Below are 54,572 nucleotides of genomic sequence, written 5' to 3'. Positions count from 1 at the left end.
AGGAAGAAGACCACCTGGCCTGGTGCGCGCAGCGCCTGAGCGAGCTCGGATCGCAGCCGAGCGTATTGAATCCCCTGTGGTATGCGGGCGCCTACGTGATGGGCAGCGTGGCGGCCCGGATCGGCGATCCGATCAGCCTGGGCTTCGTGGTCGAGACCGAGCGCCAGGTCGAGGCGCACCTGAACAGCCACCTCGAGCTGCTGCCGGCGCAAGACGCCAAGTCGCGCGCCATCGTCGACCAGATGCGCATCGACGAGATCGCGCACGCCGACGCGGCGCAGGCCGCGGGCGCAGCCTCGCTGCCCTTGCCGGTCAAGGTGGCGATGCGGGCGATGGCGAAGGTGATGACCACCACCGCTTACCGGATTTGATCCGCTGCCTCGACGCACATTTCGACCCGCGCCTTATGCACGTCATTCCTTCGCAGGCGCACTGGTGTCCGGAATATTTATACGCAAAGTATGCATCGTCATCCCCGCGGAGGCGGGGATCCAAGTGAAATCACAGAATGTTCATGCTGGCCGGGTACACTTGGGTTCCCGCCTCCGCGGGAACGACGTGGTTTTTCCTATGAAGCGGGCTTATTCAAGCGCCCGAAATTATTCCGGACACCAGTGCGCGCAGGCGGGAATCCAAGTCCGACGCGCTGCCACCGACTTTTGACGGTCCTGGCCTGCCAGCACACTCAGGTTCCCGCCTTCGCGGGAGCGACGGTCTTGAGGCCAGCGAGATCGTCGAGCCCTATCAGACCTCGACGATCTCGAACGAATGCGTCATCTCGGCCGTCTTGGCCAGCATGATCGACGCCGAGCAGTATTTTTCGTGCGACAGCCTGACCGCGCGTTCCACCGCCGTCGGTTTCAGCTCGTGGCCGGTGACCGTGAAGTGGAAGTTAATCTTGGTGAACACCTTGGGATCGGTGTCGGCGCGTTCGGCCTGCAGGGTCACGTCGCAGCCGCGCACGTCTTCGCGGCTGCGCTTGAGGATCAGGACCACGTCGTAGGCGCTGCAGCCGCCGGTGCCCACCAGGACCATCTCCATCGGGCGCGGCGCCAGATTATGGCCGCCGCCGTCCGGCGCGCCGTCCATGGCCACCATGTGGCCGCTGCCGGTCTCGGCCCGGAAACTCATGCCCGACGGGCCGTTCCAGCTGACTTTCACTTCCATGCGATTCTCCGTGTTGCTGATGGGTCGATAAGAGAGTCGATTGTACGGCAGCCGCCGCCCTTGCGTGCAAGGCGGCCGCCGATTCTCACACTCCCTTCATACTCCCCGCATCAAACACCCAATACGTATTTCTCGCTCTTCATGCGCCAGCTCGCGAAGGCGACGATCAGCAGCGCCGGGACCAGCGAACACAGGAAGGTCAGCACGAACGGCGTGAAGCCGATGTCACCGCTCTTGGCCAGTTCCTTGATCAGGGTCTGGTTCGACAGCATCGGCACCAGGTACATCCACTGCGCCGTCTTGAGTTCCATGAACGAGACCACGAAGCCCGGAAGCAGTGGCAGGATCATCACCAGGCTGACCGTGGTCTGGGCTTCCTTGAACGTCTTGGCATTCATCGCCATGGCGATGTAGAGGGCGGAAGACAGCAGCGCCAGCGGCAGCGTGGCCAGGCAGACCAGCAGCAGCTCGCCCCAGCCGAGGTTCCACGACATGCCGATTTCTTCCAGCGGCAGCCATCTCAGGATCGCGTGGCCCAGCATCAGCACCACGGTGACGCCCAGCATCGCCAGCACGCTGGAGGCGAGCCACTTGCCGCCCACCAGCTCCCAGCTGTGAGCCGGCTGCGCCATGAGCACTTCCAGCGAGCGCCGTTCGCGTTCCCCGGCGGTGCTGTCGACTGCCGATGACATGTTCAGGAGGAAGGCCGGGAAGAACAGGAAGCCGATCAAGCCGCCGATCATCATGGCCGAGCGCGAGGCATTGGTGCCGGTGTCGTAGCGTTGCAGCTGGATCGGCGCCAGCGTGGCCGGGGACACGCCGTGCGCCAGCAGGCGCGCACTGGCGATATTGCTGCCGTAGGCCTGCAGGATATCTTCGAGCTCGCGCCGTTGCGGGCCGCTCTCGGCCGACGAGTCGAACCACAGCTCGATGCGCGCCGGGCGCATCGACTGGTAGTTGTCGACGAAGTCGTCCGACAGGCGCAGCACGGCCGCGATCTTCTTGCCATGCAAAAGTTCGCCGATCGCTTCCTCGGTCATGGGCCCGGAGTCGTTGATCGTCACGCTGCGCTCGCGCAGCTGGGCGATCAGGGTCGGGGCCTTGGCGCCGCCGATCACGGTCAGGTGGATGCCTTCGCGTTCGGTGCGGGTGCTTTTGTCGATCAGCTGGTGCAGCGTGAAGCCGAGGATCGCCGGATAGAACAGCACCGCCAGCACCAGGAAGCCGAAAGTGCGCCGGTCGCGCAGCGTCTCGCGCAGCTCTTTCAGGAATACGACCTTGAGTTTGGACTTCATGCGATACCTTCCTCGGTGCCCACCAGGCTGACGAAGGCGTCTTCCAGGTCGGCGATGCCGGTGCGCCGGCACAGTTCTTGTGGCGAGCCCTGGGCCACGGTATGGCCTTTGGCGATGACGATCACGTCCTCGCACAGGTGGATCACTTCCTGCATCACGTGGGTGGCCATGATGACGCAGCAGCCATCCTCGCGCAGGGCGTTCAGCGCAGTGCGCAGCGCGCGCGTGCTCATCACGTCCAGGCCGCGGCTCGGTTCATCGAGCAGCAGGTGGCGCGGGCGGTGCAGCAGGGTGCGCGCCAGCGCCACCTTGATGCGCTGGCCCTGCGAGAAGCCCTTGGTCTGGCGCTCGAGGATGTCGTCCATCCCGAGCAGGTCCGACACCTCGCCGACGCGGGTGCGCAGCGCGGCGCCGTCCATGCCGTTCAATTCGCCGAAGTAGTTCAGATATTCGCGCGTGGTGAGGCGTTCGTACAGCCCGAACTGGTCGGTCAGGAAGCCGATATTGCGGCGCACCGCCATCGGATCCTTCTCGGGGTCGACGCCGCCGATCGAGATGGCGCCGTGGTCGCGTTTGAGCAACCCGACCAGGGTGCGCAGCAGGGTGGTCTTGCCGGCCCCGTTGGGGCCCAGCAGCGCGGTGATCTGGCCGTCGCGCGCGGTGAAGGAAACGCCGCCCAGCGCCTGGACGGCGCCGAACTGCTTGCGTACATCGTGGACTTCGATCATGGAGTTTCCGAATTCAGGGTTGCGGCCCGGCGCTGCCGAGCTGGAAGGTGGGGGCCGGCACCTCGGCCATGCAGGCGGCGTCGAGCTTGTCTTGCGGCCGGTCGAGGAAGGCGCGCAGCAGGCGCGGCGCGCAGCCGAGCTGCGACACGCCATGGCCGGCATTGGCCACCACCACGTGCTGGGCGTGCGCCATCGACTTCGCGGCCGTCGCGGCGCGGTGCGGCGGCGTGACCGGATCGAGGGCGCCCGACAGCAGCAGGGTCGGCGCCTCGATGCGCGATGGCGCTACGTATGGCACCGCGGGCACCCTGATGTCCTGGCACAGTTTCGGGATCATCTCGGCCAGCGGGCGCGCCAGCACGGCGGCGTCGGATTTCATCAGCTCGGGCGTAAAGCGCGGCACGTCTTCGGCGCACACCACGGCGAAGTGCAGCAGCATCGACATGCTGGCGTCGTTGCCGAAGTCGCCGGCCAGGTTCTGGCGCGCGACGAAAGGCTCCCAGCGCCCGCGGCTGGCGCTGTGGATCAGGAAGGGCAGGCGGCGCGCATCGGCCGGCGCATACAGGATGTTGTGCACGGTGCCAAGGAAACGCTGCGAACTCATGGTGAACTCGGTCGGCTCGGCGGTGCGCGGATTGGGCAGCGACAGGTGGACGTCCCCGGCCTCGACCTTCTGCACCAGCGCATCGAATTCGGCGCGCAGTTTCGGATACGCCTTGTTGCAAGCAGCGTCCTTGGTGCAGGCGTCGAACAGGCCGTCGAGCGCGGCCTGGCCGTCACGGCCGCCGGCCGGAATCACCTGGTCGGGCGCGGCCACGCCGTCCAGCACCAGGCTGCGCACGCTGTCCGGATAGGCGCGCGCATAGGCCTGGCCCAGGCGGGTGCCGTAGGAGCCGCCCCACAGGTTCACCTGGCGGTAGCCCAGGGCGCGCCGCACCTGCTCCAGGTCGCGCGCGGCGTTGGCCGTTGTGTAGGCGGCCAGCGGCTGCTTATTATTGGCGATGCAGGCGCGCAGCTCGGCCATCAGCTCGTCGTCGGTCATGCGCTCGTGTTCGGGCTTGCTTTCGCAATCGAGCTTGCCCGAGCGGCCGGTGCCGCGCTGGTCGATGAAGACGATGTCACGAGTGGCGCGCACCCGGTCGAAGGCGAGCTTGAGCAGGGGCAGCACGTCGCTGCCGGCCTGGCCGGGGCCGCCGGCCAGCACGAACAGCGGGTCGCTGCGCGTGCCCTGGCGGTAGGCCGGGGCCACGGTCACGTGCAGTTTCAGTGGCGCGCCTTGCGGCTTGGCATAGTCGAGCGGGACATCGACGCTGACGCAGCGCAGCGCTTCGACCACGCCGGGCAGGTGGCAGCTGCGTTCGGTCTTCGACGGCGCCGGCGTGCTGGCGGCAGGCTGGGCGCTGGCAAGGCTCGTCGTCGCCAGGAGTGGCAGGAACAATATGGCGGGCAGAATCTTGAATCTCTTCACAGCATCTCCTCAGGTTGCAACGATGATAAGTTCGCGTTGTTTCTCCGGTCAACCGATTGTTTCAACGATGCATCAAGGCATGCGCTTCGGGTAGCGGCCCTTGCGCAAGCTGCGGGCTGTGCGCGCCCGACGTGGATGGGGATTGACGGCAAGGAGGTAAGGGCGGTATGATTGCCGGCTTTCCGTTTGCTCAGGAAAGACAATAAGGACGAGTCCGCTGAAGCATTTGTGCGGAACCACCATTTGAGCAATTTTTTCTTTTGGAATAAACATGAAAACTTTTTCCGCTAAGGGCCATGAAGTCCAGCGCGACTGGTTTGTCATCGACGCGACGGACCTGGTCCTCGGACGTGTTGCCAGCGAAGTGGCACTCCGACTGCGCGGCAAGCACAAGCCAGAGTTCACCCCGCACGTTGACACCGGTGACTTCATCGTCGTGATCAACGCCGGCAAACTGCGCGTGACCGGCACCAAGGCCACCGCAAAAACGTACTACCGTCACTCGGGCTACCCGGGCGGTATCTACGAAACCAACTTCCTGAAAATGCAACAGCGTTTCCCAGGTCGCGCACTCGAGAAAGCTGTCAAGGGCATGCTGCCTAAGGGCCCACTCGGCTACGCCATGATCAAGAAGCTGAAAGTGTACGCGGAAGGTTCGCACCCGCACGCTGCTCAGCAACCACAAGCACTGACCCTCTAAGGAACTGACATGATCGGTAACTACAACTACGGCACCGGCCGTCGCAAGAGTGCAGTCGCTCGCGTGTTCATCAAAGCTGGCACCGGCCAGATCATCGTGAACGGTAAACCGGCATCGGAATACTTCTCGCGTGAAACCGGCCTGATGGTGATCCGTCAGCCGCTGGAACTGACCGGCAACGTCGAACGTTTCGACATCAAGGTCAACGTGCACGGCGGTGGCGAATCGGGCCAGGCTGGCGCCGTCCGTCACGGCATTACCCGCGCTCTGATCGACTACGACGCAGCACTGAAGGGCGACCTGGCACGTGCCGGTTTCGTCACCCGTGACGCCCGTGAAGTCGAGCGTAAGAAAGTTGGTCTGCGCAAAGCACGTCGCGCAAAGCAATTCTCGAAGCGTTAATCGCCTTCCTCAGTGCCTTCGGGCACTGGTTCAGAAAAGCCGTCCGCCGCAAGGTTGGGCGGCTTTTTTGCTTTGGGGATAGGTACAGCACCCGGCTACACAGACTGTTAAAATGCAGCCTCGTCCTAATAGGGGCCTTTTTACCATTATTGAAGGAAAAGACATGATTAAAGTTGGCATCGTCGGCGGAACCGGATACACGGGCGTGGAATTGCTGCGGCTGTTGGCCGTTCATCCGGATGTGCAACTGACGGCGATCACTTCGCGCAAGGAAGACGGCCTGCCGGTCGCCGATATGTTTCCTTCGCTGCGTGGCCGCGTCGATATCGCCTTCTCGAGCCCGGACAAGGCCGACCTCAAGCAGTGCGACGTGGTGTTCTTCGCCACCCCGCACGGCGTGGCGATGGCCCAGGCGCCCGAGCTGCTGGCGGCCGGCGTCAAGGTGATCGACCTGGCGGCGGACTTCCGCATCAAGGACCGCGCCGTCTTCGAAAAATGGTACAAGATCGAGCACACCGCGCCCGAGCTGCTGGATGAAGCCGTCTACGGCCTGCCGGAATTGAACCGCGACGCCATCAAGGGCGCGCGCCTGATCGCCAACCCGGGCTGCTACCCGACCACGATGCAGCTGGGCTACTATCCGCTGCTCAAAGCCGGCCTGATCGACGCCGGCAGCCTGATCGCCGACTGCAAGTCGGGCGTTTCCGGCGCCGGCCGCAAGGCCGAGATCGGTACGCTGTTCTCGGAGTCGAGCGACAATTTCAAGGCCTATGGCGTGCAAGGTCACCGCCATACGCCGGAAACCTCGGCCCAGCTGGCGCGCTACACCGACCAGAAGGTTGGCCTGATCTTCACCCCGCACCTGGTGCCGATGATCCGCGGCATGCACGCAACGCTGTACGCTCGCCTGACGAAAGAGATCGACAACGCCGCCCTGCAGGCGCTGTTCGAAGAGCAGTATAAAGACAGTGAATTCGTCGACGTCATGCCGTTCGGCTCGCATCCAGAGACGCGCTCGACCCGCGGCTCGAACATGCTGCGCCTGGCGCTGCACCGTCCGGAAGGCACCGACACCGTCGTGATCCTGGTGGTGCAGGACAATCTGGTCAAGGGCGCGTCGGGCCAGGCCGTGCAGTGCATGAACCTGATGTTCGGCCTGGAAGAGTCGAAGGGCCTGCAGCAGATCGCCTTGTTGCCATAACTATTACGCTCGTTGCGCGACCCGACGCAGATCAAAGCGACGGCCTTTGAGCCGGGTAAATTGACTGTTGGACACGTTCAATCCAACGGTCAATTTCCCTCAGAGGTGCGTCATGTTCGGTCGACAAGTGAAAAGCGAGATAGACAGCCTGGTCGGTATTTCGGCCCGCATCGAGGGTGACCTGTGTTTCACCGGCGGGCTGCGGATCGACGGCGAAGTCCATGGCAATGTGGTGGCGGCCGATGGCGCCGACAGCATGCTGATCGTGTCGGAGCACGCGCGCATCGAAGGCGAGGTGCGCTGCGCCAGCCTGGTGGTCAATGGCTACATTGCCGGGGCTGTTTATTCGTCGGAACTCCTTGAATTACAGCCGAAAGGCCGCATTAATGGGGATGTGCATTACCGTTTGCTCGAGATGCATGGCGGGGCGTTGGTAACAGGTAAATTAACGCACCAACCCGCCAGCGAGCCGGTGTTTCATCTAGCCGACGCTGTGGAAGGCTCGGCAGCATGACTTCCGCCAACCGTCTATAATGGACGGTGTTTGATTTATTCAGGAGCTTTCCCATGACCGCAGTCGCCGAAGTAGTAGATTTCGACACGATTCCCGTACCAATCAACTTCACCGACAGCGCGGCTCAGAAAGTTGCTCAGCTGATCGAAGAAGAAGGCAACCCCGACCTGAAACTGCGCGTCTTCGTGCAGGGCGGTGGCTGCTCGGGCTTCCAATATGGTTTCACCTTCGACGAGATCGTCAATGAAGACGATACGACGATGGAAAAGGCAGGCGTCCAGCTGTTGATCGACTCGATGAGCTACCAGTACCTGGTCGGCGCCGAGATCGACTACAAGGACGACCTCGAAGGCGCCCAGTTCGTGATCAAGAACCCGAACGCCACCTCGACCTGCGGCTGCGGTTCGTCGTTCTCGGCGTAATCGTTGCTTGCCTGTCCAGACCACGGTCTGGATCATCGACGGCCCGCTCGTGCGGGCCGTTTGTATTTGCCGCCGGCGCCATCGGCCCACGGTGGTAGCATGACGCTTTTTTGAGACAGAGGTAGCAATGACCGTATTCGCCATGCCCGTGTTCGAGGCCACCGTCATCTATGACGGCAAAGAATTGTTCAAGGGGCAGGGAGCCGCCAAAGGCTGGGCCGAGAAGCTGGCCCGGGAGATCGAGAGCGAGGTCACGGTGGAAAAAATCGGCACCGGCTGGGCGCTGTGCGGCGTGGTAGATGGCGTGCCGTGCCAGTGGGGCATCCTCGGCCAGCGGCTCAAGCGTTTCGACTGACGCTGCACACTATTAATTCAACATCAAGGCAATAATGGACAAGACCAACCTCGCGAAATACGACGCAAAGAAGCTGATGAACAAGATGGGTCCCAAGGGCGCCGTCGTCGGCAAGGCTGGGGATGCCCCGGCAGCGGACCGCCGCGAACAACGCGAACGCGACCGCGCGCTGGGCCTGGTGCCGTTCGCGGTCAAGCTCAATGGCGACCTGGTCAAGCAGTTGCAGGCGCAGAGCAAGGAACAAGGCGTCGACCTCAACGAACTGGTGGCACAGCTGCTGCAAAAAGGCCTGGCGGCCTGAGCATCAGGCCGGGTACAACGCCCCCAGGATGCGCGGACCGCGCGCGCCGGTGACCGCTGGCAGGTTGCCCGGTTCGCGGTTCGCAAAACGCCAGCCCAGCCAGGCGAAGGCGAGCGCCTCGACCCGGTTCGGCGCCACGCCCAGTTCCTCCGTCGAGGCCACCTTCACGCCGCCGAGTTCGACGCCGATGGCGCGCAGCAGCGCGCCGTTGTAGGCGCCGCCACCACAGACATAGACCGCGTCCGGCATCACGCCTTCGTCGCGGATCGCGCGCGCGATCGTGACCGCTGTCAATTGCACGAGGGTCGCCTGCACGTCGGCCGGCGCAAGCTTGCCGAAGGATGCGAGCTTGGCATCGAGCCATGGCGCGTGGAACAGATCGCGGCCCGTGCTCTTGGGCGCCGGCTGGCGGAAATAGGATTCGTCGAGCAGTTCATTCAATAGCGGCTGGTGCACCTTGCCGCTGGCGCCCCAGGCGCCATCCTCGTCATACGCGCGGCCCTGATGGCGCGCGATCCACAGGTCGAGCAGGACATTGCCGGGACCGGTATCGAAACCGGTCACGCGGCCGTCGCCGTGCAGCACGCTGATATTACCGATGCCGCCGATATTGACCACCACGCGCGCGGTGCCCGGTTTGCCGAAGGCAGCCTCGTGGAAGGCCGGCACCAGCGGCGCGCCCTGGCCGCCGGCGGCGATGTCGCGGCTGCGGAAGTCGGCGATCACGTCGATGCCGGTCAGCTCGGCGAGCAAGGCCGGGTTATTGGTCTGGCGCGTAAAACCCAGTTCCGGGCGGTGGCGGATGGTCTGGCCGTGAACGGCCACCGCGGTCACCGGCGCCGGGCAGGATGGCAGCAGTGAGCGCACGCAGTCGGCATAGACCAGGGCCAGTGCGTTGGCGGCCAGCGCTTCGCGCTCCAGTTCGTTGTGGCTGGCGGCTTGCAGCGCCATCAGTTCGCTGCGCAGTTCGGCAGGGAAGGGGGTGAAGGCGGCCGACAGGGTCTGGATGGCGCCGTTCGAGAAATCGGCCAGCACGCCATCGACGCCGTCGAGGCTGGTGCCGGACATCAGGCCGATGTAGAGAGAGTGAGTTTCGGTCATGGTTCTCAACGCATACAAAAGAAAACGCCCTCCGGCATCGCAATGCGAGGAGGGCGTTTTGTAATAAGGCAGTACGGCTTAGCGGGCTGCCATCGACGAGCCGCTTGGCGCCATCAGCGAGAAGCGGTGGTTCATCTCGGCGGCCGCCATGCGGAAGCGTGCCAGTTCGGCCTGGTTCAGCGGTTGCTGGGCCAGCGACTTGAACTTGTTCGGATCCTTGGCCACGCCTGCAACGCGGAATTCATAGTGCAGGTGCGGGCCGGTCGACCAGCCGGTCGAGCCGACGTAGCCGATCACCTGGCCCTGGCTGATCTTGCTGCCCTTGCGCATGCCCGGTGCGATGCGGCTCATGTGGGCGTAGGCGGTGCTGTAGTTCGACCAGTGCTTCAGGACGACCATATTGCCGTAGCCATTGCCGTTGCCCGCGAAGTCGACGGTGGCGTCGGCCACGGCGCGGATCGGGGTGCCGGTGGCGGCGGCGAAGTCGACGCCTTTATGCGCCTTGAACTTGCCTGAGATCGGGTGCACGCGCATCGAGAAGCCCGACGAGACGCGCGAGTATTGCAGTGGCGACTTGAGGAAGGCTTTCTTGAGCGACTTGCCGTCCAGCGAGTAGTAGCCACCCTGCTTGGAGACCGGATCTTCGTACCACACCGACTGGTAGCTGGTGCCGCGGTTGACGAATTCGCCAGCCAGGATGCGACCGGTCTTGATCAGTTCGCCGTCGAGCCAGAAGGTCTCGTACACGACATTGAAACGGTCGCCGCGCTTGACGTCGCTGCGGAAGTCGATATTGGTCGAGAACATCTCGATGATCTGGCCAACGACCGAATCAGGGATGCTGCCGCCGTCGACATTGGCGTCGGTGGCTGCGTACAGCGAGCTGGCGATCTCGCGCGAGCGCATCTCGACGCGGCGTTCGAGCTTGGCCGGCGCTTCGAGGGCGACGAATTCCTCGCCCTTGCGCTCGACGCTGATCGTACGTGCTTCGCCGCTCTTGCCGTCGGTGACGGTGGCGCGCATCGACAGCAGCAGGCCGTTTTCGTCGGTCTCGGCCTGGATGCGTTTGCCGGTCTGGAGCGACAGCAGGCGCTTGGCGAGTTTGTCCGAACGAACGAACTTTTGCGCTTGCGCGTCCTCGATGCCGAGGCGGGTGAAGAGCGAGCCGAGCGAATCGCCGCGGCGGATGCGTTCTTCGTGGATGAATTGCTGCTCGTCTTGCTGGAGCGCGGCGATCTGGTCGGCCAGGTTCGGCAGTTCCAGGTCTTGCGCAACAGAGGTGACGGGCAGGTCGGAGGGATCGGGAGCGATCGGTGCAACGCCCACGGCGCCAAAGGCGCACACGCTCAGGAAGACAGCGCCGGCGCTCAGGACGCGGGCTTTGCGGGTCTTCGGCAGCAGCGCTAGCAGGCTTTTACCAGTGATTTTCTGTATAGGGTTCATGCAATCAGTTAAAATTTGCGGCTGAACTTTCAAGGGCCATGTTCTGACGTTTCCGAAAAAGTTTTCTTTAGGAAACTAAAACAGGATCGTGAATTATACCAAAAGATGTGGTCCTACAACCGTTTTAGCCAATTTCCTACACGAATTTATGACCTCTAACGCAGCCTTTAATGGTAGTGCGGCAACTTCCATTAAGCCTTTGCCACTGACTGACAAGGTTCTTGAGTCTCTTGCCATTGCCAAACGTGGCGTCGACGAACTCCTGATCGAAAGCGACTTCGCCCAAAAGCTGGCGCGCTCCGAACAAACCGGCAAGCCGCTGCGCATCAAGCTGGGCCTGGATCCGACAGCGCCGGACTTGCACCTCGGCCACACAGTGGTGCTGAATAAGTTGCGTCAATTGCAAGACCTGGGCCACCAGGTGATCTTTTTGATCGGCGACTTCACGTCCATGATTGGCGACCCGTCGGGCCGCAACGCCACCCGTCCGCCGCTGACCCGCGAGCAGGTCGAGGAAAACGCGATGACGTATTTCCGCCAGGCGTCGCTGGTGCTGGACGCCGGCCGCACGGAAATCCGCTACAACTCCGAATGGTGCGACCCATTGGGCGCGCGCGGCATGATCCAGCTCGCCTCGCGCTACACCGTGGCCCGCATGATGGAGCGCGACGACTTCACCAAGCGCTACAAGAGTGGGACTCCGATCGCTGTGCATGAGTTCCTGTATCCGCTCATGCAGGGCTACGATTCGGTCGCTTTGCAGTCAGACCTTGAGCTGGGTGGAACGGACCAGAAATTCAACTTGCTGGTTGGCCGCGAGCTGCAGAAGGACTATGGCCAGGAGCCGCAGTGCATCCTGACCATGCCGCTGCTGGAAGGCCTGGACGGCGTCGACAAGATGTCCAAGTCCAAGAACAACTATATTGGTATCACCGAAGCCCCGAACAGCATGTTCGGCAAGCTGATGAGCATCTCTGACGAGATGATGTGGAAGTATTTCAACCTGCTGTCCTTCCGCTCCGAGGGCGACATCGCCCAGTTGAAGGCGACGATCGACGGCGGCGCCAACCCGCGCGATGCGAAAGTGGCGCTGGGCAAGGAAATCGTCACGCGCTTCCACTCGGCCGCGGCGGCCGACGACGCGCTGGCCGACTTCGTCAACCGCTCCAGGGGCGGCATCCCGGACGACGTGCCCGAGGTGTCGCTGTCCGGCGCGCCACTGGGCCTGCCGCAACTGCTGAAGGCCGCCGGCCTGTGTGCCTCTACCTCGGAAGCCATGCGCATGGTCGACCAGGGTGGCGTGCGCATCGACGGCGCCGTGGTCAGCGACAAGGGTCTGCAAGTGGCCGCCGGCACCGTCGTGGTGCAGGTCGGCAAGCGCAAGTTCGCCCGCGTGACCCTGGCCCCATGATCGGCCTGCTGCAACGCGTGAGCGAAGCGGCGGTGCGCGTCGACGGCCAGACCGTCGGCGCCATCGGCCCCGGCCTGATGGTGCTGGTATGCGCCGAAAAAGGCGATACCGAACGCGAGGCCGACCTGCTGCTGACCAAGCTGCTGGGCTACCGCGCGTTTTCCGACGAGGCCGGCAAGATGAACCGCAGCGTGACGGACATTGCCGGCGGCCTGCTGCTGGTGCCGCAGTTCACCCTGGCGGCCGATACCAAATCGGGTACGCGTCCCTCGTTCTCGCCGGCCGCCGCGCCGGAAGACGGACGGCGCCTGTTCGAGCATGCCGTGCGCCAGGCGCGGGAACGGCATGGCATTGTCGAGACCGGCGTATTTGGTGCTGACATGAAAGTGTCGCTCATCAACGATGGCCCGGTCACATTCTGGCTGCGTATTGATCCCGTCGGGGCGGCGCGCTGAAACCCGCGCCTGGCGCCAAGGTCAAATTTAGTAGCCAGGGTTGGTAGCCAGGGAGGTCACATGCGAATCTGGAGCGACTCATTCACCGATGGGGCCGACATCCCCGCCGCCTGCGCGTTCGCGGTCAGCGATCCGGCTACCCACGTCAAGCTGTCGAGCAACCGCAATCCCCATATCGCCTGGGACGACGTGCCAGCCGGCACGCAGTCGCTGGTGCTGATCTGCCACGATCCCGACGTGCCGTCCGAAGGCGGTGATGTCAACAAGGAAGGCCGCACCGTGCCGGCCGCCTTGCCGCGCGTCGATTTCTTCCACTGGACGCTGGCCGATATCCCGGTCTGCCTCAAGTCGCTGGCCGAAGGCATGTTTTCCGACATGGTCACGCCACATGGCAAGCCCGGCCCTGAGGTCGCCTTCACCATCAAGAACGGCACCGAACACGAGTTGCGCCACGGCGTCAACGACTATACCGGCTGGTTCGCGGGCGACCCCGACATGGCGGGCGAGTTCTATGGCTATGATGGCCCGTGCCCACCCTGGAACGACGAGCGCGTACATCATTATGTATTTACGCTGTATGCGCTCGACATCCCGCGCCTGCCGCTCGAGGGGCGCTTCACGGGCCACGAGGCGCGCCTGGCAATCCAGGGACATATCCTCGACGAGGCGCGCATCTTCGGCACGTATTCGCTCAATCCCCAGGTCGCAGCCGACCTTTTAAAATAATCACTCATCTGATTTTTTCACCGCCCCGAGGTTCGGGCGCAAGGACCTCATGACATTGAACGACGCGCCTGCGGGCACGACCACGATCCTCCTGATCCGCCACGGCGAAACCGCCTGGAATGCCGAACGTCGGCTGCAGGGCCATCTCGATATCGCACTCAATGCCGAAGGCGAGCGCCAGGCCGCGGCGCTGGGTGCGGCGCTGGCCGGCGAACAGATCGACCTGGTCATTTCCAGCGACCTGGCGCGCGCGCGGCAGACGGCCGAGGCGGTCCAGCGCGCCCGTGGCGCGGCCGATGCCGGCCGTGTCCAGTGCGATCCCCAACTGCGCGAACGCTGCTATGGCGGCTTCGAAGGCTTGTTGTACAGCGAGATCGCGGCCCGTTTCCCGCTCGAGTTCGCCGCCTGGCAGGCGCGCAATGTCGATGCGGTCCTGCCTCCAGGCAAGAACCAGGGCGAGACCTTCCGCAGTTTCTTCGAGCGGACCACGAAGGCGATCCTGGGCCATGCGGCGCGCCATCCCGGCCAGACCCTGGCGCTGGTGGCGCACGGCGGCGTGCTCGAGTGCGCCTACCGGGCCGCCCTCGGCCTGCCGTTGGAAACGCCGCGCGACTTCAAGGTGCACAACGCCAGCATCAACCGCTTCGTGGTCGAAGAGGGCAAGCTCAAGCTCGTCAGCTGGGGCGAAACTGAGCACCTGCGCCAGGTGGCGCTGGACGACCTGCCCTGATAGCCAGGTGCATAAATCAGGCGTCACAACGCCTGTTTCTCCCTCCTGCCAATATCGCACGCGCAACAATCAATGTAAATTTGCTGATAATTTGAGCAGCGCTTGGGGTAAAATAGCAGGTTCCCAAGAAACTTCTGAGTTTTTCTGCTGTGCAAATCGGTCCATATCACCTGCGTAATAACGTCTTTGTCGCCCCCATGGCTGGAGTGACGGACCGTCCGTTCCGGCAGCTGTGCAAGCAGCTCGGCGCGGGCTATGCGGTGTCCGAAATGGCGGCGTCGAACCCGCGCCTGTGGGCCAGCGAGAAGACTTCGCGCCGCATCGACCACGCAGGCGAGATGGAGCCGAAAGCGGTGCAGATCGCCGGCGCCGATCCTAAAGACCTCGCCGATTGCGCGAAGTTCAACGTCGAGCGCGGCGCTCAGATCATCGACATCAATATGGGTTGCCCGGTCAAGAAGGTGTGCAATAGCTGGTGTGGTTCGGCCCTGTTGCAGCACGAAGACCTGGTCGAACGCATCCTGCACGCCGTGGTCGAGGCGGTCGATGTGCCGGTCACCCTGAAGTTCCGCACCGGCTGGGATCGCCAAAACAGGAACGCGCTGCGCATCGCGCGCCTGGCCGAGCAGGCCGGCATCCAGATGCTGACCCTGCACGGCCGCACCCGCGCCGACGGCTACAAGGGCGAGGCCGAATACGACACCATCCGCGCCGTGAAGCAGGCGGTGAGCATCCCGCTGGTGGCCAATGGCGACATCACGACGCCCGAGAAGGCGAAGTTCGTGCTCGACTATACCGGCGCCGACGCGGTGATGATCGGCCGCGCGGCCCAAGGCCGTCCCTGGATCTGCCGCGAGATCGACCATTACCTGCGCACCGGCGAACATCTGCCGGCGCCGCTGGTGGACGAGGTGCGCGAATTGATGAACGAGCACTTGCCGGCCCATTACGCCTTCTATGGCGAATACGTCGGCGTGCGCACTGCGCGCAAGCACATCGGCTGGTATGTACAAGACCTGCCGGGCGGCGAGGAATTCCGGCAGCGCATGAACCTGCTGGAATCGACGGCCGAGCAACTGGCGGCGGTCGATGACTTTTTCAAATCGCAGCACAGGCATGGCGAGCGGTTACAATACCGCCCCGCGCATCCTGACCTCGACGCGATCGCGGCATAGCTAGTCCGGCAGCACTCAGTAAATATGCAGTAACCCAGCAGCAACCCACGCAGCAAACCAGAACAAGAACACGGGGACGCGCTTCGCGAGAGCGGAGCAATCATTAAACCAGGATGAAGCAGCAGAAGACATGAGCAAAGAAAGTATCCAGGAAGTCGTCCAGAAGAGTCTCGAAGACTATTTCAACGATCTGGGCGAACAAAAGCCGACCAACATCTACGACATGATGGTGTTGACCGTCGAAAAGCCCGTCCTCGAAGTCGTCATGTCGCGCGCCGACGGCAACCAGTCGCACGCCGCGCAGATGCTGGGCATTAACCGGAACACTTTGCGCAAGAAACTGCAGGAGCACGGGCTGCTCTAAGCGTGACCCACGTGGCCGCGCACCTAGCGCGCGGCCATGAACGGATCCCCGATCCGCCTGCCCGCCGCCAGGAATTCTCAACCATAGGCCACACCATGATCAAACAAGCTCTCATTTCCGTATCCGACAAGACCGGCGTGCTCGATTTCGCACGTGCGCTCTCGGCGCTCGGCGTCAATATCCTGTCCACCGGCGGCACCGCCAAGCTGCTGCAGGATAACGGCGTGCCGGTGACCGAAGTCGCCGACTACACCGGTTTCCCGGAAATGCTGGATGGCCGCGTCAAGACCCTGCACCCGAAAGTGCACGGCGGCATCCTGGCGCGCCGTGACTTCCCGGAGCACGTGGCCAAGCTGGAAGAGCACAATATTCCGCAGATCGACATGGTCGTGGTCAACCTGTATCCGTTCCAGCAGACCGTCGCCAAGCAAGAGTGCTCGCTGGAAGACGCGATCGAGAACATCGACATCGGCGGCCCGACCATGCTGCGTTCGGCGGCCAAGAACCACCGCGACGTGGTCGTGATCGTCGACCCGGCCGACTACGGCGTGGTGCTGGCCGAAATGAAAGGCCAGGGCGAAGCCACCGGCCCGGTCAGCTATGAAACCAAATTCCGCCTGGCCAAGAAAGTGTTCGCGCACACCGCGCAGTACGACGGCGCGATCACCAATTACCTGACCAGCCTGGGCGAAGACCGCGCACACGCGACCCGCTCGAGCTTCCCGCAGACCCTGAACATGGGCTTCGAAAAAGTCCAGGACATGCGCTACGGCGAGAACCCGCACCAGGGCGCAGCCTTCTACCGTGACCTGATCACCATCGACGGCGCGCTGGCCAACTACACCCAGCTGCAGGGCAAGGAACTGTCGTACAACAATATCGCCGATGCCGATGCGGCCTGGGAATGCGTCAAGTCGCTGGGCGGCATGCAGCAGCCGGCCGGCTGCGTGATCGTCAAGCACGCCAACCCGTGCGGCGTGGCGATCGGCGTCGATGCGCTGGACGCCTACTCGCGCGCGCTGCAGACCGACCCGACCTCGGCCTTCGGCGGCATCATCGCCTTCAACGTCGAAGTCGACGGCAAGGCGGCCGAAGCGCTGTCGAAGCTGTTCGTCGAAGTGCTGATCGCGCCATCGTTCACGGCCGAAGCACGCCAGATCATGGCGGCCAAGCAGAACGTGCGCCTGCTGGAAATCGCGCTGGGCGCCGGCCAGAACGCCTACGACGTCAAGCGCGTCGGCGGCGGCCTGCTGGTGCAGTCGCCGGATGCGAAAAACGTCGGCCTGGGCGACCTGCGCGTGGTCACCAAGAAGCAGCCGACCCCGCAGCAACTGCAAGACATGATGTTCGCCTGGCGCGTGGCCAAGTTCGTGAAGTCGAACGCGATCGTGTTCTGCGCCAACGGCATGACCCTGGGCGTCGGCGCCGGCCAGATGAGCCGCATCGACTCGGCCCGCATCGCCTCGATCAAGGCCCAGAACGCCGGCCTGTCGCTGACCGGTTCGGCCGTGGCGTCGGACGCCTTCTTCCCGTTCCGCGACGGCCTGGATGTGGTGGTCGACGCGGGCGCGACCTGCGTCATCCACCCGGGCGGCTCGATGCGCGACCAGGAAGTGATCGACGCCGCCGACGAGCGCGGCGTGGTGATGCTGTACACCGGCACCCGTCACTTCCGTCACTGATCCGGTAACACCATCGGGCCGGTGGAATTTGCCGGCCCGATGCGATTCAACCGTGGTGAACTGTGTTTTTGCACAGTATTTTTCCCACGAACACCCCCAGCCGGGGTAACATTCCATCATGATTATTCTCGGCATCGACCCGGGCCTGCGCACGACGGGGTTCGGCGTCATTGAAAAACACGGCGCCAAGCTGCGCTACATCGCTTCGGGCACCATCAAGACCGGGCTGGAAGGCGCTTTACCGCCGCGGCTCAAGGTCATCCTGCACGGCGTGAGCGAAATCATCGCCACCTATCGCCCAGCCTGTTCCGCCATCGAGAAAGTCTTCGTCAACGTCAATCCGCAGTCGACGCTGCTGCTGGGCCAGGCCCGCGGCGCGGCGATCACGGCCCTGGTCAGCGCCGACCTCGACGTGGCCGAATACACGGCGGTGCAAGTCAAGCAGGCCGTGGTCGGCACCGGCAAGGCGGCCAAGCCACAGGTGCAGGACATGGTCGCGCGCCTGCTCAAGCTGCCGGGCCTGCCGGGCACCGATGCCGCCGACGCCCTGGGCGTCGCGATCTGCCACGCCCACAGCATCGACACCTTGGCGCTGCTCAATGGCTTGTCCCCCGCCGGCCAGGCGCTGCGCATGAAGAACAGCCGCCTCGTTTCATAAAATAGTTAAGGAAAACCGATGATCGGTCGCCTCTCTGGAACCCTGCTCGAAAAAGCGCCGCCGCACGTGCTGGTCGATTGCAATGGCGTCGGCTACGAAGTCGACGTGCCGATGAGCACCTTCTACAACCTGCCGCATACCGGCGAAAAAGTCGTGCTGTTCACCCACCTGGTGGTACGCGAGGATGCGCACCTGCTGTTCGGCTTCGGCGCGGCGTCCGAACGCGCGCTGTTTCGCCAGCTGATCAAGATCACCGGCATCGGCGCGCGCATGGCGCTGGCGATCCTGTCCGGCATGACGGTGGCCGAGCTGTCGCAGGCCGTCACCCTGCAGGAAACCGGCCGCCTGGTGAAGGTGCCGGGCATCGGCAAGAAGACCGCCGAACGCCTGCTGCTCGAACTGAAGGGCAAGCTCGGCGCCGATATCGGCATGGTCGCCGGCGCGGCCCGTGACGACGCGCAGGTGGACGTGCTCAACGCGCTGGCCGCGCTGGGGTATTCTGACAAGGAAGCGCTCCTCGCGATCAAGAACATGCCGGCCGGATCGAGCGTCTCGGACGGCATCAAGTTCGCGCTGAAGGCGCTGTCCAAAGGCTAATGTAGAGACACGTCATGAGCATCCAGACCGACAGCTTTACCGAACAGCGCGTGATCGACGCCGCGCCGGCCTCGCCCAACGAAGAGGCGATCGAACGCGCCTTGCGTCCAAAGCAGCTGGACGAATACGTCGGCCAGGTAAAGATCCGCGACCAGCTCGAGATCTTCATTCAAGCCGCGCGCAAGCGGCGCGAGGCGCTCGACCACACGCTGCTGTTCGGCCCACCGGGCCTGGGCAAGACCACGCTGGCCCACATCATCGCGCGCGAGATGGGCGTCAACCTGCGCCAGACCTCGGGTCCGGTGCTCGAGCGTCCGGGCGACCTGGCGGCGCTGCTCACCAACCTCGAGCCGAACGACGTGCTGTTCATCGACGAGATCCACCGCTTGTCGCCGGTGGTCGAAGAGATCCTGTATCCGGCGCTCGAGGACTACCAGATCGACATCATGATCGGCGAGGGCCCGGCCGCGCGTTCGGTCAAGCTCGACCTGCAGCCGTTCACCCTGGTCGGCGCCACCACCCGCGCCGGCATGCTGACCAATCCGCTGCGCGACCGCTTCGGCATCGTGGCGCGCCTGGAGTTCTACAACGTCGACGAACTGACGAGGATCGTGCAGCGCAGCGCCGCGCTGCTCGGCGCGCCGATCGACGAGGATGGCGCGCGCGAAGTGGCCAAGCGCGCGCGCGGCACGCCGCGTATCGCCAACCGCCTGCTGCGCCGCGTGCGCGATTATGCCGAGGTGAAGGGCAATGGCGAGATCGTGGCCGACATCGCCGACCGCGCCCTCAAGATGCTCGACGTCGACAGCGTCGGCTTCGACGTCATGGACCGCAAGCTGCTGGAGGCGGTGCTGTTCAAGTTCGCCGGCGGCCCGGTCGGCATCGGCAACCTGGCGGCGGCGATCGGCGAGGCCGCCGATACCATCGAGGACGTGCTCGAACCGTATCTGATCCAGCAGGGCTATCTGCAGCGCACCCCGCGCGGACGCATCGCCACGCCGCTGGCTTACCAGCACTTCGGCGTCAGCGCGCCGCGCATCAGCCCGACGGGCGATTTGTGGGATAGCCTGCCGCCCGGTTGAATTGCGCTCAGGCCCCCGGCGCGGGATGACGGCGTCGCCGCTGCAACAGCGTGGCGAGGGAAGGGACCGGCCGATAGACGAGCGTCGGGTACAGCAGCATGCTCAAGCCGATGACGGCGCCGGCCAGCCACAGCACCGCGGGCGAGCTGCCGCGCCACAGCAGGGCGGCGCTGGCGACCGTCGGCACGCCCAGCAGGATCGCCGCCGCCGTGCGCAGCAGGGCCGAGCGGCGCAGGCGCTGGCCTGCCATCCCGACCATGATGAAACCGCTCGACGCCAGCACCACGCAGGCCAGCGCCGCGCTGGCTTGGGCTGTATCCGGCGGCATGCCACCGACGCGTATCAGTATGGCGGGTGAGATCAGCACCAGCACGCCGGCCACCAGGCTGGCGAGTCGAAGAAAGATCATGGCAAATCCTTGTGGAGTGAAAAGACGGCAAAGGCCGGATTCTTGGATAGCCATACGAAAAACGTCCTGCCGGTCCGGCAGTGAAATCAAGATAGCACACACGAAAAAATACTTGTCGTAATTGTTTCTTCGTGCGCGATGGTTTCTTTATATCTGCCGGGCGCCGGTCACATGCTGTTTCCGCGCGCAAGCACGGCGATCCGCGCCGCATCGCGCGCGGGCGGCAGCCCGAACAGGCGCGCGTACTCGCGGCTGAACTGGGTCGCGCTTTCATAACCGACCTCGAAGGCGGCGCCCGTCACGCTGGCGCCATGCGCCACCATCAGCATGCGCGCCTGCATCAGGCGCACGCGTTTCTGGTATTGGAGGGGGCTCAGGGCGGTGGCGGCCTTGAAGTGGCGGTGGAAGGACGATGGACTCATCGCCGCCTTCTCGGCCAGCGTCTCGACTCGCAAGGAAGTGGCGAACTCGCGCCGGATCCACGCGATCGCGCGCTGGATCCGCGCCAGCGCGCTGTCCGGCATGGCGATCGCGCGCAGCATGGCGCCGTGCGGTCCCTGCAGCACCCGGTACAGGATCTCGCGTTCATACGCCGGCGCCAGCGCCGCGATGTCCTGTGGCTGGCGCATCAGGCGCAGCATGCGCACCCAGGCATCCATCAGTTCGGGCGTGATGGCGGCGACCGAGAAGGCGCCGCCGGCGTGTGGCGCGGCAGGTTCGGGCAGGTCGGCCAGGAGCGGCGCCAGCACCGCCGGGTCGAGCGTGAGGCTCACGGCCAGGTAGGGCGCGCCGTCGCTGGCCGGGTGGACCTTGCCCACGGCGGGCAGCTCGACCGACATCACGAAATAGGTGGCCGGATCGTAGTGCAGGGTGCGTTCGCCGACCGTCATCGATTTGCTGCCTTGCAGGATCAGGTTAATCATCGGGTCGTACACCGCCGCCAGCTGGTGGGCGGGAATCTCTCCCTGCACCATGGCCACGCGCGGGATGCCGGTCTCGGTACGGCGATTGAGGGCGCCGGCCGCCAGCGCGCGCAGTTCGTTCAATGATTGTTCCATCTCCGCATTCAAACAGAGTGCCGCCGACGACGCAAGTCGTTGACAGGAATAGGCAGGAATCTGGCAGGATCCAGGGGGCCTGGCCGCATCCGCATCCCTACCATGCTCCCACCTGAACCCACACTGGAGCGAACATGAACGTCATCCTGATCACCGGCGCCAGCCGCGGCATCGGCGCCGCCGCCGCCATCGAATGCGCGCGGCGCGGCATGGGCGTGGTCCTGAGCTACAAGGACCATCCCGAAGCGGCCGAGGCGGTCGTCGAGCGCATCGTCCACGATGGCGGCAAGGCCGTCGCACTGCGGCTGGACGTGGGCGACATCGCCAGCTTCGCCGGCTTCAACGACGCGCTGACGCAGGCGCTGGACCACACCTGGGGCGCGACCCACCTGCACGGCCTGGTCAACAACGCGGGCCACGGCCTGTTCAACCCGATCGAGCGGGTCACGCCGGAACAGTTCGACGGCCTGCTCGACGTGCACCTGAAAGGCCCGTTCTTCCTGACGCAATCCCTGCTGCCGTTACTGGCGGACGGCGCCGCGATCGTCAACCTCACCAGCGCCACCACGCGCGTGGCCATGAGCGGCGTCGCGCCGTATGCCGCCTTCAAGGGCGGCCTCGAGGTGCTGACCCGCTACATGGCCCAGGAATTCGGCCCGCGCCGCATCCGCGCCAACGCGGTGTCGCCGGGCGCGATCCGTACCCAATTGGGCGGCGGATTGAACGATGAATTCGAAGCCCTGCTGGCATCTCGGACCGCGCTCGGCCGGGTTGGCGAGGCGGATGAAGTGGGGCGCGTGATCGCCAGCCTGCTGGGCCCGGAACTGGCCTGGGTCAACGCCCAGTCGATCGAGGTCGGCGGCGGCTACCAGATCTGAGCGGATGACATTTGTCAGCCAGGATCGATGGCAAGCGATTCTATCGGGCCGGGCAGGGCATCGACATACTGGCCTCACACCAACCCCGTGAGGAAACCATGTCCGCTCCCGTCCTGAAAACAATCGCCGTCGCCATCGGCTTCACCCTGTCCAGCCTGGCGCTGGCCGCCGCCACCCTGGTTCAGGACGTGCGCGTCTTCGACGGCAAGACCGTGCACGAACGCCGGTCGGTACTGTTCGACGGTGGCGTCATCGTCGACGCCGACTTCCGCGGTGCGCCACCGGCAGGCAGCCGCATCGTCAGCGGCGCCGGCCGCACCCTGCTGCCGGGCCTGATCGATGCTCATACCCATGCGTTCAGGCAACTCGATCTGCCGCTGCTGTTCGGCGTCACCACCCAAGTCGACATGTTCACCGCCGTGCCGCTGATGCAGGAGGTCAAGGGCAGCATGGCGACCGGCCGTAATGCGGGCAGGGCCGACATGTTCTCGGCCGGCACCCTGGCCACCGCCCCGAACGGCCACGGCACCAAGTACGGCCTGCCCATTCCGACCCTGAGCCGGCCGGACCAGGCGCGCGACTTCGTCGATGCGCGCATCGCCGAAGGCTCTGACTTCATCAAGATCGTGCTCGAAGCCGGAGGCCAGGGCACCAGCAAGATGAATTCGCTCGACCTGGCGACCGCCAGGGCGCTGATCGAGGCCGCCCACCTGCGCGGCAAGCTGGCCGTGGTCCACGTCAGCAACAAGCAGGATGCGCGCGCCGTGCTGGAGGCCGGCGCCGACGGCCTGGTGCACCTGTTCCTGGGCGCGGCGCCCGATCGACAGGCGGTCGATGGCCTGGCCCGGCTGGCCAGGACCAGGGGCGCCTTCGTGATTCCGACCTTCGCGGTCCTGGAAAGCATGGCCGGCGTGCGCGGCGACGACCTGCTCGCCGACGCCCGGCTGGCGGCGCTGGTCGACCGCGAAGGCGCCGCCACGCTCAGGGCGCGCTATGGCGCGCAGGCGCGGCCCCAGGCGCTGGCGGCGCCGAAAGCCGTCACCGCCGCATTGCGCAAGGCCGGCGTGCCGATCCTGGCCGGGACCGATGCCGGCAACGCCGGCACCCTGTACGGCATCAGCATGCACCGAGAACTGGCGGCGCTGGTCGAGGCGGGCCTGAGCCCGGCCGAGGCGCTGGCCGCCGCCACCAGCGCGCCGGCCGCGGCCTTCAGGCTGGGCCAGCGCGGCTGCATCGCCAAGGGCTGCAAGGCCGACCTGCTGCTGGTCGAGGGCAATCCGGCGGCCGACATCAAGGCCACGCGCCGCATCGTCGAGGTCTGGAAGGATGGCCAGAGCGCCAATGGCCTGCGCGATGCGCGGCGCCAGCGGGTGGCGCAGGAAGGCAGCGGGGCCACCCGTCAGGCGCTGCCGCCGTATGGCCGCATCAGCGACTTCAGTGCGGGCCGCCTGGGCAGTCAGTTCGGCAGCGGCTGGATGCCGTCGACCGACCAGATCGCGGGCGGCAAGTCGACCGTCAAGCTCGAGGTGCTGCCGCCGCTGCCCGACGGACAAGTGCCGCTGGCGGTGCGCGCCACGGTCGCGCCGGGCTTGCCGTTCGCGTGGTCTGCCGTGGCCTTCATGCCCGGCGCCCAGCCGATGCGGCCGGTTGACCTGAGCGCGGCGAAGACCCTGCGCTTCAAGGTGCGCGGCGACGGCAAGACCTATCAGGTGATGCTGATGGGCGCCGGCAACGCTCGGCCCAGCACAGTGCCCTTCGTGGCCAAGGGCGAGTGGGAAGAGGTGAGCGTACCCTTGTCGGCCTTCGCCGGCATCGATCCGGCCGCCGTTGCCATGCTAGCATTCAGCGCCGGCCCGCAAGCCGGCGACTACCGCTTCGAACTCGTCGACGTGCGCCTGCTGGGACAAGAATAATGACTGAGCCAACCATCATGACGACGCTCCGGCACGCGCTGGCGCGGCCCTGGATCCCGCCCGAATACGGCAGGCTGCAATACCTGTGGCTGCTGTCGCTCGGCTACCTGTTCTGGAAATTCGCCTACATGACGCCCGGCGCGCTGGAGGCGGCCATGCTGACGCTGACGCTGGTAGTCTTCGTTGTGCTGTACTGCTTCAGCTTCTGGGCGCGCGGCTGGCAGGTCCACGCCTGCGTGGCGGCGAGCTGCCTGCTCGGCGCATTGTGGGCGCGCTGGAATCCGGGCGCCGCCTGCTTCTTCATCTTCGCCTGCGCCATGTGCGCCCGCATCCCGCGGACTGGCCACGCCGTCGGCGGCATGCTGGCGGTGCTCGCCGGCGGGGTGGCGGCCTCGTTCCTGGTCGAGGGCCGGATGCAGACGGTGTTCCTGTTGCCGCTGCTGCTGGTCGGCCTGCCGGTGGGCCTGTCGACCCTGATGGACCAGCGCCTGCGCGACTCGCGCGCCCGCTTGACGCGCAAGCAGGAAGAAGTGGAGCACATGGCGCGCATCGCCGAGCGCGAACGCATCTCACGCGACCTGCACGACCTGCTCGGCCATTCGCTGTCGACGATCGCGCTCAAGGCCGAACTGGCCGGCAAGCTGGCGCGGCGCGACCTCGATGCCTGCGAACGCGAGATCGCCGACATCGAAGCCAGCGCGCGCAATGCCCTGGCCGAGGTGCGCGCGGCGGTCACCGGCTACCGCGAGAGCGGCCTGGCCCAGGCCCTGGCCAGCGCCCGCGCCAGCCTGCAGGCCGCCGAGGTCGTGCTCGACGAGCGGGTCGAGCGCATCGACCTGGCCCCGGCGGTGGAACACGTGGTGGCGCTGGCGGTGCGCGAGGCGGTGACGAATATCGTGCGCCATGCCCGGGCGTCGCGCTGCACGCTGTCGCTGAGCCGCGAAGATGGCCACGCCGTACTGCGCGTGCACGACGACGGCCGCCTGCGCGATACCGATGAGATAAGGCATGGCAACGGGCTGGCCGGCATGCAGGAGCGGGTGACGGCGCTCGGCGGGCGCATGAAGCTGGCCGCCGGCGATGGCCTGGCGCTCGAGCTGCAGGTGCCGGCATGATCCGCGTCCTGATCGCCGAAGACCAGCAGCTGGTGCTGGGCGCCCTGAGCGCGCTGCTGCGGCTGGAGCCCGACATCGAGGTGGTGGCCGGCGCGCTCGATGGCCGCGAGGCGCTGGCCCTGTGCGAACGCCTCGTTCCCCACATCGTGCTGACCGATATCGAGATGCCGCATATGACCGGCATCGAACTGGCGCAGGCGCTGTCTTCGAGAAAGCTGGCCTGCCGCGTGGTGGTGGTGACGACCTTCGCCCGCAGCGGCTACCTGCGGCGCGCGATGGAGGCGGGCGTGCGCGGCTACCTGCTCAAGGATGCGCCGGTCGAGGCGCTGGCCGATGCCATCCGCGTCGTGCACGGTGGCGGCCGCGCGATCGCGCCCGAGCTGGCTTTGGCAAGCTGGAACGGCGGCAGCGACCCGCTGACCGAGCGCGAACGCCAGGTGCTGCGCCTGGCCGGAGAAGGGCGCTCCAGCGTCGAGATCGCGCGCCAGGTCCACCTGTCTGAGGGCACGGTGCGCAACTATCTGTCGGAGGCGATCAGCAAGCTGGGCGCAGGGAATCGCGTGGAAGCGTACCGGATGGCGCGCGATGCGGGTTGGCTATAGCGTTTGCGTGGTGCTGCGTTCGCGCTGCACATTGCGGCGCAGCGGAATCCACTGGATCGGTTTCGGCATTCGCCGGGAAGGCGTCCTGGGCACGATCGGCTGCTGCGGCACATGGGTCAGCGGATAGATGAAGCTGAAATACAGCAGGATCGTCAGCATCAACAGGAAGGTGCACAGATAGACCATCAGCATATTGCTGGCATGCCAGATCACGACGCCGCTGGCGCCGAAGGGCACCATCAGGAGCAGGGCGGCGAACGAGCGCAGCATGGCATCGCGGTTCATGCGGTGGCCGGCCATCGCGACCAGGAAAAAACCGCCCGAGCCGAGCGCCACGCCGACCAGCACGATGTACGGTTCCATCCAGTCAGGAATGCCGTGCGCGGTCGAGGCCAGCAAGGCGGCCGGCAACAGGATGCCGAACACGCCGCCAGCCAGGCTGAGCAGGCGAATCACGCGCATGGCCCGTCCGCGGAAGACGGGGCGTGCGGCACGCGCTACGGAAGTCGGTTTCATTGCGCCAATCAGGTTCCAAGGTGGGCTGGAAGTAACGTCCGGCAACACGTCGCGGTTGACGTGATGTTCGCGTAAGGATAGCCGACATTGCCCAGCGCGTGAACCAGGCGTGCGCTAGTGCCCGACGCTCTTGGAAAACAGGTTGATGACCAGCACCCCAGCGATGATCAGGCCCAGGCCGGCGATGGCCGCCAGGTCCAGGCTTTGCTTGAAATACAACCAGCTGACCAGGGAGATAAGCACGATGCCGACGCCGGACCAGATCGCATAGGCGATGCCGGTGGGCAGCACGCGCAGGCTGAAGGTGAGCAGGTAGAACGACAGGGCGTAACAGCCGACCGTGATCAGGCTCGGAATGGGACGGGTGAAACTGTCGGAGGCCTTGAGGGCGGTGGTGCCGATCACTTCGGCGACGATGGCAAAGCCAAGGAAGATATAGGCTTGATTGAGGGTCATCAGGAAGAAAAACGGCCCGTCGCCGGGCCGCGTTGAGGTTTATTGTTCGCGCTGCCAGGTCTGAGTGCGGCCGAACATCGGGGCGCCGACATAGCCGCGCACTTCGAGCTTGCTGCCGTTGTCGGCCAGGCTGGCCTTGCTCTTGTAGGTCTTGCCGTTGGACGGATCGAGGATCTGGCCGCCGGTGTAGTCGTTGCCTTCTTTCTTGAGGCCCGAGAGGATCGTCATGCCGATGATCGGCTGGTCCTTGCGCGCGTCGCTGCATTTCACGCATTTGGGATTCTGGTCCTGGTCCGCCGGGCGGAACAGTTTCTCGATCTTGCCGGTCAGGACGCCGCCTTCCTCGGTGATACGCACCAGCGCCTTCGGCTTGCCGGTCTCGTCATCGATGGTTTTCCAGGTGCCGACCGGCGAGGCGCCTTGCGCGAACGCGGCGGCGGGCAGGGCGAACATGGCGGCGATCAGGCCGGCGCGCATCAGGTGTCGCATGGGTGTCTCCAGTGTTGTTGTTGGTATCGCAGAGTGTAGCAAAGTCACCTGGCAACGGGAGGGGCCGGAATCAGAGGGTTTCCTCCAAAACCGGCGTTGAGGTTCAGGGCGCGTTGCGCACGTCTTCCGGCGTGACCTGGTGGCGCCGCTCGGCCGGGCGGGTCAGCACGCGCATGGTGACGTCCAGCGGCACCCCGAGCTCGGCGAGCTGGCGTGCGGCGCCGGAACGGTTGTCGGCAGACGCTTCGTGGATCACGGCGTCGATGCGCAGGGAGGTCTTGTAGTCGCTTCGTCGGTCCATGGTCCGATCCTACCATGTCTTGACGTATTGCCATTTCCTGCTGAGCCGGTGGCGAATCGCAGCCATTCTATTTTTTTCCGATGCAAGTTTTTCATGAATTGTTGTATCTTGTGGCATCTTTTTCCCACGCCACAAGGACATTGCATGCTCGACCTGGTCAACGCTATCAACGGCATCATCTGGAGCCCCATCATGATCGCCCTGTGCCTCGGCGCCGGGCTGTATTTCTCCGTACGTTCGCGCTTCCTGCAGCTGCGCCACGTGCGCGAGATGGTGCGCCTGATGCGCGAAGGGAAGAGCTCGGAGCAGGGCGTGTCCTCGTTCCAGGCGCTGGCCATGACGCTGGCCGGCCGGGTCGGCACCGGCAATATCGCCGGCGTCGCCACCGCGATCACCTTCGGCGGCCCTGGTGCGGTGTTCTGGATGTGGATGATGGCCTTCCTCGGCGCCAGCTCGGCCTTCGTCGAATCGACCCTGGGCCAGGTCTACAAGGAGCCGCTGGGCAACCAGTACCGCGGCGGCCCTGCCTTCTACATCGAGAAAGGCCTGGGCATGAAGCGCTACGCCTGGACCTTCGCGCTGGCCACGCTGCTGGCGACCGGGCTGCTGCTGCCCGGCGTGCAGGCCAACTCGATCGCCGAGGGCCTGAGGACCGCGGCCGGCATCGACCCGCTGTACACCGGCATCGGCCTGGCCGTGCTGCTTGCCATCATCATCTTCGGCGGCGTCAAGCGCATCGCCAGCTTCGCCGAGATCGTGGTGCCGTTCATGGCGGCCGCCTACATCCTGGTGGCGGTGGTGATCGTGGCGATGAATATCAGCGAGCTGCCGGGCGTGCTGCAGCTGATCTTCAGCTCGGCCTTCGGCCTGGACGCCGGCTTCGGCGCCATGCTCGGCCTGGCGATCCAGTGGGGCGTCAAGCGCGGCATCTACTCGAACGAGGCCGGCCAGGGCACCGGCCCGCACGCTTCCTCGGCGGCCGAAGTGAGCCATCCGGCCAAGCAGGGCCTGGTGCAGGGCTTCTCGATCTATATCGACACCCTGCTGGTGTGCTCGGCGACCGCCTTCATGCTGCTCATGACCGGCCAGTACAACGTCGAAAACCCGGACGGCACGCCGGTGTTCGTCGGCATCCAGGGCGTGGCCTCGGGGCCGGGTTATGTCCAGACCGCGCTCGAGAACGTGATGCCGGGCTTCGGCGCGCTGTTCGTGGCGATCGCGCTGCTGTTCTTCGCCTTCACCACCATCGTCGCCTACTACTACATCGCCGAGACCAATATCGCCTACATGGACCGCCACGGCCGCCATCCGTGGCTCGGCTTCGTGCTCAAGCTGTGCATCGTCTCGGCCACCATCTACGGCGCGGTCAAGACCGCCGACGTGGCCTGGGGCCTGGGCGACATCGGCGTGGGCCTGATGGCGTGGCTGAACATCGTCGCCATCGTGATGCTGCACAAGGTGGCGTTCAAGTGCCTGCGCGACTACGAGGCGCAGAAGAAGGCCGGCAAGGATCCGGAGTTCGATCCGAAGGCGCTCGGGATCGAGAACGCGCATTACTGGGAGCAGCGCGCCGCCGCCTTGCGCGCGCCGCAAGCGCCTGTGCGCGACGACGCACCGGTTAAATAAGTTATTCGCGCAGCGCCAGCCGCGACTGGCGCAGGCTGCGCTCCACATTGGCGAGTGCCGCCTGTGGCATGGTGCGCCACCTGGTCCATGAAAACGGCGGCACGGTGCGCTATGCAAGGTGGGCAAGGGCGCCCGCTTCGTGATCAGCTTCTGATGGCGTCCGGTGCGCGGGCATCCGCGTATATGGTGCATACCAATCTGGATGCAAGGAGAAAGCGATGGCGCTTCGCACGGGAACGAGCGATGTGATGTGGCGGTGGCAGGGGACCAAGGAATGCTGCTGGCTGACGTGCATCGAAATGCTCATGTACACCAAGTACAGGAATATTTATGGGGAAAACCGGATTGCCCATCCGGACTTCGCAATGGAAGAGTACAGGAAGAACAAGGGTTCCCGTCTCGAGTTGCATGCCGAAGACTACGGTCTCGTCACGAACGATACCCTGGTAAGCAGTCATGAGCAGCGTGATTGGGAGGTTGCGCTCGAACGAGGCCCGGTTATTGCAGCAGGCAAGTATGGCGCCGGAAAGCTCGGATGGGGCGAGCATGCCATCCTGATCATTGGCGTCAGCAGAACTGGCAATCTGGTGTACTACAACCCGAATGTCTTCAGTTTTCTTACCTCCAAATCCGACCGTCGCTCTTATATGTCCATCAGGCGGTGCCAGCAGCTGGCGACGCGTACGGGACTGGGCGGGCCGTTCTGGCAGGTGCGGGCGGATGCCGCCCGCAGCGGGCAGATATTCAGTGAAGTCGACGTGTCCGCACAGTCATTCAAGGTCGGTACGGTGCGGCGCGGGTTTGCTTCTGACTTTTATTGATCGCCTGCGCGGCCTAGCTGGCGAAGTAGGACAGGAACATCGATACCGCGGCGTCGATGACCCGCTCCTGTTGCCCGGGCGATAGCGGTGCGGCGCCCATCGCGATCTGCGGCCAGAAGGCGAAGGTCTTGACCTGGCCCTGCAGCAGGGTCGCCGCGAACGAAGGATCGCCCGGTTTCAGCTTGCCGTCAGCCTGGGCCGCACGGATCCAGGCAGTGACACCTTCTTCGCGCTCGCCCAGGCGGGCAATCACCGGCAAGGTGCGCTCCGGCGCGTGAATCGCTTCGCCGATCGCCACCCGCGCCAGGGCGATGAATTCCGGGTCGGCCAGGGTGTGCATCTTCAGCGTCATCAGTTCGACCAGCTGCTCGCGCAGGCTGCGCTCCGGCTGGTAGCCCAGTTCGAGCTGGCCGGCGCTGCTTTCGAACATCTGCATCACGGTCTCGGCGAACAGCTCTTCCTTGCTGGCGAAGTGGTTGTAGACGGTGCGCTTGGACACTTCCGCAAGGGCCGCGATGGCGTCCATGCTGGCGGTTTCGTAACCGTGGACCCGAAACTGCTCGGCAGCGGCGGCCAGGATGGCGCTGCGTTTTCGGTCGGTCAGGCGGGTCGGCGTGTGCATACGCGAATTCTACACTCAGTAGTTTACTTTCTCAAATTTCGATACTACACTGTGTAGTGTACTTTACGACTATCTATTCATATCATGCGCCTACTGTTCGGCACTATCCTACTTGGAGCAATCGCAATCATGGCTGCCTGCACCTCCTTCGCCAGCACCACCACCGCACCCGCTTCGCCGCAATTCCACGACGGGAAATACCGCAACCCGGTCGAGATGCACAAGATGAGTTTTGGCGAAATGGCCAAGCTGTGGTGGATTTTCATGTTCGACAAGCCCAAGGGCACGATTCCCGAGCAGGCGGTGCCGGTGCGCGCCCTGAGCCAGGCCGCACTGCTGGCGGCGCCCGACCACACCTTGTATCGCCTCGGCCATTCGACCATGCTGATCAAGCTCGGCGGCGAGTTCTATCTCACCGATCCGGTGTTCTCGGAACGCGCCTCGCCCGTGCAGTGGGCCGGCCCGGCGCGCTTCCATGCGCCGCCGATCTCGATCGACGAACTGCCGCCGATCAAGGCCGTGATCCTGTCGCACGACCACTACGATCACCTCGACCACGCCTCGGTGAAGGCACTGGCGGCCAAGACCACGATGTTCCTGACGCCGTTGGGCGTGGGCGACCGCTTGATCGACTGGGGAGTGGACCGCGCCAAGGTGCGCCAGTTCGACTGGTGGCAGGGGACGGAGGTGGGCGGCGTGCGCATCACCGCCACCCCGGCCCAGCATTTCTCTGGCCGCGGGCTGCACGATGCGGGCAAGACACTGTGGGCCTCGTGGGTGATCCAGCACGACGAGCTGCGCCTGTTCTTCAGCGGCGACACCGGCTACTTCAAGGGCTTCAAGGAGATCGGCGCCAGGTTCGGCCCGTTCGACGTCGCGCTGCTGGAAACCGGCGCCTACGACAAGCGCTGGCCCGACGTCCACATGCAGCCCGAGGAAACCATGCAGGCCTTCCATGACCTGAATGCGGGCTGGCTGTTCCCGGTGCATAACGGCACCTTCGACCTGGGGATGCATCGCTGGCAGGATCCGTTCGACCGGATCGCGCAGCTGGCGGACGACAAGGGCGTCAAGCTGACCACGCCCGAGATGGGGGAGGCGCTGGACCTGAAACAGCCGCATGCTGGCGGGCGCTGGTGGCAGGGCTTGAAATAAGGAGAGGCTGCGAGAAGCTGCAAGAGGCTGCGAGATTCTGCGTATCGAAACGCTCATTCTTCCAGCAGCCCAAAAACGTCGTCTCCGCGGAGGCGGGGACCCAAGTTAGCTTGAGCAGCCACTTAAATTCGCATAAGTGGTCTGCTTAAAACTTGGGTCCCCGCCTGCGCGGGGACGACGTGCGACTGCCAGCGACGATCAAGCGGCCGGCAGCTTCTCCAGCTGCTCCTGCATCTTGGCCAGGGTGGCCGAGAAGTTTGCCACGCGTTCCTGCTCCTGCGCCACCACGGCGGCCGGCGCGCGGGCCACGAAGCTTTCGTTCGACAGCTTGCCGTTGGCCTTGGCGATCTCGCCGGAGACGCGGGCGATCTCCTTCGACAGGCGCTCGCGTTCGGCGGCGACGTCGATCTCGACCTTCAGCATCAGCTTGGTGGTGCCGACGATCGACACCGCGGCTGGCGATTCCGGCAGTGCGTCGACGATCTGCACTTCGGCCAGTTTGCCCAGCAGCTGGATGTACGGTGCGAACACCGCCATCCTGGCGCGATCGGCTTCATTGCCCGGCTCGACGATCAGCGGCACGCGCACCGACGGCGACAGCGACATCTCGCCGCGCAGGTTGCGGGTGGCGTCGGTCAGCGCCTTGAATTGCTCCATCCAGGCTTCGGCTTCTTCGTCGACCAGCGAGGTATCGGCCAGCGGGTAGGGCTGCAGCATGATCGTTTCACCGGTCTTGCCGGCCAGCGGCGCGATGCTCTGCCACAGCGCCTCGGTCACGAACGGGATGATCGGATGCGCCAGGCGCAGGATCACTTCCAGCACGCGCAGCAGCGTGTGGCGGGTGGCGCGCTGCTGGGCTTCGGTGCCTTGCTGGACGCTCACCTTGGCCACTTCCAGGTACCAGTCGCAGTACTCGTCCCATACGAACTTGTAGATGCTGCTGGCGATATTGTCGAAGCGGTAGTCGGCAAAGCCTTTCGCGATGTCGAGCTCGACGCGGTTCATCAGCGAGATGATCCAGCGGTCGGCCGGGGACAGGTCTTCGGCAGCCGGAGCGCCGCAATCCTTGCCCTCGGTATTCATCATCACGAAGCGGGTCGCGTTCCACAGCTTGTTGCAGAAGTTGCGGTAACCCTCGGCGCGGCCCAGGTCGAAGTTGATGTTGCGGCCCAGCGAAGCGTAGCTCGCCATGGTGAAGCGCACGGCGTCGGTGCCGAAGGCCGCGATCCCGTCCGGGAATTCCTTGCGCGTGGCCTTGGCGATCTTCTCGGCCGCGCGCGGGTCCATCAAGCCGGTGGTGCGCTTGGCCACCAGGGTCTCGACGTCGATGCCGTCGATCAGGTCGATCGGATCGAGCGTGTTGCCCTTCGACTTCGACATCTTCTGGCCCTGCGAGTCGCGCACCAGGCCGTGCACGTATACGGTCTCGAACGGCACCTTGCCGGTGAAGTGGGCGGTCATCATGACCATGCGCGCCACCCAGAAGAAGATGATGTCGAAGCCGGTGACCAGCACCGACGACGGCAGGAACATCTTCATGTCCGGCGTTTCTTCGGGCCAGCCCATGGTCGAGAAGGGCACCAGGGCCGACGAGAACCAGGTGTCGAGCACGTCGTCGTCGCGGCGCAGCTCACCGGCGATGCCTTGTGCGGCGGCCTTGGCCTGGGCTTCTTCTTCGTCGCGCGCGACGACGATGCTGCCGTCCTCGGCGAACCAGGCCGGGATGCGGTGGCCCCACCACAGCTGGCGCGAGATGCACCAGTCCTGGATATTGCCCAGCCACTGGTTGTAGGTCGTGCTCCAGTTCTCGGGCACGAACTTGATCTCGCCGTTGGCGACTTTTTCCAGCGCCACGTCGGTGATCGACTTACCTGGATTGAAAGTGCCTTCCGGGGCCGGCTTGGTCATGGCGACGAACCACTGGTCGGTCAGCATCGGCTCGATCACGACGTTGGTGCGGTCGCCGCGCGGAACCATCAGCTTGTGCGGCTTGATCTGTTCCATCAGGCCGAGCGCTTCCAGGTCGGCGACGATCTGCTTGCGCGCGGCGAAGCGGTCCAGGCCCTGGTACTGGGCCGGGCCGTTTTCGTTGATCTTGGCGTCCAGCGTGAAGATATTGATCGGCGCTAGGTTCGCGCGCTGGCCGACGGCGTAGTCGTTGAAATCGTGGGCCGGGGTGATCTTGACGCAGCCGGTGCCGAATTCCTTGTCGACGTAGCTGTCGGCGATGATCGGGATCTCGCGACCGGTGAGCGGCAGCTTGATCAGTTTGCCCACGAGGCTCGTATACCGTTCGTCGGTCGGGTCGACCGCGACGGCGACGTCGCCCAGCATGGTTTCGGGACGGGTGGTGGCGACCGTCAGGTGGCCGCTGCCGTCGACCAGCGGGTACTGGATGTACCACATCGAGCCGTCTTCTTCCTGCGAATCGACTTCGAGGTCCGACACGGCCGTGCCCAGCACCGGATCCCAGTTGACCAGGCGCTTGCCGCGGTAGATCAGGCCCTGCTCGTACAAGCGCACGAAGACTTCGACCACCGACTTCGAGCGGGTTTCGTCCATCGTGAAGTATTCGCGCTTCCAGTCGGGCGAGGCGCCCAGGCGGCGCATCTGGCCGGTGATGGTGTCGCCCGATTTTTCCTTCCACTCCCAGACCTTTTCGAGGAAGGCGTCGCGGCCGAGGTCGTGGCGCGAGATCTTCTGGGCGTCGAGCTGGCGCTCGACCACGATCTGCGTGGCGATGCCGGCGTGGTCGGTGCCCGGCACCCAGGCGGTGTTGTAGCCGCGCATGCGGTAGTAGCGGGTCAGGCCGTCCATGACGGTCTGGTTGAACGCGTGGCCCATGTGCAAGGTGCCGGTCACGTTTGGCGGCGGCAGCTGGATGCTGAACGATGGCTTGCCCTCGTCCATGGTGGCGGTGAAGTAACCGCGTTTTTCCCACTCGGCGCGCCAGAACTGTTCAATATCGGCTGGCTCGAAAGACTTGGCTAATTCCATGATGTGGTCGGAGTGATATTTTCGAAAACAACCATTATAAATTACAAGCGCGTATAATTTACTGCGCTGGACCGGGGAAACTCGGCCGGCAAACGCTAGGGGTCCTGTGCGTCGTTACAACGGCGCGTGGGTGAGAAATACCCTCCGAACCTGATCTGGATAATGCCAGCGAAGGGAAGCAGCCGAATCGATGCAAGCGTGCGCACATCCGCCCGTTTTGCCGCACCCGGCACCTCCTTTGCTGGCTCCGCAAGCAAGGGAGCCACATGAACGCACCTCTGAAATTTGACGCCGCCACCGCCACGGTGGACCACGCGGCCGTCAACCCACTACCCAATTCGCGCAAGGTCTATATCGAAGGCAGCCGGCCCGACATCCGTGTGCCGATGCGCGAAATCAGCCAGTCGCCCACGCCCGACAGCTTCGGCGCCGAGCCGAATCCGCCGCTGTTCGTCTACGACACCTCCGGCCCGTACACCGAGCCGGGCGCGGCGATCGACATCCGCAGCGGCCTGGCGCCGATGCGCCAGGCATGGATCGCCGAACGGGGCGACACCGGGCAGCTGGACGGCCCGACCTCGCACTACGGCCAGGCGCGGCTGAACGACCCGCAGCTGGCCGCGCTGCGCTTTAACCTGCAGCGCGCGCCGCGCCAGGCCAGGAGCGGCGCCAACGTCACCCAGATGCACTATGCGCGCCAGGGGATCATCACGCCCGAGATGGAATTCATCGCCCTGCGCGAAAACATGCAGCGCAAGCAATACATCGCCTCGCTGGAGTCGTCCGGCCCGATGGGCCAGCGGGTAGCGGCGCTGCTGGGCCGCCAGCATCCGGGCCAGTCCTTCGGCGCCAGCATCCCGGCCGAGATCACGCCCGAATTCGTGCGCTCGGAAGTGGCGCGCGGCCGCGCCGTCATCCCGGCCAATATCAACCACCCGGAACTGGAACCGATGATCATCGGCCGCAACTTCCTGGTGAAGGTCAACGCCAATATCGGCAACTCGGCCGTCACCTCGTCGATCGGCGAGGAAGTGGAAAAGATGACCTGGGCCATCCGCTGGGGCGCCGACACGGTGATGGACCTCTCGACCGGCAAGCACATCCACGAGACGCGCGAATGGATCCTGCGTAACAGCCCGGTGCCGATCGGCACGGTGCCGATCTACCAGGCGCTGGAAAAGGTCAATGGCAAGGCCGAGGACCTGAGCTGGGAGATCTTCCGCGACACCTTGATCGAACAGGCCGAGCAGGGCGTCGATTACTTCACCATCCACGCCGGCGTGCTGCTGCGTTACGTGCCGATGACGGCGAACCGCCTGACCGGCATCGTCTCGCGCGGCGGTTCGATCATGGCCAAGTGGTGCCTGGCCCACCACCGCGAATCCTTCCTGTACACGCACTTCGAGGACATCTGCGACATCATGAAGGCCTATGACGTCTCGTTCAGCCTGGGCGACGGCCTGCGGCCCGGCTCGATCTACGACGCCAACGACGAAGCCCAGCTGGCCGAACTGAAGACGCTGGGCGAGCTGACCCAGATCGCCTGGAAGCACGACGTGCAGACCATCATCGAGGGCCCCGGCCACGTGCCGCTGCACCTGATCAAGGAAAACATGGACCTGCAGCTGGAGCAGTGCCACGAGGCGCCGTTCTACACGCTGGGGCCGCTCACGACCGATATCGCGCCGGGCTACGACCACATCACCTCGGGCATCGGCGCGGCCAATATCGGCTGGTACGGCACCGCCATGCTGTGCTACGTGACGCCCAAGGAGCACCTGGGCCTGCCCGACAAGAACGACGTCAAGGATGGCATCATCACCTACAAGATCGCCGCCCACGCGGCCGACCTGGCCAAGGGCCATCCCGGCGCCCAGCTACGCGACAACGCGCTGTCGAAGGCGCGCTTCGAGTTCCGCTGGGAAGACCAGTTCAACCTGGGCCTCGACCCGGACAAGGCGCGCGAATTCCACGACGAGACCCTGCCGAAGGATTCGGCCAAGGTCGCCCACTTCTGCTCGATGTGCGGCCCGCATTTCTGCTCGATGAAGATCACCCAGGAGGTGCGCGAATATGCCGCCGCCAGGGGCGTGCAGGGGGAGACCGCGCTGACGCACGGCATGCAGGAAAAGGCGATCGAGTTCGTGAAAAACGGCGCCCAGCTGTACCGGGAGGTGTGAATGACGCCAATCGAAGTCAACGGGGCGCCGTGCACGGTGCCGCAGGGGCAAACCCTGTTCGGCCTGCTGGAGCAACTGGGCCTGAGCGGACAGGGGATGGCGCTGGCGGTCAACCGCGAGGTGGTGCCGCGCCAGCAATGGCTGCACCGGCGCCTGCATGAGCAGGACCGGGTCGATATCGTGCGCGCCATCGGTGGCGGCTGACAGGAGACAAGACATGAATGCATTGAACGACATCAAACAGGACGTGCTGACCATCGCCGGCCGTTCTTACCAATCGCGCCTGCTGGTCGGCAGCGGCAAGTACCGCGACCTGGAACAGACTCGCGAAGCCACGCTGGCCGCCGGCGCCGAGATCATCACGGTGGCGATCCGCCGCGTGAACATCGGCCAGGACCCGAACGCGCCTAGCCTGCTCGACGTGCTGCCGCCGAACGAGTTCACCATCCTGCCGAATACGGCAGGCTGCTACACCGCCAAGGATGCGATCTACACCTTGCAGATGGCGCGCGAGCTGCTGGGCGGCCACAAGCTGGTCAAGCTCGAGGTGCTGGGCGACCAGAAGACGCTGTTCCCGCACATGCCGGAGACCCTGGTCGCGGCCGAGGCGTTGGTGAAGGACGGCTTCGACGTCATGGTCTACTGCAGCGACGACCCGATCCAGGCCCGCATCCTGCAGGAGATCGGCTGCGTGGCGGTGATGCCGCTGGCCTCCCTGATCGGCTCGGGCATGGGCATCCTCAATCCGTGGAACCTGTCCCTGATCATCGAGCAGGCCACGGTGCCGGTGCTGGTCGATGCCGGCGTCGGCACGGCGTCGGACGCCGCGATCGCGATGGAACTGGGCTGCGACGGCGTGCTGATGAACACCGCGATCGCCGCCGCGGGCGATCCGGTACGCATGGCGCGCGCCATGAAGCATGCGGTAATGGCGGGACGGGACGCCTGGCTCGCCGGCCGCATGCCCAAGCGCTTCGCGGCTTCTCCCTCGTCGCCCGTCGAAGGGAAGATCACGGGATGACGCCCTGCGTGCTGGTGTTCGCCGGGCTCGATCCTGGCGGCGGCGCCGGCCTGGCCGCCGACATCCTGGCGATCGCGGCGCAGGGCGCGCACCCGTTGCCGGTGGCCACCGCCCTGACGGCGCAGGACAACAACCGGGTCCATGCGGCGAGCCCGGTCGACGCCGCCTGGATCGCGCGCCAGGCGGCGCCGTTGCTGGCGGCTTTCGACATCGGGGCGGTCAAGCTCGGCATCCCCGGCAATGCCGCCAACGCGGCGGCGATCGTGGACGTCATCCGAGCCTTGCGCGCGCGCCGGCCCACCTTGCCGGTGGTGCTCGATCCGGTGCTGGCCAGCGGCCATGGCGATGCGCTGGGGCAGGGCGACGCTATCAAAGCGCTGCGCGAACTGCTGGCGCTGGCGACGATCGTGCTGCCCAACCTGCCCGAGCGCGAGGCGCTTGGGATGCATGGCGGCCGCCAGATGCTGGTCACCGGCGGCCACGCCGCCGGTGACACCGTCGTCAACCGCTGGCTGGTCGACGGCGTCGAGGCACGCGCCTGGCACTGGCCGCGCCTGCCGCACGGCTACCACGGCAGCGGCTGCACCCTGGCCGCGGCGTTGGCGGCACGGCTGGCGCTGGGCGAGCGCATGGAGGCGGCGCTCGACGCGGCCCAGGCCTATACCCACCACACGCTGGCGCAATCGTATGCGCTGGCGCCAGGGCAGCGCATCCCGCGCCGCTTATTGCAACTGACAACCTGAAAGGAGTCGACATGCGCGGCTTGTACCTCGTTACCCCGAACTGGGACGATACGGAAAAACTGATCGCCGCGACCGACGCCGCCCTTGGCGCCGGCGCCGCGCTGGTCCAGTACCGCCACAAGGAAGCCGGTCCCGACCTGCGCAAGGAACAGGCAACAAAGCTGCTGGCGCTGTGCCGCCGCCATGGCCGGCCGCTCGTCATCAACGACCATGTCGACCTGTGCCAGGCGATCGACGCCGACGGCGTACACCTGGGCCATACCGACGCCGGCATCCGCGAAGCGCGCGCGCTGCTGGGCCAGGACAAGATCGTCGGCGCCTCGTGCTACGGCGAACTGGCCCTGGCGCGCACGGCGGTCGAGGCCGGCGCCAGCTATATCGCCTTCGGCGGCTTCTATCCGTCGCCGGTCAAGAAATACACCTTCGTGACGCCGCCCGAGATGCTGGACCAGGCGCGCGCCGAGTTCGACCTGCCGATCGTCGTCATCGGCGGCATGACGCCGAGCAATGCGGCGCCGCTGGTGGCGCGCGGGATCGACCTGGTGGCGGCGATCACGAGCGTCTACGGATCGCGCGATCCCGCCGAGGCGGCGCGCGCGTTCGGCGCGCTGTTCCCGCCCGCCTGAACCTACAATGGGTGCATCGCGATCACCGTCGTCCATCCATGCGCCCATTGCTCCTGTTCGCCCACACCCGCCGCCACCCGTCCGCCATCCTGTTCCTGGTCCAGCTGATCGGCATGCTGGCCTATCCCTTCATCGAGGGCACGCCGGCCGGCCAGGTGGGCTTCAATGTCTTCGGCATCGTGGTGCTGGCCTTCACCATCCGCATGGTGCGGCGCACGCCGGGCGAGGTGCGGGTCAGCTGGGCACTGGCGGTGCCGATCATCGCGCTGCTGCTGGCGCAGATCCTGTTCGGCATGCGCGAACTGCTGGCCTGGTCGTCGGGGCTAGAGGCGCTGTTCTATTTCTATGCGGCGGGCAGCCTGATCGCCTACATGATGGACGACGAGCTGGCCACCACCGACGAGCTGTTCGCGGCCGGCGCCACCTTTACCCTCATTGCATGGGGCTTCACCCACCTGTACGTGCTGCTGCAGGAAGTTCACCCTGGCACCTTTGCCGCTGCCGTGAACTCGGCCGCGCCGCGCACCTGGACCGAACTGAATTACCTGAGCTTCGCGCTGCTGTCGAGCACCGGCATCGGCGACGTGATTCCGCTGACCGTGCATGCGCGGGCGCTGGCCAGTGTCGAGATGCTGATCGGGCTGATGTACCTGGCGGTGGTGGTGGCGCGGTTGATTGCATTTACCACGCGTAACCGGATCGCGGTCGGGCGGGCGCGAAAGCGCCGCATGGAGGATTGGGAGAGGGACTAGCACCATGAGCGTGCCTGATCAGCCACGGTCGATAGATGTGCAGTCTATGAAACTCAAATTGTGAACCAGGTGTTGTAAGGGGATCGCTATTTGGCTAGGTGAAGTAGTCTTTTTTGCGCCTGGTCAAGATAGGTTGTCCGGATTTGTTGTGGTGTCATCTACAACATTGTTCTGTAGTTCAATAAGCGCTACTATCAGTTATTGGAAAGAACGTATGGTTGAATTGGTAGCAAGATTTTAATGCTGTTGCCACAGCTTAATGTGCATCCTGCTGCAATCAGGCAGCTGTATGTCATCCGTCGAGGGAGAATACTTTGGAGTCGGTAAAGGTGTGGGTAGAAGCAGGTGACTCGGGTACAAAGTCGGCTTTGCCAAGCTTGGCTCGTGCAGCTGTGGGAAAGACGGTAGAGCTCAGCACCGAAGCTCTGCAGGAGGGTATCAAAACGTTTTCAGTACCGTTTGCCGACTTGCTGGATGGTCAAGCAATTGGCCTAGGCCATGCCGTGATCGATGAGATCGAGCTATCGTTGACGATCACCGCGAGCGGAGGAATTGAGCTGCTCGGTAAGGCTACGCTGGGGACACAAGCCGCTATTAAAGTGAAGCTCAAGCGAAAGTCATGATGGCGACGCCTGCTCAATTGTATTTTGAGGAGCTTGTTAAGGAGCATCCCCTGCCAGAGATTTCCATCGCTGACGTGGAGCCCCTGTGTACAGAGATAGGAGTCCAAGTCGACAGGAATGTCCTCTGCCGTGACCGAGTGGGGGAACTACTAGCGGAGCTAGAGCCTTTTCTTCCGCTAACCGTCCAGAAAATGCTGCACGATGGCCGACTCGTCGCCGGAGAGATCGGAAAAGACGCGCCTAATGCTCATGTCATAGAACTTGATAATCAACAGTATGTAGTGGTTCTTCACAGTGGGCTGTTTGAGTTTCTTTACCGTATCGCCCGACCGCTTGCGAGCGCCGTGTTTCGATCGTCTGATGACCAACAAGACCAACAAGGCATCGACTTCCCGGAATTAGCTCGAGTAGTCGCTGAAGCATTTTGGTGGCTAAAACAAACTGGCAGCAGTTTCGGTCCTGAATACCCGATCGCGGTTGAGCAGAAGATACTCGCGAGCCTTGTCGCTACTAACGCTGAGCGTTTTTTGCTGGCGCATGAGATAGGTCACGTAATTTTTGCTCTGGGTAAAGATCAGAGTGGAGTTGCCGACCAGTTCACTGATGCTGATGAAGAGCATTTTGCCGACCACTTGGCACTACAGTTCACGCTGAGCGCCGGGATGGAGGATGCCAAACGCAACGATGCAATGTCGCTCATGCTGACGTATGCTGGTGCCGAACTAGCCCTCCAAATTTGGGGGGTGATGGAGCAGATCGGCTTGTTATTTGTCGACGGCGTGCATCCTCCTACCTCTGAGCGGATCGCCATGTTACGCAGGTCGCTTCGCGACCAGTGCGAGTCAGAACAAATATTTGATTCGATCGTGATGCCCGCTGTTGTAATTGAACGCGCGTTCAATGAGGTCGCTCAGATTATTGTAAGTCCAGGAACACACGCGCCAATATATGAAGCGCAAGCAGCATCGCTCCTGAACGATCTTGAACGTTTGCTTGAGACATGTGCTGATAATCCCATCCCGGATTATTACAGCTTCTATACCGAAATGCCTGCTTTGCTTTCACATGGTTATCCGGAAGTGGTATTGATTCAGGTTTTCAGTAAGGTAGCCGAAAATTTTTCCGAGCTCTGCAGGGAGGGGAAGCAGATAGCAGATCAAACTGACGCCATTAAAAGGCTTAACCGGTACAAGCTCCTGTTGGGCTTAAGTGAAAACCTGCCGGAGCCTGCAAAATCACTCTACGGTGCATCGATTCGACAGGCCATGTTGACCTAAGGATAAGATAAAAATAAGTAGCGAACTTTATTTGGCGCAGCCGTAAAGCGTAACACCCGCTCTTGGTCGATATAAGAGGCTGCGCGTGGCGTAGGGCGCTGACTCATATCCTGACAAGAAGCAGGTTTGTTATCCTCGCCGAGCCTGCCTCAAACATCGATCGGCACCACGAAGGCGCGCAGCTCTGCCATCTTGCCGTCGCGGAAGCGCCAGACGTCACTGTAGGCGTTCTGCACCGGCTTGCCTTGCTCGTCCTTCGATTCGATGTCGCCCAGGGCGACCACGAGGTCGCCTTCCGCAACCAGTTCGCGCAAGGTGAACCTGGGCAGCTCGGCATAGCCATCCACCATCCACGCGCGCACCGCCTCCTTGCCGCGCAGAGTCTCGCCGCCGACCGTCGACCAGACGAGATCGTCGGTGCAGCATGCCAGGAATCCTTCATTGTCGCCGCGGGTCACCGCGGCGTTCGCCTTCAGCAAAACATCCTTGTTCGATGCGGACATGGTCGTCTCCGTGGTTAAAGATGAAAATGTACCGATTGTCGGCAATGCGTGGCGCTTGGCAATGGGCCGATTCCTCCCTGCTAGAATTGTTTTCCGACAGTAACCGAGAGTCTTCCATGACGCATGCAGAAACAGCATTCGCGATCAGGCCGTTCACGGCCGAAGAGTGGCCGGCCTACCGCGCAATCCGCCTGCGCGCGCTGGCCGATGCGCCTTATGCCTTTGGCAGCACCCTGGCCGCCGAAGAGGCGTTGGCGCCCGAGACCTGGGCCGCACGCCTGGCGCGCTCGACCACGTCAGGCATCGACCGCGCGCTGGCTGCCGAGATGAACGGCGCGCTGGTCGGCCTGGCCTGGGCCAAGGAGGATGGCGACGATCGCACCATCGTCAACCTGTTCCAGATGTGGGTGGCGCCCGAGGCGCGCGGGCAGGGTGTGGCCGGCGCGCTGCTCGACGAGGCGCAGCGCTGGGCCAGGGAGCGTGGGGCCCAGGCGATGCAACTGGGCGTGACCTGCACCAATGCCGAAGCGCTGCGCCTCTATGAGCGCGCCGGTTTCGTCGAGGCCGGCGTGCGCGAGCCCTTGCGGCCGGGCTCCGAACTGATGGAGCAGCGCATGCGGCTCACGTTTCCCGGCCCAGCGCACGCAGGCAGGCAATGACGCGCTTGCCCGGATAGCTCTCCGACGCAGGGCAAACGTAAGGGCGATAGCTGATGGTGCGGCGCTCGATCGTGTCCAGGTAGCGCGGGTTGTCGCGCACGAAGGCGGCGAGCGCCGCCCGCATGTCGGGGGCGAACGCCGGCAGCGCCGCCTCGATGTGCTCCACGATCTCGTCCACGTATTCGCCGACCAGATGCACGATGAAGGGAGCCGCCCAGTCTTGCGGCGCGTCCAGCAGGCGGGCCAGGCATTCCTCGCGCAGGTAGCCATCGTGGTGGCGGGTCCCGAGGCACCACGCGATGCCGCGCGCCGTGGCGTCACGGCCGGCATCGTCCAGCGGCAGGCTACGATCGAAGTAGAGGCGCGAAGGGATCGTTAGCGTCTCGCCTTCGAGCGTGACCTGGTAGGTATAGTGGAGGCCTTCGGGGCGCCACGCGGCGCTTGCCGTCAGGGCAGCTGCCGCGGGCCGCAGCGCGGCAGGGAAGGCAAGGGACAGGTCGAGCGCGGGCATTCCCGGCAATGGCATCGGCGTCGCGGCGTCAAGGTGCGTGGCGCGCACCTTCGCGGAATCGGGCATGGGATTCTCCATTTGGCCCTGCAAAGGTGCAGGGAACGATGGTAATCCAAGAAATTCATCGGCGCCAGCCATTCAATGGATCTGACAGTGTGTCGTTCCTAACTGGCGCGTTCACAATCTTGCGTGCTATATTTTTTTCATGCTCCAGTACGTCAGGCGCTGACGTCTCAAGTATTGACAGGAGGAGACATGAACCCACAAGCACCAGCGCGCCGCCTGGTACTGATCGTCGATGACGATGCGCTGCTGCGCGAATACCTGGCCGAAGTGCTGCAGCACGCCGGCCACGACATCCTCGGCGCCGGCACCGCGGCCGAGGCCTTGCGCACGATCGAAGAACGCGGGGACGGGATCGCCCTGGTCCTGCTCGACATCGAGATGCCCGGCATGTCAGGCCTGGCGCTGGCGCGCCTGCTGCGCGAAGAGACCACCATCCCCTTCATGTTCCTGTCTGCCAGCGACGATGCGGAGACGGCGCGCGCCGCCGCCGATGCCGGCGCGGTGGGCTACCTGGTCAAGCCGGTCGACGGCGCCCAGTTGCTGCCGGCCTTCGAGGCGGCGCTGGCGCGCGGCGACGACATCCGGCGCCTGCGCCGCAGCGAGGAAAGCCTGACCTCGGCGCTGGCCGCGGGACGCGAGACCAGCATCGCGGTCGGCGTGCTGATGGCGCGCTTCCACATCGACCGCCACCAGGCTTTCGACGTGCTGCGCGACGAGGCGCGCTCGCAGCGGCGCAAGATGGGCGAAGTGGCCGAGCAGATCCTGGCCGCCGAGGAAACCCTGGGCAGCGTGCATGGGGCCATCGGCGAACGATTGAGAGGCCGGGGCCGGACGTGATTTCACAAGCTTGTTATCATGTCACCTTTGCGGCGCGCTCATGGACGCGCGGTTTTTCTTCAAGCAACGGGAATACGACATGAAAACGAAGGCAGCAATTGCATGGAAGGCGGGCCATCCGCTCACGATCGAAGAGGTCGAACTCGAAGGTCCGAAGGCGGGCGAAGTGCTGGTCGAGGTCAAGGCCACCGGCATCTGCCACACCGACTATTACACGCTGTCGGGCGCCGATCCCGAAGGCATCTTCCCGGCCATCCTGGGCCATGAAGGCGCCGGCGTGGTGGTCGACGTCGGTCCCGGCGTGACTAGCCTGCGCCGCGACGATCATGTGATTCCGCTGTACACGCCGGAATGCCGCCAGTGCAAATTCTGCCTGTCGCAAAAGACCAACCTGTGCCAGGCGATTCGCTCGACCCAGGGCCGCGGCCTGATGCCCGATGCGACTTCCCGTTTTTCGCTGGACGGCCAGCCGATCTACCACTACATGGGCACCTCGACCTTCTCGAACTACATCGTGGTTCCCGAGATCGCCCTGGCCAAGGTGCGCAATGACGCGCCGTTCGACAAGATCTGCTACATCGGTTGCGGCGTTACCACCGGCATCGGCGCCGTGATCTTCACCGCCAAGGTCGAGGCGGGCGCCAACGTGGTCGTGTTCGGCCTGGGCGGCATCGGCCTGAACGTGATCCAGGCGGCCAGGATGGTGGGCGCCGACAAGATCATCGGCGTCGACCTGAACCCGGAACGCGAAGCCATGGCGCGCAAGTTCGGCATGACCCATTTCATCAACCCGACCAAGGTCGAGAACGTCGTCGACAGCATCATCGGGCTGACCGACGGCGGCGCCGACTACAGCTTCGAGTGCGTGGGCAACGTCAACACCATGCGCCAGGCGCTGGAGTGCTGCCACAAGGGTTGGGGCCAGTCGATCATCATCGGCGTGGCGGCGGCCGGCCAGGAGATTTCCACCCGTCCGTTCCAGCTGGTGACCGGCCGCGAATGGAAAGGTTCGGCCTTCGGCGGCGCACGTGGCCGTACCGACGTGCCGAAGATCGTCGACTGGTATATGGAAAACAAGATCAATATCGACGACCTGATCACCCATCACCTGCCGCTGGACCGCATCAACGAAGGCTTCGACCTGATGAAGTCGGGCGAGTCGATCCGCTCGGTCGTGGTGTATTAAACGATTCCGGCGGGCCGCCCGGCCTGCCGCATATGCATCGTTCCAGCGCGGCCTTCGGGCCGCGTTGTCATTCCGGTGACCGTTTTGCCGACTGTTCCGCGATTTCGACCGTCTGTCGCAGCGCGCTGGGCGGCGCATGCCGGATTGTCTACAGTGTTTCCATCGCCGGCTGCGTCCGGCCCATCACTGGAGACCGACCCATGTCACGCACCGCATCGCCCCACTGGAAACTGGCGCTTCCGCTTCTCGGCCTGGCCGCCATGGCCGCTTTCGCGGTGCCGACCCAGGCGGCGGCCGACGGCAAGGCGCGCGCGGTGCGCGTGGCGGCCGCGGACGAGCCGTATGCCCTGGTGCGCGACACCTCCGGCAGCTTCGACATCAGCGGCAGCAGCGACGACTGGGACGATGTGCGCGCCGCCCAGCGCGCCATCGACGGCGAATTCATCTGGTTCCGCGAAGGCGGGCGCAGCTACGTGATCCAGGATCCCGAGACCATCAAGCGGGCGCGCGCCGCCTGGGCGCCGCTTGACCGGCTGGGCGAGTTGATGAAGGTCCACGGCAAGGAAATGGAAAAGCACGGCAAGAAGATGGAAGTGCTGGGCCGCGACATGGAGCGCGCGGCGGCCAAGCCCGCCAACATGCCGAGCGAGCGCGACATGCGCGAAGTCGATGACGGCATGCAGGCGCTGAGCAAGCATATGGACCTGCTGAGCCGGCAGATGGCCGCGGCGCGCGACGATGCCGAACGCCGGATCATCCAGCAGAAAATGGCCGAGACCGGCAAGCGCATGTCCGACGCCGGCGAGCGCATCGGCGAAGCCTATAACGGCCCGCAGGCGCGCCAGCAGCGCGCTTCGATGGAAGACATCGGCCGCCAGATGGAAATCGCCAACCAGCCGATGGAAAAGCTGGGCAAGCGCATGGGCGAGCTGGGCAAGGAAATGGAGCGCGAGAGCAAGGCCGCCGACAAGACGGTGCGCGCCCTGATCAAGGATGCGCGCATGAAAGGGCTGGCCAAGCCGGTGCCGACGGCGAGCTGAACGCGTGCTTAAATCGCGACCGGCAGCATCGAACCGGTCTCGCGATAGCGCACGTGCCACGAATACGCTTTCTCGAGCACGTGCGGCGTGTGGCCGCCGCGCGCGTTCGCTTCCTCGACGTAGTCGCGCAGCATCTGCTTGTACGGCTCGGCCACGCAGTGCTCGATGATGCGCTGGGCCCGTTCGCGCGGCGCCAGGCCGCGCAGGTCGGCCAGGCCGACTTCGGTCACCACGATGTCGACGTCATGCTCGGTGTGGTCGACGTGCGAAACCATCGGCACGATGCTCGAGATCTTGCCGCCTTTGGCCACCGACTTGGTCGCGAACACCGATAGATAGGCGTTGCGCGCGAAGTCGCCCGAGCCGCCGATGCCGTTCATCATGTGGGTGCCGCCCACGTGGGTCGAGTTGATATTGCCGTAGATGTCGAACTCGAGCGCCGTGTTGATGGCGATGAGCCCAAGGCGGCGGATGACTTCGGGATGGTTGCTCACTTCCTGCGGACGCAGGACCAGGCGGTCCTTGTACTTTTCCAGCTCGGCGAACACCTGCCGTCCTTTTTCTTCGGACAGCGTGATCGACGAACCCGAGGCGAAATCGAGCTTGCCGGCGTCGAACAGGTCGAAGGTCGAATCCTGCAGCACTTCCGAGTACATGGTGAGGCCCTGGAACGGGCCGTCGATCAGGCCGGCCAGCACGGCGTTGGCGATGGTGCCGATGCCGGCCTGGATCGGCATCAGCCGTTCGGTCAGGCGGCCGGCGGCGATTTCGGCGTTGAAGAAATCGGTCAGGTGGCCGGCGATGGCGGCGGTGTCGTCGTCCGGCGGCTGGATGGTCGAGGCGCTGTCGTGCTTCTCGGTCATCACGATAGCGACGATCTTCTCGGGCGGGATGACGATCGCTGTGGCGCCGATGCGGTCGCTGACGTTCATGAGCGGCATCGGCTCGCGCTGCGGGCGGTGCTTGGGGATGAAGATGTCGTGCAGGCCTTCGAGCGCCGGCGACTGCGAGAGGTTGATCTCGACGATCACCTTGTCGGCCAGGATCGCGAAGCTGGCGCTGTTGCCGACCGACGTGGTCGGGATGATGGCGCCCGTCTCGGTGATCGCGATCGCCTCGATGATGGCGACGTCCACCGGCGCCAGCTGGCGCGTGCGCAGCAGCTCGACGGTCTCGGACAGGTGCTGGTCGGTGAACATGACTTCGCCGCGGTTGATCGCGGCGCGCAAGGTGGGATCGGTCTGGAAGGGCATGCGGCGCGCCAGCGCGCCGGCCTGGGTCAGCGCCGCGTCGGTCTCGCCGCCGAGCGAGGCGCCGGTGATCAGGGTGATCGCCAGCGGCGTGCTGCGCGCGCGTTCGGCCAGCGCCAGCGGCACCGCCTTGGCATCGCCGGCGCGGGTGAAGCCGCTGGTGCCGACGGTCATGCCGTCCTGGATCCATTCGGCGGCGCGTTCGGCGCTGGTGATGCGTTCGCGCAGCTGCGGCAGGCGGACGCGGTCGTGGGCAAGGTGGTGATCGTGGTGCATGCTTTCTCCTCAGATTCAGCTTGGTTTCGGACTCGGTGTGGCTTTGCTTTTCTCGATGGTTGTCAGGTCAGGCAGTAGTCGACCGGCTGCAGCGGCGGCGGCACGTGCTCGTCGCGCAGCGCATTGCGCAGGTCGATCTCGATGGCGCGGCAGATGGCGTCCAGCGGCAGGTCGTTGGGTTCGGTGCCGAACGGCTCTTCCAGCTCGTCGCCCAGGGCGTCCAGGCCGAAGAAGGTATAGGCCACGATGGCGACCACGAACGGGGTCATGAAGCCGATCGAGTCGACCAGGCCGAAGGGCAGCAGGAAGCAGTAGATATGGGCGGTGCGGTGCAGCAGCAGCGTGTACGAATAGGGGACGGGCGTGTTCTTGATGCGCTCGCAGGACGCGGCGGCGGCGGTCAGGCTTGAGAGGGTGTTGTCGATATTGGCCGCCAGGCAGCCTTCGATGCGCCCCTCCTTGATGCAGCGTTGCAGGTCGGCGCCCATGTGGCGCATCAGGCTGTCAGGCCTGTTGTGGGCGCGCGCCATGTCTTCATATTCGTCCGGTAGCAGGAAGGTGGCCAGGTAGGGCGAGCCGGGCTGGTCGCGCAGGTGGTCGCGCAGCGCGTGGACGAAGGCAATCGCGCGGTAGATGAGCCGAACCCGTGTATCCTGCAAGCCATTACTTGCAAGTGCAGGCCTTGGATCGTCGATCAGGCTCGTGGCCTGGCGCGCCAGGTTACGGCAGCGCAGCACCAGTTCGCCCCACAGCTTGCGGCCTTCCCAGAAGCGGTCGTAGGCGGAATTGTTGCGAAAGCCGAGGAAGATCGCGATCGGCAGCCCGATCAGCGTGAAGGGGATCGTGGTGAGGGTGATCTTGAGGTCCCACAGGTCGCCGTGCGACCAGGTGACCAGGGTGGCCACCGCAATATTGACCAGCAGGGTAGGCAGGATGCGGGGCAGGACCGAGCCGCGCAACAGGAGGAACAGCTTGAGCCCGGAAGGGCGCTCTCGGATAATCACGGTACCGACCGCATTCGCAAAAAAATAGACGGAGTCAAGGAAAACTCACTAATATATTCGCAGTTAATCACTAATATCTTAGTCAGTCAAGCGCTTGCGCTTGTGCTTGTATTCACGCGATCATTTTGATGTAGACCATTTAATAACTCGGAGCACGCATTGGCCCGCCGTATCACTCACCGCAACCTGCCCCAGCTTTTCCTGAAAGCGCGCGAATCGTTGATGTCGCATTTTCGTCCCATCCTCAACCACTTCGGCGTGACCGAGCAGCAGTGGCGCATCCTGCGCGTGCTGGACGAGCACGAACAGCTGGAGCCGCGCGAGATGTGCGACCTGTGCCAGATCCTGAGTCCGAGCATGACCGGTGTTTTATCGCGGATGGAAGAGCTGGGCCTGATCGAACGCCAGCGCGTGGCGGCCGACCAGCGCCGCATCTGGGTGCGTCTGGCGCCGAAGGGGGACAAGCTGATCGACGAGATCGCACCGCTGATCGAGCAGCAGTACGCCTTGATCGAGGCGGCATATGGCAGCGGGGTCGTCGATGACCTGTCGCGGGCGCTGGAGGGATTCATTGCGGCGCAGGCGACGCCGGTGCAGAGAGTGGAATTGCCGGCGACGACGAAGGCGGTGAACAGCCGTCGGCCTTGAACATATTGTTACCTTTAACACGTCATTCCCGCGAAGGCGGGAATCCAAGTCAGTTAGCGTCGAGGTGGCGCATGCAGATTTGGCTGCTTGAAAAAACTTAGGCCCCCGCCAAGGCGCCCGGCGAGGGCGGGGGCGACGTGCTGACGCTAGCGGCTAGCGTCAGCGTAGCGGTTCGCGCAAGCGTCCCGGTTCAGAGACGAGCGTCGATCAATGCTGATCGATCTTCCCACGCCAGCCACCAGTCTCGCTGCCGCGCTTCTCGAGCAGTTCCTTGAAGTTGGACAGGTTGGAACGCGCTTCCATGCGCACGGCGCCCAGGGCGTCGCCCAGGGTTTCCAGCGGGCCTTCCGGCTCGTAATCCATCTGCAGCGCGATGCGGGTGACGGTGTCCGAGATCTTGTGGAAGGTGACCACGCCGCCGTTCTTGACGCCGGTGACGCTGCGCCAGGCGATGCGGTTGTCCGGGATCTGCTCGGTGATCTCGGCATCCCATTCCTTGTCTTCGCCGGCCACGTTGGCCTTCCAGTGCAGGTGCTTGTCGTCCAGCTGGCGAATCTCTTTCACGCTCTTCATGAATTGCGGGAAGTCTTCGAACTGGGTGAACTGGTTGTAGGCGGTGCGCACAGGCACGTTGACTTCGATCGTTTCGACGATCGACGAGCTGGCGCCAAAGCCACGGTTTTGCTTGAGTTTCTTCGACAGCATTGCGCCGCCGACGGCCAATGCGGCCACGGTAACTACACGACCCAACATAGTGTTCTCCTTAGGTTTCGCCCCGGCGCGTTGCGCCTGGGCTCGAATGAATGCACTTGCGAACGGGGTTCGCGACCTTGTCGCGAATCTGTCATTAAAATAAGCGAAAAGACAATGGAGGGGCGCGCGGCTGGGTGTCATTTCAAAGAAGTTGCGCGATGTTAATGTAGTTTCCTGTGTGAAATCGACGACGATGCGTCGAAGGGGGATTCAGATGAGCTTGCAAGGTGGATGCTTCTGCGGGGCGGTGCGCTATGAGGCGCGCGGCGAACCTTTCAACAGCACGCTGTGCCATTGCACCGATTGCCGCAAGGCCTCGGGCGCCCCGGCCTTTGCCTGGTTCAGCGTCAGGATAACGAGCTTGCACTGGACCGCCAGCGCGCCGCAGCGCTTCCGCTCCAGCGACCACGCGCTGCGCAGTTTCTGCCCGTCCTGCGGCACCACGCTCACCTGGCACGACGAGCGCTGGCCCGACGAGATCGACCTCGCCACCGCCAGCCTGGACGATCCCGAACAGGTGCCGCCGGCCGACCATACCTTCGTGCGCAGCCGGCTGGGCTGGCTGAAGCTGGATGACGGTTTGCCGCAGTACCAGACCACGCGCTCGGAAGGTTAAATCAGTGAATTTCATGCGGACCGCATTGTGATCCGGGCAGGAAGATGCGAGTATGGAATCACTGTAACTTCTCGGAAAGCTACCGCCATGAGCGCACCATCGTCCAATCGCAAGCGCCGCCAGCTTTGCCTTGCCCTGCCGGTTGCCGCACTGGCAGGAATGGTCGGCTCCGCCGCGCAAGCGCGTCCCTGGCCGCCGGCCGGGATCGGTCACACCAACCACCATACGGGATTCGAGGTGGCGCTCAAGTTGGACATGTTCGGCGAGGTCAGCAAGCCGGTCGTGGTCGCGCAGAATGCCGAGCGCATCAAGCTGAGCGGCGTACATGCCGATACGCCATGGGCCCTGGAATTCACGATCGTCCGCGTGGGCCATGACGGCAACCTGCGTGTGCTGACCAGGTTGAGCAGTGGCGACGATGTCCTGGCCGCGCCCATCAGGACTGCCGTGGTCGGCCAGCGGGTCGTGGTGCGCGCCGATGACGAGTTCAATGTCGCCATGTTGATCAGGCGGGTGTAAGAACCTACCGGGATAGGTTCTAAGGCACAAGCCGCCGGCGCAACGAAACTGGATGGGCATACAGTAAAACGCGGCGGTATAATGGCCGGATGCAGACCCTTCTTCACAACCTTAATCCCGAACAATTGGCCGCCGTTACTCTGCCATCGCAGAGCGCGCTGATCCTTGCTGGCGCCGGTTCCGGCAAGACGCGCGTGCTGACCACGCGCATCGCCTGGCTGATCCAGACCAACCAGGTGTCGCCCGCCGGCATCATGGCGGTGACGTTCACGAACAAGGCGGCGAAGGAGATGCTGACCCGTCTGTCGGCGATGTTGCCAATCAATACACGCGGCATGTGGATCGGCACTTTCCACGGCCTGTGCAACCGCCTGCTGCGCACGCACTACCGCGACGCCGCGCTGCCGCAAACCTTCCAGATCCTCGACTCGCAAGACCAGCTGTCGCTCATCAAGCGCATGCTCAAGGCGCACAATGTCGACGACGAGAAGTATCCGGCCAAGACCTTGATGTACTTCATCAACAACGCCAAGGACCAGGGCCTGCGCGCCTCGCAAGTCGAGGCCTACGATCCGATCGAGCGCCGCATGGTCGAGTTGTATGAGTTGTACGATCAACAGTGCCAGCGCGAAGGCGTGGTCGATTTCGCCGAGCTGCTGCTGCGTTCTTACGAGCTGCTGGCGCGCAACGGCCCGCTGCGCCATCACTACCAGATGCGCTTCCGTCACATCCTGGTCGACGAGTTCCAGGATACCAATGACCTGCAATACAACCTGCTGAAAATGCTGGCGGGGCAGGGCGAGACCGGCGGTGGCGCCATCTTCGCCGTGGGCGACGACGACCAGAGCATCTATGCCTTCCGTGGCGCCAACGTTGGCAATATGTCGGCCTTCGAGCGCGACTATCAAGTGAAAAACCTGATCAAGCTGGAGCAGAACTACCGCTCGCATGGTCACATCCTGGACAGCGCCAACTACCTGATCGCCAACAACACCAAGCGCCTGGGCAAGAACCTGCGCACGGATGCGGGCCAGGGCGAGCCGGTGCGCGTGTACGAGGCCTCGTCCGACCTCGAAGAAGCGCAGTGGATCATCGAAGAGGCGAAAAGCCTCATGAACGAGGGCATGCCGCGCAACGAGATCGCGATCCTGTACCGCAGCAATGCGCAAAGCCGCGTGATCGAGCACGCGCTGTTCGCGGCCGGCCTGCCGTACACCGTGTACGGCGGCCTGCGCTACTTCCAGCGCGCCGAGGTCAAGCACGCCATCGCCTACCTGCAGCTGATGGACAATCCGCACAACGATTCGGCTTTCCTGCGCGTGGTGAATTTCCCGACGCGCGGCATCGGCGCGCGTTCGATCGAGCAGCTGCAGATGGCGGCCGACAGCTATGGCATTTCGTTGTACGCGGCCGTGCCCTATATGAGCGGCAAGGCCGGCACGGTGCTGGGCGGTTTTGTGAAACTGATCGAAGGCGCGCGTTTCGAGACCCAGCAACTGCCGCTGCCCGAACTGGTGCGCGTGGTGCTCGAGCGCAGCACCTTGCTCACGCATTACGGCAACGAGAAGGAAGGCGCCGACCGCATCGAGAACTTGGAGCAGATGGTCAATGCCGCGACCCAGTTCGTGCAAGAAGAGGGTTTCGGCATCGGCGCACCTGCCCACCTCGGCCCGCCATCCCAGGCCCAGGCCGGCGAGGCGGTGGTGTACCAGGACGGCATCGAGATCATCGACGGCGGCGCGCCGCTGCCGACCGTGATGTCGCCCCTGTCCGCCTTCCTGTCGCATGCCTCGCTCGAGGCGGGCGATGCCCAGGCCCAGGCCGGGCAAGAGGCATTGCAGCTGATGACGGTGCACTCGGCCAAGGGCCTGGAATTCGATGCGGTGTTCATCACCGGCCTCGAAGAAGGCCTGTTCCCGCACGAGAGCAGCGCGCGCGAAGCCGAGGGCGTGGACGAAGAACGGCGCCTGATGTACGTGGCGATCACGCGCGCGCGCCGCCGCCTGTACATGAGCTTTACCCAGCAGCGCATGCTGCACGGCCAGACGCGCTTCAACATGAAGTCGCGCTTCTTCGACGAGTTGCCCGAGGAAGCGCTCAAGTGGCTGTCGCCGCGCGTGCAGACCGCCTGGTTCGGGGGGCGCAAGCAGACGACGGCCTGGGACGACGCCAAATTCCGCGATGGCGGCAGCGACAACAAGATCGCGCAGCAGATCACGCAGAAATCGGGCAACGGCAGCGGCTGGCGCGTCGGTGAATCGGTGTCTCACGCCAAGTTCGGCGAAGGCGTGATCGTCAATATCGAAGGCGGCGCGGGTGCGGCGCGGGCCCAGATCAATTTCGGTTCGGCCGGGATGAAAGTGCTGGACCTGTCGATCGCGAAGCTGGAGAAGCTTGGGCGTTGAACAGGGCAGAAACGTCGTTCCCGCCACTAGCAGAAACGTCGTCCCCGCGAAGGCGCTAGGCTAAGTCCACATCTGTGCAAGCTTCCAGCCTTGCATCATGCTGCCGAAGCGTTCGAGTCCGTGCCGCATCGTGATGGGGCCT

General features: G+C 64.4%; 61 protein-coding genes and 1 riboswitch (1 of these 62 running past the window's edge). Of the genes, 41 read left to right on the top strand and 20 right to left on the bottom strand.

Annotation, left to right across the window (positions count from 1 at the left end; all coding sequences use genetic code 11):
* A protein-coding gene (gene coq7, locus SOM61_RS22965) for a 2-polyprenyl-3-methyl-6-methoxy-1,4-benzoquinone monooxygenase (protein WP_320476285.1) crosses the window boundary here: on the top strand, nt 1–371 show its 3' portion. 274 nt of this gene lie to the left of the window's left edge; the window shows 371 of its 645 coding nt (coding positions 275–645); its start codon lies off the left edge, out of view; its stop codon occupies nt 369–371.
* A 373-nt stretch (nt 372–744) separates the two neighbouring features.
* Here the strand turns inward: coq7 and SOM61_RS22960 are convergent, their stop codons facing one another.
* From SOM61_RS22960 to SOM61_RS22940, 5 genes are all read right to left on the bottom strand, one after another.
* Complete coding sequence (locus tag SOM61_RS22960) at nt 745–1,167, bottom strand: OsmC family protein (protein ID WP_320476232.1); 423 nt, start codon at nt 1,165–1,167, stop codon at nt 745–747.
* Nucleotides 1,168–1,277: 110 nt separating this feature from the next.
* Nucleotides 1,278–2,462, bottom strand: coding sequence for an ABC transporter permease (locus SOM61_RS22955; protein ID WP_320476231.1), 1,185 nt, complete (start codon nt 2,460–2,462; stop codon nt 1,278–1,280).
* Nucleotides 2,459–3,190, bottom strand: a complete 732-nt coding sequence (locus SOM61_RS22950) for an ABC transporter ATP-binding protein (protein WP_123069982.1) — start codon at nt 3,188–3,190, stop codon at nt 2,459–2,461. The genes SOM61_RS22955 and SOM61_RS22950 overlap by 4 nt, the downstream gene beginning before the upstream one ends.
* Nucleotides 3,191–3,203: 13 nt before the next feature.
* A complete protein-coding gene (locus SOM61_RS22945; RefSeq protein WP_320476230.1) occupies nt 3,204–4,658 on the bottom strand; it encodes an alpha/beta fold hydrolase in 1,455 nt (484 codons plus the stop codon).
* Between the two features lie 72 nt (nt 4,659–4,730).
* Nucleotides 4,731–4,931, bottom strand: coding sequence for a hypothetical protein (locus SOM61_RS22940; protein ID WP_320476229.1), 201 nt, complete (start codon nt 4,929–4,931; stop codon nt 4,731–4,733).
* Between SOM61_RS22940 and rplM the strand changes: the two genes are divergently transcribed.
* The 7 genes from rplM to SOM61_RS22905 all read left to right on the top strand — a co-directional run bounded on the left by rplM (nt 4,930) and on the right by SOM61_RS22905 (nt 8,553).
* Complete coding sequence (gene rplM / locus SOM61_RS22935) at nt 4,930–5,358, top strand: 50S ribosomal protein L13 (RefSeq protein ID WP_123069984.1); 429 nt, start codon at nt 4,930–4,932, stop codon at nt 5,356–5,358. The genes SOM61_RS22940 and rplM overlap by 2 nt on opposite strands.
* Nucleotides 5,359–5,367: 9 nt before the next feature.
* Nucleotides 5,368–5,760 (top strand): 30S ribosomal protein S9, encoded by a 393-nt coding sequence (rpsI, locus tag SOM61_RS22930; RefSeq protein ID WP_123069985.1) that lies wholly within the window; start codon nt 5,368–5,370, stop codon nt 5,758–5,760.
* A 163-nt stretch (nt 5,761–5,923) separates the two neighbouring features.
* Nucleotides 5,924–6,961 carry an N-acetyl-gamma-glutamyl-phosphate reductase gene (argC, locus tag SOM61_RS22925; RefSeq protein ID WP_320476228.1) on the top strand — a complete coding sequence of 346 codons (1,038 nt, stop codon included), beginning with the start codon at nt 5,924–5,926 and terminating at the stop codon, nt 6,959–6,961.
* A 112-nt stretch (nt 6,962–7,073) separates the two neighbouring features.
* Nucleotides 7,074–7,475, top strand: coding sequence for a bactofilin family protein (locus SOM61_RS22920; protein ID WP_320476227.1), 402 nt, complete (start codon nt 7,074–7,076; stop codon nt 7,473–7,475).
* 53 nt (nt 7,476–7,528) lie between these two features.
* Nucleotides 7,529–7,897, top strand: coding sequence for an iron-sulfur cluster insertion protein ErpA (gene erpA, locus SOM61_RS22915; RefSeq protein ID WP_109345080.1), 369 nt, complete (start codon nt 7,529–7,531; stop codon nt 7,895–7,897).
* A 127-nt stretch (nt 7,898–8,024) separates the two neighbouring features.
* A complete protein-coding gene (locus SOM61_RS22910) occupies nt 8,025–8,252 on the top strand; it encodes a hypothetical protein (protein ID WP_320476226.1) in 228 nt (75 codons plus the stop codon).
* Between the two features lie 34 nt (nt 8,253–8,286).
* Entirely contained in the window at nt 8,287–8,553 is a 267-nt protein-coding gene (locus SOM61_RS22905; protein WP_320476225.1) for a hypothetical protein, read from the top strand.
* 3 nt (nt 8,554–8,556) lie between these two features.
* Here the strand turns inward: SOM61_RS22905 and SOM61_RS22900 are convergent, their stop codons facing one another.
* Together SOM61_RS22900 and SOM61_RS22895 are read right to left on the bottom strand one after the other, a co-directional pair.
* Entirely contained in the window at nt 8,557–9,654 is a 1,098-nt protein-coding gene (locus tag SOM61_RS22900) for an anhydro-N-acetylmuramic acid kinase (RefSeq protein ID WP_320476224.1), read from the bottom strand.
* Nucleotides 9,655–9,732: 78 nt separating this feature from the next.
* On the bottom strand, nt 9,733–11,097 hold the full coding sequence (locus tag SOM61_RS22895; RefSeq protein ID WP_320476223.1) for a M23 family metallopeptidase: 1,365 nt from the start codon (nt 11,095–11,097) through the stop codon (nt 9,733–9,735).
* 148 nt (nt 11,098–11,245) lie between these two features.
* Between SOM61_RS22895 and tyrS the strand changes: the two genes are divergently transcribed.
* From tyrS to ruvB, 10 genes are all read left to right on the top strand, one after another.
* A complete protein-coding gene (gene tyrS, locus SOM61_RS22890; protein WP_320476222.1) occupies nt 11,246–12,508 on the top strand; it encodes a tyrosine--tRNA ligase in 1,263 nt (420 codons plus the stop codon).
* Nucleotides 12,505–12,963, top strand: coding sequence for a D-aminoacyl-tRNA deacylase (gene dtd / locus SOM61_RS22885; protein ID WP_320476221.1), 459 nt, complete (start codon nt 12,505–12,507; stop codon nt 12,961–12,963). Before tyrS ends, dtd begins: the two co-directional genes overlap by 4 nt.
* A 60-nt stretch (nt 12,964–13,023) precedes the next feature.
* Complete coding sequence (locus SOM61_RS22880; protein WP_320476220.1) at nt 13,024–13,689, top strand: YbhB/YbcL family Raf kinase inhibitor-like protein; 666 nt, start codon at nt 13,024–13,026, stop codon at nt 13,687–13,689.
* A 49-nt stretch (nt 13,690–13,738) separates the two neighbouring features.
* Nucleotides 13,739–14,419 (top strand): histidine phosphatase family protein, encoded by a 681-nt coding sequence (locus SOM61_RS22875; protein WP_320476219.1) that lies wholly within the window; start codon nt 13,739–13,741, stop codon nt 14,417–14,419.
* 149 nt (nt 14,420–14,568) lie between these two features.
* Nucleotides 14,569–15,594, top strand: a complete 1,026-nt coding sequence (gene dusB / locus SOM61_RS22870; protein WP_320476218.1) for a tRNA dihydrouridine synthase DusB — start codon at nt 14,569–14,571, stop codon at nt 15,592–15,594.
* A gap of 130 nt (nt 15,595–15,724) precedes the next feature.
* Complete coding sequence (locus SOM61_RS22865) at nt 15,725–15,958, top strand: helix-turn-helix domain-containing protein (protein WP_005667930.1); 234 nt, start codon at nt 15,725–15,727, stop codon at nt 15,956–15,958.
* 95 nt (nt 15,959–16,053) lie between these two features.
* Complete coding sequence (purH, locus tag SOM61_RS22860) at nt 16,054–17,640, top strand: bifunctional phosphoribosylaminoimidazolecarboxamide formyltransferase/IMP cyclohydrolase (RefSeq protein WP_320476217.1); 1,587 nt, start codon at nt 16,054–16,056, stop codon at nt 17,638–17,640.
* Nucleotides 17,641–17,758: 118 nt separating this feature from the next.
* Complete coding sequence (gene ruvC, locus SOM61_RS22855) at nt 17,759–18,298, top strand: crossover junction endodeoxyribonuclease RuvC (RefSeq protein ID WP_320476216.1); 540 nt, start codon at nt 17,759–17,761, stop codon at nt 18,296–18,298.
* Between the two features lie 18 nt (nt 18,299–18,316).
* Nucleotides 18,317–18,895, top strand: a complete 579-nt coding sequence (gene ruvA, locus SOM61_RS22850; RefSeq protein WP_147937357.1) for a Holliday junction branch migration protein RuvA — start codon at nt 18,317–18,319, stop codon at nt 18,893–18,895.
* 14 nt (nt 18,896–18,909) lie between these two features.
* Nucleotides 18,910–19,977 (top strand): Holliday junction branch migration DNA helicase RuvB, encoded by a 1,068-nt coding sequence (ruvB, locus tag SOM61_RS22845; RefSeq protein ID WP_320476215.1) that lies wholly within the window; start codon nt 18,910–18,912, stop codon nt 19,975–19,977.
* Between the two features lie 7 nt (nt 19,978–19,984).
* Here ruvB and SOM61_RS22840 read toward each other — a convergent pair whose 3' ends face one another.
* Together SOM61_RS22840 and SOM61_RS22835 are read right to left on the bottom strand one after the other, a co-directional pair.
* Nucleotides 19,985–20,386, bottom strand: a complete 402-nt coding sequence (locus SOM61_RS22840; protein WP_320476214.1) for a hypothetical protein — start codon at nt 20,384–20,386, stop codon at nt 19,985–19,987.
* 167 nt (nt 20,387–20,553) lie between these two features.
* The gene (locus tag SOM61_RS22835; protein WP_320476213.1) at nt 20,554–21,444 is read right to left on the bottom strand and encodes an AraC family transcriptional regulator; all 891 of its coding nucleotides are present in this window, start codon (nt 21,442–21,444) and stop codon (nt 20,554–20,556) included.
* A 134-nt stretch (nt 21,445–21,578) separates the two neighbouring features.
* Here SOM61_RS22835 and SOM61_RS22830 point away from each other — a divergent pair, with 134 nt between their 5' ends.
* From SOM61_RS22830 to SOM61_RS22815, 4 genes are all read left to right on the top strand, one after another.
* Nucleotides 21,579–22,322 (top strand): SDR family NAD(P)-dependent oxidoreductase, encoded by a 744-nt coding sequence (locus SOM61_RS22830; protein WP_320476212.1) that lies wholly within the window; start codon nt 21,579–21,581, stop codon nt 22,320–22,322.
* Between the two features lie 98 nt (nt 22,323–22,420).
* Nucleotides 22,421–24,235 (top strand): CIA30 family protein, encoded by a 1,815-nt coding sequence (locus SOM61_RS22825; protein WP_320476211.1) that lies wholly within the window; start codon nt 22,421–22,423, stop codon nt 24,233–24,235.
* Nucleotides 24,235–25,350 carry a sensor histidine kinase gene (locus SOM61_RS22820; protein ID WP_320476210.1) on the top strand — a complete coding sequence of 372 codons (1,116 nt, stop codon included), beginning with the start codon at nt 24,235–24,237 and terminating at the stop codon, nt 25,348–25,350. The genes SOM61_RS22825 and SOM61_RS22820 overlap by 1 nt, the downstream gene beginning before the upstream one ends.
* Complete coding sequence (locus tag SOM61_RS22815) at nt 25,347–25,952, top strand: response regulator transcription factor (protein WP_320476209.1); 606 nt, start codon at nt 25,347–25,349, stop codon at nt 25,950–25,952. Before SOM61_RS22820 ends, SOM61_RS22815 begins: the two co-directional genes overlap by 4 nt.
* On the opposite strand, the gene SOM61_RS22810 is transcribed toward SOM61_RS22815, so the two are convergent.
* The 4 genes from SOM61_RS22810 to SOM61_RS22795 all read right to left on the bottom strand — a co-directional run bounded on the left by SOM61_RS22810 (nt 25,947) and on the right by SOM61_RS22795 (nt 27,714).
* On the bottom strand, nt 25,947–26,414 hold the full coding sequence (locus SOM61_RS22810) for a hypothetical protein (RefSeq protein WP_320476208.1): 468 nt from the start codon (nt 26,412–26,414) through the stop codon (nt 25,947–25,949). The two genes, SOM61_RS22815 and SOM61_RS22810, sit on opposite strands and share 6 nt — an antisense overlap.
* 168 nt (nt 26,415–26,582) lie before the next feature.
* Complete coding sequence (locus tag SOM61_RS22805) at nt 26,583–26,924, bottom strand: SMR family transporter (RefSeq protein ID WP_320476207.1); 342 nt, start codon at nt 26,922–26,924, stop codon at nt 26,583–26,585.
* 39 nt (nt 26,925–26,963) lie between these two features.
* Nucleotides 26,964–27,413: a DUF2147 domain-containing protein gene (locus SOM61_RS22800; RefSeq protein WP_123070007.1), complete on the bottom strand. Its 450-nt coding sequence runs from the start codon at nt 27,411–27,413 to the stop codon at nt 26,964–26,966.
* 103 nt (nt 27,414–27,516) lie between these two features.
* Complete coding sequence (locus tag SOM61_RS22795; RefSeq protein WP_320476206.1) at nt 27,517–27,714, bottom strand: hypothetical protein; 198 nt, start codon at nt 27,712–27,714, stop codon at nt 27,517–27,519.
* A gap of 144 nt (nt 27,715–27,858) precedes the next feature.
* On the opposite strand from SOM61_RS22795, the gene SOM61_RS22790 reads away from it, so the two are divergent.
* Together SOM61_RS22790 and SOM61_RS22785 are read left to right on the top strand one after the other, a co-directional pair.
* On the top strand, nt 27,859–29,340 hold the full coding sequence (locus SOM61_RS22790; RefSeq protein WP_320476205.1) for an alanine/glycine:cation symporter family protein: 1,482 nt from the start codon (nt 27,859–27,861) through the stop codon (nt 29,338–29,340).
* 218 nt (nt 29,341–29,558) lie between these two features.
* Complete coding sequence (locus tag SOM61_RS22785; RefSeq protein WP_320476204.1) at nt 29,559–30,161, top strand: papain-like cysteine protease family protein; 603 nt, start codon at nt 29,559–29,561, stop codon at nt 30,159–30,161.
* A gap of 13 nt (nt 30,162–30,174) precedes the next feature.
* On the opposite strand, the gene SOM61_RS22780 is transcribed toward SOM61_RS22785, so the two are convergent.
* Nucleotides 30,175–30,783: a TetR/AcrR family transcriptional regulator gene (locus SOM61_RS22780; RefSeq protein ID WP_320476203.1), complete on the bottom strand. Its 609-nt coding sequence runs from the start codon at nt 30,781–30,783 to the stop codon at nt 30,175–30,177.
* Between the two features lie 129 nt (nt 30,784–30,912).
* Between SOM61_RS22780 and SOM61_RS22775 the strand changes: the two genes are divergently transcribed.
* On the top strand, nt 30,913–31,938 hold the full coding sequence (locus tag SOM61_RS22775) for an MBL fold metallo-hydrolase (RefSeq protein ID WP_320476202.1): 1,026 nt from the start codon (nt 30,913–30,915) through the stop codon (nt 31,936–31,938).
* Between the two features lie 198 nt (nt 31,939–32,136).
* Here SOM61_RS22775 and SOM61_RS22770 read toward each other — a convergent pair whose 3' ends face one another.
* Nucleotides 32,137–34,935 carry a valine--tRNA ligase gene (locus tag SOM61_RS22770; RefSeq protein WP_320476201.1) on the bottom strand — a complete coding sequence of 933 codons (2,799 nt, stop codon included), beginning with the start codon at nt 34,933–34,935 and terminating at the stop codon, nt 32,137–32,139.
* An 87-nt stretch (nt 34,936–35,022) separates the two neighbouring features.
* Nucleotides 35,023–35,129: riboswitch (TPP riboswitch) on the top strand.
* A 72-nt stretch (nt 35,130–35,201) separates the two neighbouring features.
* On the opposite strand from SOM61_RS22770, the gene thiC reads away from it, so the two are divergent.
* The 8 genes from thiC to SOM61_RS22730 all read left to right on the top strand — a co-directional run bounded on the left by thiC (nt 35,202) and on the right by SOM61_RS22730 (nt 42,157).
* Nucleotides 35,202–37,115, top strand: coding sequence for a phosphomethylpyrimidine synthase ThiC (gene thiC, locus SOM61_RS22765; RefSeq protein ID WP_320476200.1), 1,914 nt, complete (start codon nt 35,202–35,204; stop codon nt 37,113–37,115).
* Complete coding sequence (gene thiS, locus SOM61_RS22760; protein ID WP_123070019.1) at nt 37,116–37,319, top strand: sulfur carrier protein ThiS; 204 nt, start codon at nt 37,116–37,118, stop codon at nt 37,317–37,319.
* 13 nt (nt 37,320–37,332) lie between these two features.
* Nucleotides 37,333–38,136 (top strand): thiazole synthase, encoded by an 804-nt coding sequence (locus SOM61_RS22755; RefSeq protein ID WP_320476199.1) that lies wholly within the window; start codon nt 37,333–37,335, stop codon nt 38,134–38,136.
* Nucleotides 38,133–38,879 carry a hydroxymethylpyrimidine/phosphomethylpyrimidine kinase gene (locus SOM61_RS22750; RefSeq protein ID WP_320476198.1) on the top strand — a complete coding sequence of 249 codons (747 nt, stop codon included), beginning with the start codon at nt 38,133–38,135 and terminating at the stop codon, nt 38,877–38,879. The genes SOM61_RS22755 and SOM61_RS22750 overlap by 4 nt, the downstream gene beginning before the upstream one ends.
* Before the next feature lie 11 nt (nt 38,880–38,890).
* A complete protein-coding gene (gene thiE, locus SOM61_RS22745) occupies nt 38,891–39,505 on the top strand; it encodes a thiamine phosphate synthase (RefSeq protein ID WP_320476197.1) in 615 nt (204 codons plus the stop codon).
* Between the two features lie 38 nt (nt 39,506–39,543).
* On the top strand, nt 39,544–40,257 hold the full coding sequence (locus tag SOM61_RS22740; protein ID WP_320476196.1) for an ion channel: 714 nt from the start codon (nt 39,544–39,546) through the stop codon (nt 40,255–40,257).
* 314 nt (nt 40,258–40,571) lie between these two features.
* Complete coding sequence (locus SOM61_RS22735; RefSeq protein ID WP_320476195.1) at nt 40,572–40,880, top strand: Pepco domain-containing protein; 309 nt, start codon at nt 40,572–40,574, stop codon at nt 40,878–40,880.
* On the top strand, nt 40,877–42,157 hold the full coding sequence (locus tag SOM61_RS22730; protein ID WP_320476194.1) for a M48 family metalloprotease: 1,281 nt from the start codon (nt 40,877–40,879) through the stop codon (nt 42,155–42,157). Before SOM61_RS22735 ends, SOM61_RS22730 begins: the two co-directional genes overlap by 4 nt.
* A gap of 149 nt (nt 42,158–42,306) precedes the next feature.
* Here SOM61_RS22730 and SOM61_RS22725 read toward each other — a convergent pair whose 3' ends face one another.
* Complete coding sequence (locus tag SOM61_RS22725) at nt 42,307–42,660, bottom strand: nuclear transport factor 2 family protein (protein ID WP_320476193.1); 354 nt, start codon at nt 42,658–42,660, stop codon at nt 42,307–42,309.
* A 116-nt stretch (nt 42,661–42,776) separates the two neighbouring features.
* On the opposite strand from SOM61_RS22725, the gene SOM61_RS22720 reads away from it, so the two are divergent.
* The gene (locus SOM61_RS22720; protein ID WP_320476192.1) at nt 42,777–43,319 is read left to right on the top strand and encodes a GNAT family N-acetyltransferase; all 543 of its coding nucleotides are present in this window, start codon (nt 42,777–42,779) and stop codon (nt 43,317–43,319) included.
* On the opposite strand, the gene SOM61_RS22715 is transcribed toward SOM61_RS22720, so the two are convergent.
* On the bottom strand, nt 43,282–43,896 hold the full coding sequence (locus SOM61_RS22715; RefSeq protein ID WP_320476191.1) for a hypothetical protein: 615 nt from the start codon (nt 43,894–43,896) through the stop codon (nt 43,282–43,284). The genes SOM61_RS22720 and SOM61_RS22715 overlap by 38 nt on opposite strands.
* 189 nt (nt 43,897–44,085) lie before the next feature.
* Here SOM61_RS22715 and SOM61_RS22710 point away from each other — a divergent pair, with 189 nt between their 5' ends.
* The 3 genes from SOM61_RS22710 to SOM61_RS22700 all read left to right on the top strand — a co-directional run bounded on the left by SOM61_RS22710 (nt 44,086) and on the right by SOM61_RS22700 (nt 46,959).
* Nucleotides 44,086–44,733 (top strand): ANTAR domain-containing response regulator, encoded by a 648-nt coding sequence (locus SOM61_RS22710; protein ID WP_320476190.1) that lies wholly within the window; start codon nt 44,086–44,088, stop codon nt 44,731–44,733.
* Nucleotides 44,734–44,812: 79 nt separating this feature from the next.
* On the top strand, nt 44,813–45,919 hold the full coding sequence (locus SOM61_RS22705; protein ID WP_109347975.1) for an S-(hydroxymethyl)glutathione dehydrogenase/class III alcohol dehydrogenase: 1,107 nt from the start codon (nt 44,813–44,815) through the stop codon (nt 45,917–45,919).
* 200 nt (nt 45,920–46,119) lie between these two features.
* Nucleotides 46,120–46,959 (top strand): hypothetical protein, encoded by an 840-nt coding sequence (locus SOM61_RS22700; RefSeq protein ID WP_320476189.1) that lies wholly within the window; start codon nt 46,120–46,122, stop codon nt 46,957–46,959.
* Between the two features lie 8 nt (nt 46,960–46,967).
* Here the strand turns inward: SOM61_RS22700 and SOM61_RS22695 are convergent, their stop codons facing one another.
* Complete coding sequence (locus SOM61_RS22695; RefSeq protein WP_320476188.1) at nt 46,968–48,485, bottom strand: acetyl-CoA hydrolase/transferase family protein; 1,518 nt, start codon at nt 48,483–48,485, stop codon at nt 46,968–46,970.
* Between the two features lie 62 nt (nt 48,486–48,547).
* The gene (locus SOM61_RS22690) at nt 48,548–49,489 is read right to left on the bottom strand and encodes a bestrophin family protein (protein WP_320476187.1); all 942 of its coding nucleotides are present in this window, start codon (nt 49,487–49,489) and stop codon (nt 48,548–48,550) included.
* A gap of 159 nt (nt 49,490–49,648) precedes the next feature.
* Between SOM61_RS22690 and hpaR the strand changes: the two genes are divergently transcribed.
* Entirely contained in the window at nt 49,649–50,137 is a 489-nt protein-coding gene (hpaR, locus tag SOM61_RS22685; protein WP_320476186.1) for a homoprotocatechuate degradation operon regulator HpaR, read from the top strand.
* 207 nt (nt 50,138–50,344) lie between these two features.
* On the opposite strand, the gene SOM61_RS22680 is transcribed toward hpaR, so the two are convergent.
* Nucleotides 50,345–50,890: an SRPBCC family protein gene (locus SOM61_RS22680; RefSeq protein WP_320476185.1), complete on the bottom strand. Its 546-nt coding sequence runs from the start codon at nt 50,888–50,890 to the stop codon at nt 50,345–50,347.
* Between the two features lie 214 nt (nt 50,891–51,104).
* Between SOM61_RS22680 and SOM61_RS22675 the strand changes: the two genes are divergently transcribed.
* The 3 genes from SOM61_RS22675 to SOM61_RS22665 all read left to right on the top strand — a co-directional run bounded on the left by SOM61_RS22675 (nt 51,105) and on the right by SOM61_RS22665 (nt 54,430).
* Nucleotides 51,105–51,506 (top strand): GFA family protein, encoded by a 402-nt coding sequence (locus SOM61_RS22675; RefSeq protein ID WP_320476184.1) that lies wholly within the window; start codon nt 51,105–51,107, stop codon nt 51,504–51,506.
* An 87-nt stretch (nt 51,507–51,593) separates the two neighbouring features.
* Nucleotides 51,594–52,025 (top strand): hypothetical protein, encoded by a 432-nt coding sequence (locus SOM61_RS22670; protein ID WP_320476183.1) that lies wholly within the window; start codon nt 51,594–51,596, stop codon nt 52,023–52,025.
* An 89-nt stretch (nt 52,026–52,114) separates the two neighbouring features.
* Nucleotides 52,115–54,430, top strand: a complete 2,316-nt coding sequence (locus SOM61_RS22665; protein WP_320476182.1) for a UvrD-helicase domain-containing protein — start codon at nt 52,115–52,117, stop codon at nt 54,428–54,430.
* Nucleotides 54,431–54,572 lie beyond the last annotated feature (142 nt).

Source organism: Massilia sp. CFBP9012 (assembly GCF_034045115.1).
In the GTDB taxonomy this organism is placed as follows: Bacteria; Pseudomonadota; Gammaproteobacteria; order Burkholderiales; family Burkholderiaceae_D; genus Telluria.
The sequence above is the reverse complement of the archived record's forward strand: the minus strand, read 5'-3'. Positions and strand labels throughout refer to the sequence as shown.

Coding starts and splice junctions, on each gene's coding strand:
- SOM61_RS22960 (WP_320476232.1), bottom strand. CDS start 1,167: ATGGAAGTGAAAGTCAGCTGGAACGGCCCGTCGGGCATGAGTTTCCGG.
- SOM61_RS22955 (WP_320476231.1), bottom strand. CDS start 2,462: ATGAAGTCCAAACTCAAGGTCGTATTCCTGAAAGAGCTGCGCGAGACG.
- SOM61_RS22950 (WP_123069982.1), bottom strand. CDS start 3,190: ATGATCGAAGTCCACGATGTACGCAAGCAGTTCGGCGCCGTCCAGGCG.
- rplM (WP_123069984.1), top strand. CDS start 4,930: ATGAAAACTTTTTCCGCTAAGGGCCATGAAGTCCAGCGCGACTGGTTT.
- SOM61_RS22940 (WP_320476229.1), bottom strand. CDS start 4,931: ATGTTTATTCCAAAAGAAAAAATTGCTCAAATGGTGGTTCCGCACAAA.
- rpsI (WP_123069985.1), top strand. CDS start 5,368: ATGATCGGTAACTACAACTACGGCACCGGCCGTCGCAAGAGTGCAGTC.
- argC (WP_320476228.1), top strand. CDS start 5,924: ATGATTAAAGTTGGCATCGTCGGCGGAACCGGATACACGGGCGTGGAA.
- SOM61_RS22920 (WP_320476227.1), top strand. CDS start 7,074: ATGTTCGGTCGACAAGTGAAAAGCGAGATAGACAGCCTGGTCGGTATT.
- erpA (WP_109345080.1), top strand. CDS start 7,529: ATGACCGCAGTCGCCGAAGTAGTAGATTTCGACACGATTCCCGTACCA.
- SOM61_RS22910 (WP_320476226.1), top strand. CDS start 8,025: ATGACCGTATTCGCCATGCCCGTGTTCGAGGCCACCGTCATCTATGAC.
- SOM61_RS22905 (WP_320476225.1), top strand. CDS start 8,287: ATGGACAAGACCAACCTCGCGAAATACGACGCAAAGAAGCTGATGAAC.
- SOM61_RS22900 (WP_320476224.1), bottom strand. CDS start 9,654: ATGACCGAAACTCACTCTCTCTACATCGGCCTGATGTCCGGCACCAGC.
- SOM61_RS22895 (WP_320476223.1), bottom strand. CDS start 11,097: ATGAACCCTATACAGAAAATCACTGGTAAAAGCCTGCTAGCGCTGCTG.
- tyrS (WP_320476222.1), top strand. CDS start 11,246: ATGACCTCTAACGCAGCCTTTAATGGTAGTGCGGCAACTTCCATTAAG.
- dtd (WP_320476221.1), top strand. CDS start 12,505: ATGATCGGCCTGCTGCAACGCGTGAGCGAAGCGGCGGTGCGCGTCGAC.
- SOM61_RS22880 (WP_320476220.1), top strand. CDS start 13,024: ATGCGAATCTGGAGCGACTCATTCACCGATGGGGCCGACATCCCCGCC.
- SOM61_RS22875 (WP_320476219.1), top strand. CDS start 13,739: ATGACATTGAACGACGCGCCTGCGGGCACGACCACGATCCTCCTGATC.
- SOM61_RS22865 (WP_005667930.1), top strand. CDS start 15,725: ATGAGCAAAGAAAGTATCCAGGAAGTCGTCCAGAAGAGTCTCGAAGAC.
- purH (WP_320476217.1), top strand. CDS start 16,054: ATGATCAAACAAGCTCTCATTTCCGTATCCGACAAGACCGGCGTGCTC.
- ruvC (WP_320476216.1), top strand. CDS start 17,759: ATGATTATTCTCGGCATCGACCCGGGCCTGCGCACGACGGGGTTCGGC.
- ruvA (WP_147937357.1), top strand. CDS start 18,317: ATGATCGGTCGCCTCTCTGGAACCCTGCTCGAAAAAGCGCCGCCGCAC.
- ruvB (WP_320476215.1), top strand. CDS start 18,910: ATGAGCATCCAGACCGACAGCTTTACCGAACAGCGCGTGATCGACGCC.
- SOM61_RS22840 (WP_320476214.1), bottom strand. CDS start 20,386: ATGATCTTTCTTCGACTCGCCAGCCTGGTGGCCGGCGTGCTGGTGCTG.
- SOM61_RS22835 (WP_320476213.1), bottom strand. CDS start 21,444: ATGGAACAATCATTGAACGAACTGCGCGCGCTGGCGGCCGGCGCCCTC.
- SOM61_RS22830 (WP_320476212.1), top strand. CDS start 21,579: ATGAACGTCATCCTGATCACCGGCGCCAGCCGCGGCATCGGCGCCGCC.
- SOM61_RS22825 (WP_320476211.1), top strand. CDS start 22,421: ATGTCCGCTCCCGTCCTGAAAACAATCGCCGTCGCCATCGGCTTCACC.
- SOM61_RS22820 (WP_320476210.1), top strand. CDS start 24,235: ATGACTGAGCCAACCATCATGACGACGCTCCGGCACGCGCTGGCGCGG.
- SOM61_RS22815 (WP_320476209.1), top strand. CDS start 25,347: ATGATCCGCGTCCTGATCGCCGAAGACCAGCAGCTGGTGCTGGGCGCC.
- SOM61_RS22810 (WP_320476208.1), bottom strand. CDS start 26,414: ATGCGCGTGATTCGCCTGCTCAGCCTGGCTGGCGGCGTGTTCGGCATC.
- SOM61_RS22805 (WP_320476207.1), bottom strand. CDS start 26,924: ATGACCCTCAATCAAGCCTATATCTTCCTTGGCTTTGCCATCGTCGCC.
- SOM61_RS22800 (WP_123070007.1), bottom strand. CDS start 27,413: ATGCGACACCTGATGCGCGCCGGCCTGATCGCCGCCATGTTCGCCCTG.
- SOM61_RS22795 (WP_320476206.1), bottom strand. CDS start 27,714: ATGGACCGACGAAGCGACTACAAGACCTCCCTGCGCATCGACGCCGTG.
- SOM61_RS22790 (WP_320476205.1), top strand. CDS start 27,859: ATGCTCGACCTGGTCAACGCTATCAACGGCATCATCTGGAGCCCCATC.
- SOM61_RS22785 (WP_320476204.1), top strand. CDS start 29,559: ATGGCGCTTCGCACGGGAACGAGCGATGTGATGTGGCGGTGGCAGGGG.
- SOM61_RS22780 (WP_320476203.1), bottom strand. CDS start 30,783: ATGCACACGCCGACCCGCCTGACCGACCGAAAACGCAGCGCCATCCTG.
- SOM61_RS22775 (WP_320476202.1), top strand. CDS start 30,913: ATGGCTGCCTGCACCTCCTTCGCCAGCACCACCACCGCACCCGCTTCG.
- SOM61_RS22770 (WP_320476201.1), bottom strand. CDS start 34,935: ATGGAATTAGCCAAGTCTTTCGAGCCAGCCGATATTGAACAGTTCTGG.
- thiC (WP_320476200.1), top strand. CDS start 35,202: ATGAACGCACCTCTGAAATTTGACGCCGCCACCGCCACGGTGGACCAC.
- thiS (WP_123070019.1), top strand. CDS start 37,116: ATGACGCCAATCGAAGTCAACGGGGCGCCGTGCACGGTGCCGCAGGGG.
- SOM61_RS22755 (WP_320476199.1), top strand. CDS start 37,333: ATGAATGCATTGAACGACATCAAACAGGACGTGCTGACCATCGCCGGC.
- SOM61_RS22750 (WP_320476198.1), top strand. CDS start 38,133: ATGACGCCCTGCGTGCTGGTGTTCGCCGGGCTCGATCCTGGCGGCGGC.
- thiE (WP_320476197.1), top strand. CDS start 38,891: ATGCGCGGCTTGTACCTCGTTACCCCGAACTGGGACGATACGGAAAAA.
- SOM61_RS22740 (WP_320476196.1), top strand. CDS start 39,544: ATGCGCCCATTGCTCCTGTTCGCCCACACCCGCCGCCACCCGTCCGCC.
- SOM61_RS22730 (WP_320476194.1), top strand. CDS start 40,877: ATGATGGCGACGCCTGCTCAATTGTATTTTGAGGAGCTTGTTAAGGAG.
- SOM61_RS22725 (WP_320476193.1), bottom strand. CDS start 42,660: ATGTCCGCATCGAACAAGGATGTTTTGCTGAAGGCGAACGCCGCGGTG.
- SOM61_RS22720 (WP_320476192.1), top strand. CDS start 42,777: ATGACGCATGCAGAAACAGCATTCGCGATCAGGCCGTTCACGGCCGAA.
- SOM61_RS22715 (WP_320476191.1), bottom strand. CDS start 43,896: ATGCCCGATTCCGCGAAGGTGCGCGCCACGCACCTTGACGCCGCGACG.
- SOM61_RS22710 (WP_320476190.1), top strand. CDS start 44,086: ATGAACCCACAAGCACCAGCGCGCCGCCTGGTACTGATCGTCGATGAC.
- SOM61_RS22705 (WP_109347975.1), top strand. CDS start 44,813: ATGAAAACGAAGGCAGCAATTGCATGGAAGGCGGGCCATCCGCTCACG.
- SOM61_RS22700 (WP_320476189.1), top strand. CDS start 46,120: ATGTCACGCACCGCATCGCCCCACTGGAAACTGGCGCTTCCGCTTCTC.
- SOM61_RS22695 (WP_320476188.1), bottom strand. CDS start 48,485: ATGCACCACGATCACCACCTTGCCCACGACCGCGTCCGCCTGCCGCAG.
- SOM61_RS22680 (WP_320476185.1), bottom strand. CDS start 50,890: ATGTTGGGTCGTGTAGTTACCGTGGCCGCATTGGCCGTCGGCGGCGCA.
- SOM61_RS22675 (WP_320476184.1), top strand. CDS start 51,105: ATGAGCTTGCAAGGTGGATGCTTCTGCGGGGCGGTGCGCTATGAGGCG.
- SOM61_RS22670 (WP_320476183.1), top strand. CDS start 51,594: ATGAGCGCACCATCGTCCAATCGCAAGCGCCGCCAGCTTTGCCTTGCC.
- SOM61_RS22665 (WP_320476182.1), top strand. CDS start 52,115: ATGCAGACCCTTCTTCACAACCTTAATCCCGAACAATTGGCCGCCGTT.